Here is a 57,671-nt window from a genome sequence, read left to right as displayed (position 1 = left end):
TAGATAAAGAAATAGATATGGCAGTTCATAGTATGAAGGATATGCCATCATATCTTCCAGAAGGACTTAAATTTGCACATTCTCCAAGAAGAGAAGACCCTAGAGATGCTCTTATTTTTAGAGAAGGTTATAAAACTTTAGAAGATTTACCTCAAGGTGCAAAAATAGGAACTGGAAGTAAAAGAAGAAAATATCAATTATTAAAACATAGACCAGATTTAGAAATTGTCCCTATAAGAGGTAATATCGAGACAAGAATAAAGAAAATAGAAACAGAAAATCTTGATGGTGTAGTATTAGCAGCATCAGGACTGAGAAGAGCTGGATTAGAAGAAAAAATAGATTATTATATACCGACAGATATTATGTTACCTGCTCCTGCACAAGGAATATTAGCTCTTGAAATTAGAGAAGATGATAAAGAGACTGAAAAAATAATAGATTCTATAAAAGATAATATTACAAAAGTACAAATAGATGCAGAAAGAGGTTTCTTAATAGGTGTTAATGGAAGTTGTCATATACCTATGGGAGCTTATTGTGAAGTAGATGGAGAAAAAATTACTCTGACTGGACTTTATGGAGATGGAGACGGAAAGAAAATAGTAATTCAATCTAAAGAAGGAACTCTAGCTGATGCACAAAAAATAGGATATGAATTAGCAAAAAGTGTATTAAAGGAGTATGAAAAATAATGAAGGGGAAAGTTTACTTAGTGGGGGCAGGACCTGGCGATTATAAACTATTAACATTAAAAGGGTTAGAATGCATAAGAAAAGCAGATGTTATAGTTTATGACAGACTTGCTAATATAAATTATTTAAAAGAAGCTAAAAAAGGCTGCGAGTTTATAAATGTTGGAAAAGCATCAAGTGACCATTTAGTACCTCAAGATCAAATAAATAGAATAATAGCTGATAAAGCCTTAGAAGGAAAAATAGTAACAAGACTTAAAGGTGGAGATCCATATGTATTTGGTAGAGGTGGAGAAGAAGGTGAACTTCTTGAAGCAGAGGGAATTGATTTTGAGGTTGTTCCAGGAATAACTTCAGCAATCGGTGGGCTTTGTTATGCTGGAATTCCAATAACTCATAGAGACCATGCATCATCATTCCATGTTATAACTGGTCATCTTAGAAAAGATGGAAAAGAAAATCCTGATATAAACTGGAATGCCTTAGCTAATATGAGAGGTACACTTGTATTTTTAATGGGGGTAGCAAATTTAAAAAATATAAGTGAAAATTTAATGAGAGAAGGTATGGCTAAAGATACACCTGTAGCATTTATCAGCTGGGCAACACGCTACAATCAAAGTGTTGTTACAGCAACGCTTGAAAATGCTTATGAAGTTGCTATGAAAGAAGGTGTAAAACCACCAACATTAATAGTAGTAGGAACAGTTGTAAACCTTAGAGAAAAGTTAAACTTCTTTGAAAATAAACCTCTATTTGGCAAAAATATAATGGTTACTAGGTCAAGAAGCCAAAATAGCAAATTAGTAGAACAAATAATGGATTTAGGCGGAAATCCTATTGAGATACCAACTATAAAAATTGAAAAAGTTCAAGATAATAAAGAATTAGAAAATGAAATAAAAAATATTAAAGATTATACTTATTTAGTTTTAACTAGCAAAAATGGAGTAGATATATTCTTCGATAAATTAGATGAATTAGGGCTAGACTGTAGAGCACTTGCAAATATAAAAGTTTGCTCAATTGGTGCAGCTACATCAAAAGCTATCCAAAGAAGAGGAATTAAACCAGACATACAGCCTAAAAATGCTGTAGGAGAATCTTTGTATGATGAGTTAAAAGATATTGTCACAAAAGATGATAAGATTTTAATTCCTAGAGCTAAAAATGCTAGAAAATTCTTAGTTGAAAAACTAAACGAAATATCTAATGTAACAGAAGTTATAACATATGAAAGTGTAATGGATGATAGCAAAAAAGAAGAAGCTATAAAAGCATTAGAAGAAGGCAATCTAGATTATATCACATTTGCTAGTTCATCAACTGTAACAAACTTTATCAAGCTAATTGGAGAAGAAAACAAAGATAAATTGTCTAATACTAAAATAATATCAATAGGCAGAATAACTACAAAAACTATTTTAGATAATAATTTAGAAGTTTATAAACAAGCAGAAAATGCATCTATTGAAAGTATGATAGAGGCAATGTCAGAATAAGCTACCTATTAATATGAAAGGAGCCAAAATGTTAAGAAGACCAAGAAGACTTAGAGCTACACAAGCTTTAAGAAATTTAGTAAGAGAAACAAAATTAGAAAAAGAAGATTTAATCTATCCTCTATTTATAGTGGATGGTGAAAATATAAAAAGAGAAATATCTTCTATGGAAGGTGTTTATCACTTCTCTGTAGATATGTTAGAAGATGAAATTAAAGAATTAGTTGAATTAGGAATAGAACATGTAATATTATTTGGTGTTCCTGATGACAATAAAAAAGACTGTTGTGGTAGCGAAGCATATAACGATAACGGAGCTTTACAACAAGGTATAAGAAAAATAAAAGAAATAGCGCCACAAATGGATGTAATATGTGATGTTTGTATGTGTGAATATACAAGTCATGGACATTGTGGAATATTAACAGAAGATGGATACGTAGATAATGACAAAACATTAGAATATTTATCAAAAATAGCTGTTAGTTATGCAAAATCAGGTGCAGATATGGTAGCTCCTTCTGATATGATGGATGGAAGAATAGGAGCACTTAGAAATGCATTAGATGAAAATGGTTATGAAACTGTTGCAATAATGGCATATAGCGCAAAATATGCATCAGCATTCTATGGACCATTTAGAGATGCTGCAAACTCAGCACCAGCATTTGGAGATAGAAAAACATATCAAATGGATCCAGCAAATTCTAATGAAGCTATGATAGAAGCTGATTTAGATATTGCAGAAGGTGCAGACATAATAATGGTTAAACCGGCTCTTTCTTATTTAGATATAATAAGAAGGTTTAAAGATAATTATGACTTACCAATAGCGGCTTACAATGTAAGTGGAGAGTACTCTATGTTAAAAGAAGCTGTTAAAAAAGGTCTATTAAGTGAAGATGCTATATATGAAGCTGTAATGTCTATAAAAAGAGCTGGGGCTACAATTATAATTACTTATTTTGCAAAAGATATAGCAAAATTAATTAATACAAAAAAATAATTTTTTACGAATAAAAAAATTAATACAAAAATAATGAAATCTCTTCTTTTAAAATTTCAAAAGAAGAGATTTTTTTTTCATTTTTCCTAAAATTTATAATATTAATGAAAGTATATACAATGAAAAATTTAATTTATTTAATATTTTAAATATAAAAAATAAAAAAATATTTCACAAGATTTATACTTTTTGTTTTTTTATGGCAATTTGCAGGAAAATAATGTATTATTAATAGATAATAGGAATAATTTAACAAAAAGATAAATGGAATTATTTTTTTCTTTTTATCGCATGCACAAAATAATATAAGGAGGAATGTTTTTATGAAGGGAATTTTAGAAAAATGGAACAGTATAAGTTTGGTTAAACGTATATTGGTAGGGATGATAATTGGTATTATTTTAGGTACATTTGCTAAGGAAGCTCAAATTATAGGACTTTTAGGGGAATTATTTGTTGGAGCATTAAAAGCAGTAGCTCCAGTATTGGTATTTTTCTTAGTTATTGGTGCTTTAGCACAACATAAAGATGGTAAAAAGAATAACATGGGTTCAGTTATAGCACTATATTTAATTGGTACTTTTTGCTCTGCTTTAGTAGCAGTTGTAGCAAGTTTTATATTCCCAGTTACAATTAATTTGGGTTCAGTAGCAGAGGTTGATACAGCAATACCTGGAGGAATAGGTGAAGTATTAAAAACACTATTACTAAATATAGTTAGTAATCCAGTTGGAGCTATAGTAGATGCAAATTATGTTGGTATATTAGCTTGGGCAGTAGTATTTGGTTTAGCATTAAGAAAATCTTCAGATAGAACAAAAGAATTTTTAGCTGATATTTCAGATGCAGTTACACAAGCGGTGAAATGGGTTATAAGTTTTGCTCCATTTGGTATATTAGGATTAGTTTTCACAGCTATATCAACAAATGGTATAGGTATATTTAAAGATTACGGTTCATTATTAGCATTATTATTAGGATGTATGGCAGTTGTTGCATTTGTTGTAAATCCAATAATAGTATATTTAAATATAAGAAAAAACCCATATCCATTAGTATTTAAATGTTTAAAAGAAAGTGGTATAACTGCATTCTTTACTCGTAGTTCAGCAGCGAATATACCAGTTAATATGGAGTTATGTGAAAGTTTAGGATTAAATGAAGATAATTATTCAGTATCAATACCATTAGGTGCTACTATAAACATGGGTGGTGCAGCAGTTACAATAACAGTATTATCATTAGCGGCTGTTCATACTTTAGGAATAACAGTAGATATACCAACTGCTATAGTTCTTAGTGTATTAGCTGCAGTTTCTGCATGTGGTGCATCAGGTGTAGCAGGTGGATCGCTTTTACTTATACCATTAGCATGTAGTTTATTTGGTATATCAAATGAAGTAGCGATGCAAATGGTTGGTGTAGGATTTATTATAGGAGTTATACAAGACTCTTGTGAAACTGGACTTAACTCTTCAACAGATGCTTTATTTACTGCAGCAGCAGAATTTAAAGAGTGGAGAAAAGAAGGAAGAAAAATTCCAGTATAATTATAAATTTAATTAAATTAGAATACAATACAATATCAAAAGGCTATTATAAAGTTGAAATATACTTTTTAATAGCCTTTTATAATGCTATGATATAATATTTTTAAATGCTTATATTTAAAATAAAATAAATAATAGAAAGGTGTAAAAAATGCTTTATCCAATAAATTTAGATATAGAAAATATAAAAATCACTATAATCGGTGGAGGTAAGGTAGCTTATAGAAAGGCTACAAATTTTTTAGATTTTGGGAAAAAGGTAACTGTAATTTCAAAAGAATTTGTTTGTGAATTTGATGAAATAAAAGATAAGATAGAGATGATTTGTGATGAATACAAAGAAAAATATATAGATGACTCATTTGTAGTAGTAGCATCTACTAATAACAAAGAGGTAAATCATGAGATAGGAATCTATTGCAATAAACATGGTAAATTAGTAAATGTTGTAGATGATAAAGAGCTTTCTAATTTTACTGTCCCATCATATGTTAAGCGAGGGGAATTGCTATTAAGTATATCAACAGGTGGAAATAGCCCATCTTTATCGGCGAAAATAAAAAGAGAGCTAGAAGAAAAATATGATGAATCATATGAAGAATATATAGAGCTTTTGGGACTAGCTAGAGCAAAAATAATAAAAGAAAATAAGGATATAAATGAAAGAAGGAAAAAAATAAAAGCCTTAATCGATTTATCAGTAGATGAACTTAAAGAAAAAATTTAATTTATAAAATAAAATTAATTTATTGACAGAATATTAAAAGTTTTATATTATTTTATTATAATATGATTACTTACTAAAATGAAACATGTTAAATTCTATGAAGAAGATAGTAACATAGGTAGAATTTATAGAGAGTCTGGGATGGTGGAAGCTGGGCAAAGAAACCTATTGTGAAGAGAGCTTTGGAGAATGTTTTTTGAATTAAGTAGAAAAACAGGTAATCTTGCCTTAAAAGAGTAGAGTGGATAAGTTTCTTATCAATGAGAGTGGTAACGCGGTATATTCGTCTCTTGGTTTTTTAGCCGAGAGACTTTTTTAATATACAGAATTTATACGTATTACTTGAGTTAAGAAATTTTATTAATAAGAGTGGTACCGCGGAATTTCGCCTCTTGAATTTATTTCAAGGGGCTTTTTTGATAAAAATTAATAAAAGGGGATTGGAAAGAATATGAGCAAAGTCAAAGTAGGTATAATAGGGGCTACAGGTTATGTTGGTGTAGAATTAATAAGATTATTAAATTCTCACCCACAAGTAGAATTAACTGCAATAGGATCAAATTCCTTTGTAGATAAAAGTATTACAGAAGTTTATCCAAGTGTAGGTATAACAAATGATATGAAATGTATAAAAAATGAAGATGTAATAAAAGAATGTGATTTTATATTTACAGCTTTACCACATGGGGTTAGTGAAGAATTTGTACTGCAAGCAGTTAAAGAGGGGAAAAAAGTTGTTGATTTGGGTGCAGATTTTAGATTAAAAGATGAGAAACTTTTTAATAAATGGTACAACGTATCATTTATAGATAAAAATTTACATGAGCAAGCTGTTTATGGTCTTTGTGAACATTATAAAGACGAAATAAAAAATGCACAAGTAATAGCTAATCCAGGATGTTATGTAACAAGTATATCACTACCTTTGATGCCATTATTAAAAGCAAAATTAATCAAGAAAGAAAATATAATAGCTGACTCAAAATCAGGAGTGACAGGTGCAGGCAGAGGGCTTACACTACTTAGCCATTATCCTGAAATAAACGAAAATATGGTTCCTTATAAAATAGGAAATCACAGACATACTCCAGAAATTGAACAAAACTTAAGTGATGCAGCAGGTGAACCAGTAGAAATAATATTTATACCAATTTTATCACCCATGAATCGAGGAATATTATCTACAATTTATTGCGATAAAGCTGAAGGCATTACAATAGATACGATACAAAATGAACTAGAAAAATTCTATAGTGATAAACCATTTATAGACATTTTACCACTTGGTCAAGTTGCAACAGTAAAACACGTCAGATTATCAAATAAATGTGCTATATCAATTCACGAAAATAAATCAAAGATAATCATATGTTCTGCTATAGACAACATGGTTAAAGGTTCAGCAGGGCAAGCAATACAAAATATGAACTTAATGCTTGGTTTTGATGAATGTGAAGGGTTAAGCACAATGGCAACAGCATTTTAAAGGGGGCGATAAATTTGATGGAAATTATTAAAGGTGGTGTGACAGCTGCAAAGGGATTTACTGCATCAGGAATGCATGTAGGTCTTAGAAGAAATGTAGAAAAAAAGGATATCGCACTTATATATTCGGATACTATGTGCAATGCAGCCGCAGTATTTACTCAAAATAAGATTAAAGCTAATCCAATCTATGTTACAAGTAAACACATCCAAGATGGCAAAGCACAAGCAGTAATAATCAATAGTGCAAATGCAAATACATTCAATGGCAAAGAAGGATTAGAACATGCTTTTAGAATGGCACAGTCAACAGCAGAAGTATTAAATTTAAATCCAGAAGATGTTTTGGTTGCATCAACAGGAGTTATAGGTGAACCATTAAAAATAGATTTGATAGAAGATAATATAGAAAAACTTGCTAGCCAGCTTAGTAAAAGGGGACATATGGCGGCGAGAGAAGGTATTATGACTACTGATATGATTAAAAAAGAAATAACAGTATCAATTGATATAGATGGAAAAAAAGTTGTTGTGGGAGGAATGGCAAAAGGTTCTGGAATGATACACCCAAATATGGGAACTATTCTCGCATTTATAACATCAGACATAGACATAGAACAAAATCTATTACAAGATGCTCTAAGATATGCAACTAATAAAAGTTTTAATAGAATTAGTGTTGATGGCCAAACAAGTACAAATGATATGGCTATAGTTTTGGCTAATGGAAAAGCATGTAATGATAAAATTACCGAAAAAGATAGAAATTATGATACATTTTTACAAGCCTTAGTCTATATATGCACAGAACTTGCAAAATTAGTAGCAAGAGATGGAGAAGGTGCTACTAAGCTAATCGAATGTGTTGTAGAAGGTGCTTTGACAGAAGAAATAGCTGCTAGATTATCAAAAGCTGTTATAACATCAACAATGGTGAAGGCAGCAGTATTCGGCTCTGATGCAAACTGGGGTAGAATTTTATGTGCTATAGGATGTGAGGGTGCTGAATTTGACCCAAATAAAATAGATATAATTTTTGAGAGTAAAAAAGGCTATGTCGAGGTCTGTAAAGATGGAACACCACTTCAATTTAGTGAAAAGAAAGCCAGAAGTATATTAGAAGATGATGAAATAACTATTATAGTAGATCTTCAGATGGGAGATAAAATGGCAAATGCATGGGGATGCGATTTAACATATGAGTATGTTAGAATTAATGGTAGTTATAGAAGTTAATATTTAAAAAATATAAGGTTGAAATGGGGGATAAATAATTATGGGATTTAACGATGATAAAGCAAAAATGTTGATAGAAATGCTTCCATATATAGAAAAGCATAGCGGAAAAACTATGGTAATAAAATATGGTGGCAATGCCATGAAAAATGAAAGACTAAAAGAATCAGTCATGGAAGATATAATTCTTATGAGTTATGTTGGTATTAATATAGTTGTTGTGCATGGCGGTGGACCAGAAATAACTAAGATGTTAGATAGATTAAAAATTCAAAGTGAATTTATAAATGGTTTAAGATATACAGATGAAGACACAATGGAAGTAGTCGAAATGGTTCTTGCAGGAAAGGTCAACAAGGAATTAGTTCTAAAAATAAATGAACGAGGGGGAAAAGCTGTTGGACTTTGTGGAATAGATGGAAATATGTTAATTTGTGAACCTACAAAAGAAGATTTAGGATATGTGGGCAAAATCGTTGAAGTAAACCCACAAATAATAAAAGATAATCTAGATGCAGGGTATATTTCTATGGTAGCTACAGTTGGGGCTGATAGAGAAGGAAATATATACAATATTAATGGAGATATAGCAGGTTCTGCAATAGCGGGTGCTCTAAAAGCAGAAAAATATATACTTTTAACAGATGTCCCAGGATTATTAGAAGAGCCATCAATGGATGAAAGTTTAATATCTCATGTATATAAAGAAGATTTACCGATATTATTTGAAAATGGGGTTATAACGGGTGGTATGATTCCAAAGGTAAATAGTTGTATAGAGGCTTTAAATCAAGGGGTCAAAAAAGTTCATATTTTAGATGGAAGAGTAAGACATTCAATAATAACTGAACTATTTACTGATGCAGGTGTGGGGACTTTAATTGATTAAGAAATATTAGTTTTGAAATTCTAGATTAAAGATGCAAAAGAATTATATTAGATAATAAATAATATATTGAAAGAGGGGAATTTTAAATGGAATTAACACAAAATGTGAAAAATATACAAGAAAAATGGGATAAAAATTTTATGCAGACATATGCTCAAATTCCAGTTGTAATAGATAAGGGGCAAGGTGCAACAGTAACAGATATAGATGGAAAAGAATATGTAGATTTTACGAGTGGGATAGGAGTTTCTTCTTTAGGATATGGTCATAAAGGATTGGTAGAGGCAATTCAGTACCAAGCTGCAAAATTATTACACAGCTCTAATATATTTTTTAATCAACCAAATGTAGAAGCTGGAGAAAAATTAGTTAAACTTAGCGGATATGATAAGGTATTTTTCTGTAATTCGGGAACAGAGGCTAACGAAGGTGCTATGAAGATAGCTAGAAAATATAGTGATATAAAATATGAAGGCGACAGAGGCACTATACTTAGTTTGAATAAATCTTTCCATGGTAGAACTATGGCATCATTGATGGCAACTGGTAAAGATGCTTATCATAAATATTTTTATCCATTGCCAACTGGATATAAATACGTAGAAAAAAATGATATAGAAGCATTTAAAGAGGTATTAAAAGATGATACAATATGTGCATTTATTTTTGAGGCTGTTCAAGGAGAAGGTGGAGTATATCCAATAGAAAAAGAATTTATAGAAGAAGCTGTGAAACTTTGCCAAGAAAAAGATATAGTTGTAATATGTGATGAGGTTCAGGCTGGAATGGGTAGAACAGGCAAATTATTTGGATTCCAAGAATTCGACATAAAACCAGACTTAGTAACAATGGCAAAAGGATTAGCAGGTGGTATTCCTGTTGGAGCAATATTATCAAACGAAAAATTATCAAATGTTCTAGTTCCAGGTGACCATGGAACGACATTTGGTGGAAATGCATTAGCCATGTCTGCTGCAAATGTTGTTTTAGATGAATTAGCTAAACCAGAATTTTTAGATGATGTAGCTAAAAAAGGAAATTATATAATGGATACAATAAAATCATGGGGATTAGATGAAATTGTAGAAGTTAGAGGTAGAGGGCTAATGATAGGAATTGAAATTAAACAAAGTGCATCAGAAGTAGAAAAAATAGCTGCACAAAAGGGATTATTGATATTAACAGCAGGAGAACATGTAGTAAGATTACTACCTCCACTTGTAATAACAATGGATGAAATAAATAAAGGGCTAGAAATATTAAAACAATGTTTATAATAGATTAAAAAATATTTTTAAAATAAAGGAAGATGTCTTTAATAATTGAATTTATTAGGGACATCTTTTTGTATATTTATAAAATATTCAAATTTACATCTAGAAAACATTTTCAATGCTATAATGAAGTTAAAGTTATAATTTTAAGTCAACAAGGGGGGATTTATATGAAATCTTGTAGTAAATGTAATTGTAAGATTGATTTATTAACTAGACTTAAAACATTGGGGAGTGAATGTGTACGTATCAAATGTGAATCATGCGGTACAGTATACGAGGTTGAATCAAAAGGTATAGTAAAAATAATTAATGCTTTATCATTTTTTATGATTTTTTATTTGATTTATTATTTCCTAAATTTTATGGAAATAGATTTGAAAATTAGGATTGGAATAGTATTTTTCTTGGCTGTAGTTTTCTATATATTTTGGAATGCTATAATGTCTTATTTCCTTGAATATAAAGTTATTTTTGAAGGATATAATATAAATAGAAAATCTACTAATAAAGAAGAAAGTATTACAACTATAAACAGAACTAGTCAAGCAAAACAAATTTTAAATGATATTTTAACTAAAAATGGATTTGATGAAAAAAATATAAAACTAGATATTTTAATGGACTCATTTGAAGAATTTTTAAACAAAAAATTTAATTGTTATGAAGATCAAATAATATATACAATAAGACCAAATGATTTAGTATATAGAGATTTGAGTTGTTGTACTTTAATACGTCAGTTTGTAACAAGAAATGTTAGTGGAGAATTGAATTTAGAACGAATATATATACAAGTTTATTATAACTCTAAAGATCTTGTCGATAAGTTATATAATTTACATTTTAATTATACATCAGATAAATTTGATGAGTTTTTAGCAAATGTAAGGGATGAAAATTCTTATTGGGAAGTTTTAAAGTTATATGAACCTGTTAAATATGAAATAACAGAAGAAAAATTATTTTAAGGAGGGGATAAAATGGGAGAACTTTCAAAGCTACCCAATATAGGCAAGGTTATAGAAAGTCAATTAAATGAAGTTGGTATAAATACATATGAAGATTTAAAAGATTATGGTGCTGAAAAAGCATGGTTAAAAATTCAGTCTATAGATTAATCAGCATGTATTCACAGATTGATGGCTTTAGAAGGGGCTATATTGGGAATTAAAAAATCTGAATTGCCTCAAATTAGAAAAGATGAGCTGAAGAAATTTTATAATAAATATAAGAAGTAATTTTGGGGAGTAAAAAAGGGGCAAATTGAATATGATTAATATAAATCAATTACAGTATTTTGTAATTAGTGCAGAACAGGGTAGTTTAAGTAAAGCAGCAGAAGTTCTATATACAACCCAACCTCATGTCAGCAAAACAATAAAATCATTAGAAGGATATTTAGGAATGGAGCTTTTTGAAAGAACACCAAGGGGTGTAATTCTTTCAAAAGATGGAGAAAGAATCTATGCATATGCAAAAAATATATTAAAAAATGCTGAATTAATAGACCATTCAAAACAAAATAAAGGAGAATCTTTATTTTCGATAGCAACAAATCCAAGTAGCAAGATGTCAGAACTATTTTCACAATTTTATAATGACAAAAAAGATGAGAATATAAAATTTAAGTATATAGAGGGTGGAGTGGAGGATATTATAACAAATAGTGATCACGCTATGGTAAAACTTCTAAAGTTTTCAGGACTATGTAATATAGGCAGTTGCTGGTTTAGAGGGGAATATAAAATGCAAAAGCCAGGAGTTAAATAAATATGGAGAAGAGTTTATTAAATATGTAATGAATATTATAGATGATGGCATATGACTTAATAACACTTTGTTATTAGGTTATATGCCTTTTGTTATATCATGGATATAAATTTTTGATAATACTTCTTATTATGTTGTAATGATATTCTTTATCTAGAATAACATTAAATATAAAGGAGGTTTTATATATGCAAGCAAAGTGCCAAGTTGATATGACTTATGGTGATATTTCTAAACAATTATTTATGTTTACTATTCCTATTTTATTATCTCAAATCTTACAACAATTCTATAATATCGCAGACACAGCAATCATAGGTAGATACATAGGTACAGATGCACTGGCAGCTATAGGTTCGACAGGTCTATTGATATCAGTTATAGTTAACTTTTTTATAGGGTTATCAACAGGTATAAGTGCAGTTATCGCGAATCAATTTGGGGCTAATGAATATGACAAACTTAAAAAAAGTATATCAACATCACTTGCAGTAAGCGTATTATTGGGGATAGTATTTACAATAGGAAGTCTTATATTTATGAAACCTATTATTAATATACTTCAAACACCTAAAGGTGTATATTCTTTGGCTATAGACTATCTAAAAATATGTTTCTTAGGAATAACATTTCAACTTTTATATAATATCGGAACAGCAATACTAAGAGCTCTCGGTAATACAAAAGACCCGCTATATTTCTTAATATTTTCATGCATATTAAATTTAATATTAGATATTTTATTTATAGTTTATTTTGGATGGGGTGTAAAAGGGGCAGCAATAGCAACATTAATTTCGCAAATATTAGCTACACTTTTAGTTATGTATAAGATAATGTCTTTGGATGATAATTGTAAACTTAGTTTAAAACAAATCAAAATTTATAAAGGATATACAAAAGATATATTTTTAGTTGGACTACCAGCAGGATTACAGGCAATTTTTATGAGCATTTCATCTTTAATTATTCAATCTAGTATAAATTCGTTTGGTGCAGAGGCTATGGCTGGTATGACTATCTTTGCGAAGGTGGAAGGATTTTTATATTTTCCACTTTTCTCACTTGGGCTAGCTGTAACTGGATTTGTTGGACAGAACTTTGGGGCAAAGGAATATGAAAGAGTAAAGGAAGGAATAAATATAAGTCTGAAGATAAGCGTTTATACTTCTCTTATTTTTATAATTATTTTAAATATATTTGCACCATATATTTTAAAATTGTTCACAAATGATGTAGCAGTTATAAAAGTGGGTCTTGAGAGTATCAGGATTGTATTTCCTTCATATGTTTTATATGCTATGAATCAAATTTATATTGGAAGTTTAAGAGGGATAGAAAAAACATTTGAACCAATGCTCATATCGTTATTTGCTCATTGTATTTTTAGAGTAATATGGTGCTTTGTTTTATTACAATACTTCCACGATATGAAAGTTATTTACAGTAGTTACTCTGTCAGTATAGTCTTAATGTTTGTTCTATTTTATACATCTTATAAAAGAAATATATATAAGAAATATTTTAATAAAAAAGAAGTAATAGATGTAAATTAAATGTTATTAAATATTATGGAAAACAGTAGAATAATTAAAAAATAATAGGTATAAGGCGAGAAAAATAAATCATGCTTTATATCTATTATTTTTTTATTTACTTATAACTTCAAGTTAAATAAGCGAAAAAATATATCTAAAACAAAATGATTATATCTAAATTCAACTTTATATAAAACAAAAAAGTAAGATATTAAAAAATAAAAATGAAATAATTTTTTAAAAAATTGTATAATTCTGAAAATTTAACTATAATAAAGATTATATACAGATGTTCGACTTAGAAAAAACTTTATTTGAAAGAAATGTATTAAATATACTTAAGGGGGAATTGAGATGAAGGGAAAACAAACTATACAGAATGTTGGATTACCAGAAAAGCAAGGTCTGTATGATCCAAAGTTTGAAAAAGATAATTGTGGTATAGGTTTTATTGCAAATATAAAGGGAGAACAGTCACATGAAATAGTAGAAAAGGGACTATTAATTTTAAAAAATTTATCTCATAGAGGGGCAACAGGATGTGATGAAACAACTGGAGATGGAGCCGGTATAATGATTCAAATACCGCATGAATTTTTTAAAAAGAAATGTAGGGAAAATAAAATTGATTTACCACAAGAGGGAAAATATGCAGTAGGTATGGTATTTTTACCTCGTGAATCTGACGAAGATTTAGAATGTGAAGGTATTTTTGAAACAATTTTGAGAAAAGAAAAATTAAAACTTTTAGGCTGGAGAGATGTTGAGGTCGACCGAAATGCAATTGGAGAGATAGCAAAAGGTAGTGAACCTTTAATAAAACAAGTATTTATAGATAAGGAAGATTATACGACTGAAGAATTTGAGAGAAAACTATTCATAGTTAGAAAAAAAGCTGAGAAAGAAGTTAGAAACTCTACAATGCACAATAAAGGATATTTTTATATATCTAGTTTATCTAGCAGAACAATAATTTATAAAGGATTGCTTTTGGCTAGACAGATAGGAAGTTTTTATAAAGATTTAGAAGATAAAGATTTTAAGTCAGCATTAGCTTTAATACATCAACGTTATTCAACAAATACATTTCCTACTTGGGATTTGGCACAGCCTTTTAGATATTTGGCTCATAATGGTGAGATAAACACTATTATGGGAAATAGAAATTGGATGAATGCTAGGGAAGGTGTACTAAAATCAGATAAATTTAAAGATGGTTTAGACGAATTGTTCCCAATTTTAACTCCAAATTGCTCAGATTCTGCAACATTAGATAATGCATTTGAGCTTTTGATATCAACAGGAAAATCTTTGACTGAGGCAATGACTATGCTTATTCCACAAGCATGGAATAACAATGAATTAATGGACAAAAAAGAACAGGCATATTATAACTACCATGCTACGATAATGGAACCATGGGATGGACCAGCAGCAATAGCTTTTACAAATGGGGTACAATTAGGAGCAATGTTAGATAGAAATGGACTTAGACCATCAAGATATACAATAACGAAAGATGGATTTGTTATATTAGCATCAGAAACTGGTGTATTAGAAACAGAACCATCAAACGTTGAATATAGTGGTCGCTTAGAGCCAGGTAAAATATTTATGCTTGATTTGGAACAAGGAAGAATAATTCCAGATGATGAAATTAAAAAAGGATTATTTGAATCATATGATTATGAGGATTGGCTTAAACGCAATAAAATAACTATGGATATGATTGCAAAACCATCATATCTACCAAAAGGTGATGAGGATACTTTATTACAAAGACAGCAAGCATTTGGATACACTTATGAAGATATAAAAATAGTTTTAGCACAAATGGCTAAGGATGGAAGTGAACCACAAGGTTCTATGGGAGATGATACACCTCTTGCGGTTTTATCCAAAAGACCACAACTACTTTATAACTACTTTAAACAATTATTCGCACAAGTGACAAATCCACCAATAGACCCAATAAGAGAAGAATCTATAATGAGTTTAGTTACAATTGTTGGGCAAAAAGCAAACTTACTCGATAATGATAAAAAAGATTATAAATTTATACAATTAGATAGTCCAATATTGTCTGATGTAGATTTAGAAAAAATAAGCAAGATAAACAACCAAAGCTTAAGAGCTGTAAAAATACCAATGCTATTTAGATCACCTGGTACAGGGAAAGATTTGGTCGAGGCATTAGATTTATTATGTCAAAGGGCAAAAGACGCAATAATAGAAGGATATAATGTAATAATTTTATCAGACAGAAATATAAACAAACAACAAGCACCTATCCCAGCATTATTAGCAACTAGTGCTTTACAACATTATCTAATAAAAAATAAGCTGAGAACTAATGTAAATATAATTTTGGAAACTGGAGAAGCCAAAGAAGTTATGCATTTTGCATTATTAATAGGATATGGTGCTACAGCAATCAACCCTTACCTAGCTTATGAAACTATAGAACAACTAGCAAAGAAAGAATTATACGTTGGTCATAAATCATCAGAACAATTAAAAGAAAATTATAATAAAGCTATTTGTCATGGATTATTAAAGATAATATCAAAGATGGGAATATCTACAATCCAAAGTTATAGAAGTGCACAAATATTTGAATGTATTGGCATTAATAGTGATGTTGTAAATAAATATTTTACAGGAACACCAACAAGGATTGAAGGAATAGGACTTGATATAATTGCAAAAGAAACTTTAGAAAGACACAATATTGCATATAACAAATTAAGAAATCCAATAGATACACTAGAACTCGGTGGAAAATATAATTATAGAAGAAATGAAGAAAAACATATGTTTAATCCTTATACAATAACTACCTTACAAAAAAGTGTTAGAGAAAATAATTATAAATTATTCAAGGATTTTTCAAAGGCTATAGATAACCAAGCTGAAGAGTTATGTACTATACGTGGATTGCTTAAATTTAAAGATTCAGAAAGCATCTCTTTAGATGAAGTTGAACCAGTATCAGAGATTGTTAAGCGATTTGTAAGTGGAGCAATGAGTTTTGGTTCACTTAGTAAAGAGGCTCATGAAACACTAGCAACAGCAATGAATACATTAGGTGGACGTTCAAACACTGGTGAAGGTGGGGAGGATTCTAATAGATTTAAAACTATAACTATGAGTGCAACAAAACAAGTTGCATCAGGACGATTTGGTGTTACAACAGAGTACTTAGTAAATGCTAAAGAAATACAGATAAAAATGGCTCAAGGTGCAAAACCTGGGGAAGGTGGTAGACTTCCAGGTAAAAAAGTAAATGAGAAAATAGGTAAAGTACGCCATGCAATACCCGGAATAGATTTAATATCACCACCGCCACATCATGATATATATTCAATAGAAGATTTGGAACAGTTAATTCATGATTTGAAAAGTGTAAACCCACAAGCTAATATATCAGTAAAATTAGTCTCAGAAGTTGGTGTTGGAACAGTTGCAGCAGGTGTTGCAAAGGCAAAAGCAGATATCATATTAATATCAGGATATGATGGAGGTACAGGCGCAGCGCCTTACACATCAATAAGATATACGGGTGGACCTTGGGAATTAGGTCTTTCAGAAGCTCATCAAGTCCTTCTTATGAATAACTTAAGAAGTAGAGTAACATTACAAACAGATGGACAGATGAGAACCGGAAAAGATGTTGTAGTTGCAGCATTATTAGGTGCCGAAGAATTTGGATTTGCTACAACACCACTTGTAGTTATGGGATGTATGATGATGAGAAAATGTCACTCAAATACATGTCCAATGGGAGTTGCAACACAAAATCCAGAGTTAAGAAAGAAATTTAAAGGTAAGGTAGAACATCTTATAAATTATTTTACATTCGTTGCGACAGAGGTAAGAGAAATCATGGCACAGCTTGGATTTAGAACTATGGATGAAATGATAGGTAGGGTTGATAAATTAGAAATAAATGAGCTTTTAACAAACGAGAAAACTAAAAATCTAGATTTTTCTTCAATACTTTATAGACCTAATCTACCAGAGAGAATAGTTGGTAGAAAGATAATGGAGCAAGACCATGGAATAGATAGTGCATATGATTTAAAATTAATTGAATTTGCTAAAGTCAGTTTAGAAAATAAAACTAAAGTAACTGGTGATTTTAAAATAAAAAACATAAATCGTACAGTTGGAACTATGTTGAGTGGCGAAATTGCAAAACGTTATGGAGCAGAGGGTATGCCTGACGATACAATAACTTTAAACTTAACTGGAAGTACAGGTCAGAGCTTCATGGCTTTTGGAATGAAAGGCATAACAATTAATTTGACAGGTGAATGCAATGATTATGTTGGAAAGGGACTTTCAGGAGCCAAGATAAAAGTTAAACTTCCTAAAGAATGTACTGTAAAATCAGATGAAAATATAATTGTAGGCAATACAGTTTTATATGGAGCAACTAGTGGTGAATTTTATGCTAATGGAAAAGCAGGTGAAAGATTTGCAGTTAGAAATTCTGGGGCAACAGCAGTCGTAGAAGGCGTAGGAGACCATGGGTGTGAATATATGACAGGAGGAACAGTAGTTATATTAGGAGATATAGGTAGAAACTTTGCTGCTGGTATGAGTGGAGGAAAAGTGTTTGTATATGATCCAAAGAGTTCACTAAATACAAAATTAAATCCAGGAGTATTAGACACTTCAGATATTGAAAACATAATAGATACTGAGGATGAAGGATTACTAAAATATTTAATTGAAAGACATTTTGAATACACTCAAAGTAAAAAATCAAAAATGATACTCGATAATTGGAATAAAGAAAAATTAAATATTTTAAGAGTTATACCTAAAGTATATAAAAAATTAATAAGTGAATATCAAGTAGTATAAGGAGGGCAAATATGGGAAAAGAAACTGGTTTTATAGAGTATGAACGTGAGAATCAGACTAAACGTCCAGTAAAAGAGCGTATAAAAGACTTTAATCAGATATATATACCAATGAATTATGAAAAAGTAAGAATACAGGCAGCTAGATGCATGGACTGTGGAGTACCATTTTGCACATCTGAATATGGATGTCCACTTGGAAATGCTGCACCAGAAATTAATGATTTAGTATATAGAGGACAATGGAAAGAGGCACTAGATAGATTACTTCAAACAAATAATTTCCCTGAATTTACAGGGACTGTCTGTCCAAGTTTATGTGAAAAGGCATGTGTGTTAGGAGCTATAAAAGAGCCTGTTGGATGCAAAAATATGGAGCTTAGTATAATTAATAAAGCTTTTGAAGAAGGGTGGATAACTGCAAAACCACCAATAATAAGAATAGGAAAAAGTGTTGCGATAATTGGTTCGGGTCCTGCAGGTCTTGCCTGTGCAGACCAATTAAACAAAGCAGGATATGATGTAACTGTATTTGAAAGAGATGATGTTATAGGTGGACTCTTAGTATATGGAATTCCAGACTTTAAGCTAGAAAAATGGGTTGTAGATAGAAGAATTGATTTATTAAAACAAGAGGGAATAAAGTTTAAAACAAATATATGGGTAGGAAGAGACTATCCAGCTAGAATATTAAAAAAAGAGTACGATATAATTGTTTTAACTGGTGGAGCAACTCAAGCAAGAGATTTACCTATACCGGGACGTTCTTTAAAAGGTCTTCATTTTGCTGTTGATTATTTAAAACAACAAAATAAGAGAAATCGAGGACTAGATGTTGATGAGGAAGAAATTATAGCTACTGACAAGAACGTAATTGTAATTGGTGGTGGGGATACAGCTAATGACTGTGTTGGAACAGCGATAAGACAAGGTGCAAAAAATGTATATCAACTCCAAAGATCATCAGAGAGCGAAAGGGACTTAAAAGGTGCTAGTTTCTGGGGGAAAATTTATGCAATGACTAAGAATCCAGTATTTGAAGAAGGTGGAATAAGGGAGTATTCTGTAAAACCTACAGCATTTAGTGGCGAAGGAGGAATAGTTCATAAACTACATGCAGTTAAATTAGATGAAAATAGAAAAGAAATACCTGATTCAGATTTCGAAATTGAATGTGATTTAGCATTATTTGCATTAGGATTTTTACATCCAGAACATGAGACTTTATTACATGATTTAGGTGTAGAACTTGATGAAAGAGGTAATGTAGCTACTGATAAATTTAGAAGAACTTCTGTTAAAGGTATATACGCAGCAGGTGATATGAGAAGTGGTCAATCATTAGTATGCAAATCAATTGCTGATGGAAGAAAAGTAGCAAAAACAATTGATTTAGATATTATGGGGCAAACAAATTTAAGATAAATTAAAAAATGCTATGAGTGATTCTTATTACTTATAGCATTTTTTGTATGCTTTTAAAACCCCAAAATTCATAAAAATCTAATATAATTATAATATGATTAGAAATAAAGTATTTCTTTATACAGGGGAGGATAAAATATGAGAGATTTCATTATTTCAACGGATTCTACAGCAGATTTACCAACAAAATACTTAGAAGAAAATAATATAGTAGTGCATCCTCTATATTATATAGTAGACGGAAAAGAATATATCCCAGGCGTAGATGATATGCCGGTGAAGGATTTTTATCAAGCATTAAGAGATGGCAAAATGCCTACAACAAGTGCATCAAATCCAATAAATATAATTTCTAGATTTCAAAAGGAAATAAATGAAGAACATGATATACTTCACCTAAGTTTTTCATCTGGTTTAAGTTCTAGCTATAATAATGCACAAATGTGTGCAGAAAAAATAATGGAAGAGGAGCCAGAATCTAAGATAATAGTAGTTGATACACTATCAGGCACAGTTGGTCAGGGAATATTACTTATGCATGCTGTAGATATGAAAAAACAAGGAAAAACTATAGAAGAAATTGCTAAGTGGTTAAATGATAATAAAAAGCATGTAATACATGAATTTACAGTTTCTGATTTAAATCATTTATATCGAGGGGGACGACTTTCAAAGGCGAGTGCAGTTTTAGGAACAATGCTAAATATACAACCTATACTGCATATGGATGATAAAGGCGGATTAGCAGCTATAGGAAAGGTGAGAGGACGAAAAAAAGCACTACATACATTAGTTGATAATATAGAAAAAAAATCAGATATAACAAATTTAAAACAGGTATTTATATCTCATGGAGATTGCATTGAAGATGCCGAATATGTAGCAGAAAAAATAAAACAAAAATATGGAGTAGATGATTTTCTAATATCAGATATATGTCCAACTATAGGAGCTCATACAGCACAAGGGGCAGTAGTTGTGGCTTATTTAGGAAATAATAGAGAAGAATAAATAAAAAAGAAGATAGCAAATAAGTTTTTGTTATCTTCTTTTTTAAATTTGAAAAATTATATTTTTAGTTTAGTAATTTCTTTAATTCATCTACACGACTTTGAGAACCAACAGCAACCATATTATTTATAAATATAACATCTTTAATTTCATGTTCTTTTATAAAATCATTAAGATTACCATTAAAATATCTTGGGTCTATTACATAAACCTCTGAGTAATTTTGAGTTAATAAAGGAGCAAATGCATTACCATAAGATTCTTTTATAACAACAACCTTTTTACTACTATCAACATCAGGATTTTTGATTATAGTAAGAGGATTATCACCATGAAGGAAAGTACCATATGCATTTGAACCTGTAGAGTAATCTGAATAAGGAGACGCCTCAAAGCTCTTTGTCAATGAACTATCTTCGTAAATTGTTGCAGTTAAATCAGCACCAACAGGACGATATTCAACAACATCAGGGTCATCAGCTAATTTTTGGTCTTTAGAAGCAGAGTAGTAAGTACCTAAGAATCCTTCAACCTTTTTTAAAGGATAATCTTTTAACTTAAATGGTTTTAAGTCAGCTGCTTCACAATATTTAGTATAAGCATAATATGCACCAAGTTGTGTCCAGTGATGATCTGATTTAAAGTAGATATATTCTGTTTTATGTTTTTTTAGAATAGAATAAGCATCTACTGGAGTTACATTATTACCTATTTTGCTATTAACTAAGTCAATTGCTGGTTTTTCCTTTGCAGATAAGTTTTGATACTTAGATGGTAATGCAAACTCAACATGTGTAGGAACTAAAATATTATACACATTTGCACCTTTTAAAGTATCACCAAATTTCTTAATTGTTTCTGCATAATCGTTGATAGTCGGTTCATTAAATCCGTACGCTTCACAAACTATGTTGTCGATACTTAATAAAGTACCGATTTGTTCAACATTTTTATACATGTCTTTGTCTGAATCACTATCATCATCTTTAGCAGTTGCACCTTGGTTAGTAGCATTATTAGATACAACTGTCATTTTTATTTCACTTTCAACTCCTTTAAGACCGTCTATAGAATCTGATAAGGCAAGGAATTGATCTCTATGTACAAAGTTATCTTTATAAAATTCATCTATTTTTGAGAAGTATGTACCGCTAAGTAAATCTTCTGATGTCATTTCTGATATCTTAGGAAAACTTGCTAGTTTTCTTTTTTCTTGTTGAGATACACCACCATTAGTTGTAAAGAACATAGATACAAAGAAGAACATCATAATTAAGCCGCACACACCAATATTTAGATAATCACTAAGTTTTGGTTTTCTTGTAGTGTTACTATTTTTTAAATTATCATATTTTTTTGCTGTATTATTCATGTTATACCCCCTAGAATCTATAATATAAGAATGGATTATAGCTTTCTCCAACTAACATAGATATTATACAGAATATTAATGATACATTAAAAATGATTTGTACAAAATCTAAATTACCATTTACTACTTTATTATCATTTAACTTCTGGAATAACATTTTTGGAACAGGAGTAGATGCAATTATGCAAAGAACTACAAATGTTACATTACTCATAAATGTTATCGGAAGTGTATCAGAGTAAAGTGGGTTATTATTTAAACCTACTAATGCTTTTAAGAAAGTTCCAAGACTATTTAAGTCGACATAGTAGAATATTGCCCAACCTACCATTATTACAATCATTGCAAAGAACCATTGAATAACTTGTGGTAATTTTTTTGTAAATTTGAAGAATACTTTTTTCTCTAAGTAAATTATTGTACCAAAGTATAGTCCCCATATTATAAAGTTCCAACTAGCTCCATGCCAGAACCCTGTTAAGAACCAAACAACAAATATATTTAATAATTGTCTTTTACGGTTACCACCAAGAGGTATATATACATAATCTCTGAAGAATGAACCTAAAGACATATGCCATCTTCTCCAAAATTCAGTAGCAGATTTTGATATGTATGGATAATTGAAGTTTTCACAGTATGTAAATCCAAATATTTTACCAAGACCAATCGCCATATCTGAATATCCTGAGAAGTCAAAGTATATTTGAATAGTGTACATGAAAAGTCCGAACCAAGCATCTAATACACCCATTGTAGCTAACTTGCCGTCCAAGAAAGTTGAAACTAATGTAGCAGCTGTATTAGCTATTATAACTTTTTTAGCTAAACCTACTATAAATCTGTTTATACCTTGAGATATGTTTACTATACTAACTTCCCTATGATCAATTTCTCTTTCTATGTCGATATATCTAACAATAGGCCCCGCAATTAATTGTGGATATAAAGATACATACATTAAGAATTTTGCAAAACTCTTTTGAGAATCAACTCTATTACAATACACATCTATAACATAAGATACTATTTGGAATGTATAGAATGAGATTCCTATTGGTAAAGAGATTTGAGGGACAGGTAAATTTACATGAAGTAAGTAATTGATATTGCTTACGAAGAAACCTGCATATTTAAATATCCCTAATAAACCAAGATTAATTATTAATGAAATAATCAAATATAATTTTTTCTGCTGTTTAGTCTCGCTTTTATCTATTGCAATAGCAAAGATATAACCTATAAATGAACTAAATATCAATAAAGCTACACATACAGGTTCTCCCCAAGCATAGAATAACAGTGAAAAAACTATAAGTATAATATTTTTTGTTTTTAAATTTCTAGATAGAAAATAACATATTATGTTTGCTGGTAAAAAAGCAAACATAAATAATAAATTTGAAAATACTATTTTAATCACCCTCCCAAATTACAAAATACTTTAATTGCCTTATTAGGCAATATATACCAGCATATTATAACATAAGTTGAGGTTTTACGACAGAGTTTTATGTCTTATTTTACCATTAGTTGCAGTGAGGAAAAGTCTATAAAAATAATGAAATTTCAACATTATTAGATGTGGATTGAGGAAAATAATGAATAAGATATGTTAAAAAAATATAACATTAGCTATTTTTATAACGGAATACATAAGTGATAGGTGATATAATTTACAATATATGGTTACAAAACTCGATATATTATAATTACAGATGAATTTGGTAATTATACAAAATAATATAAAAATAAGTAAATAGGGGAAAGTAAAAGGAGAAACAGATGGATATATTAGAAAATTTAAGGGAACAAGACATAAGAGAATCATTAATAAAAGATATTGAATATTTTAGAAAAGAATATGATGTAAAAGACGAATTAAAAGAGAGGGTTACAAAATCACCAGCATTTTTTATAGGAAAAGATATCTTAGAGATGTGCATAACAGGGATTTTGGAAGAGGAAAATATATTATTATCAGGGCCAAAGGCAACCGGTAAAAATTTATTATCTGATAATCTATCAGAGATATTTGGAAGACCACAATGGAATACTTCATTTCATATAAATACAGATAGTGCATCTTTAATAGGTACAGATACTTTTATAGATAATGAAGTTAAACTTAGACGTGGGTCAGTATATGAATGTGCAGTGAATGGAGGGTTTGGAATATTTGATGAGATAAATATGGCTAAAAATGATGCAATTGTAGTACTTCACTCAGCACTTGATTATAGAAGAGTTATAGATGTTCCAGGATATGAAAGAATAAATCTACACCCAGCAACTCGATTTATAGGAACAATGAATTATGAATATGCTGGAACAAAAGAATTAAATGAAGCATTAGTTTCAAGATTTTTAGTAATTGATATGCCGGCAGTAGACGAAGAAAAATTAAAAATGATATTAAAAAGAGAATTCCCTAGTGTAGATGATGAAAAACTATATCAATTTATAGGAATATTCTTAGACTTACAATTAAAAGCAGAAAATGGAGAAATATCAACAAAAGCAATAGATTTAAGAGGAATGATAGGTGCATTAAAAACTATAAAAAGAGGACTAAAACCGACTCTAGCAATTAATATGGGGATTACAGGAAAGACTTTTGATATTTATGAAAAAGAAATGGTATCAGACATTATAAGAACTAGAATTCCAGAAGGATGGGAAAGTCATGATATATTCCCAAATGATTAGTTTATGCAGATTGAAAATGCTTAAATATTAATTAAAAGGGTGATGAATATGACAAATAGTTTAAAATGGATATTTAATGAATATGAGTTTGATAATAGGGTTAATAATTTAGCTTGGACAGTCGCGGGAAAGTATGATGAAGATATTGATATATCAGAAAAAGATTATACTTCAAAAGATGCATCTATGTATTATGCGATAATTGCTGGCGCAATGAGAAAATATATAGATTGGGAGACTGTTAAGAAATACTTAGTTAATAGAATGAAATCTGGATATAACAAAGACATCTTATGTACAATTATTCAAATAGTATTAAATGATATTGTAGAGAAAAAAGTTATAGAAGAAAGACCAGGAGTAATTGATATTAGAAATAAAGCGTATGATGACATCTTAAAAAGTTATTCCAAAATACATAAAGAAGATATTTTAAAATTATTAAAATATACATATGTCCTTCAACGAATGGATAGACATCCAGTTATGGATAGATTAGTTAGAAAAATACTTAGAGAAATTAATAATATTGATGTACATGGAGATATAATGGAAATCTTGAAAAAGGTAGATGAAATATATCTCACATATTTTCAATATATACTAGATAGCCAAAATCAAAATGTAGAATTTGTAGAAGATAATATAAAAAATGTAGAAGTAGATTTTGATACATTTGCAGATTTTATGTTAGAAGAATTATATGATGACCAAGAGGTAGAAAATGTTGAAACAGAGATTAATAACTTTACTGGCGGTATGTTGGTAGATGGTTTAGGCGACGAAAAAGAAGATATAAATTTAGAATCTACACCACATAGAGTATTATATGTAAATGAAGAAATGCTAAATAAGATATATAAAAGAGTAGAATACTATTATGGAAAATCATACTTAAATGAAGGCGATAGAAGAAAAATAGAATCTAGAAATTGTAGAAATGTTCATGAAGGATGCAGACTTCATTTTACTGATGGAGTTTTGAGATCACATTGTGAAAATGCGTTCCAATTAAAATATGTAACTAGACAAAAGGATAATAACTTATTTGAATTTCAATATAAAATGAAGGTATATAGAAGACAAATAAATAAGCTTAGAGAATGTTTTTCTAGATTATTAATAGAAGAAAGTTCGTCTGATAGACTTTATTCTGATTGCGGAACAATATATGCAAATAAAGCGTGGAGAATAGGACGAAGTAGTAATAACAAGATATTTTATAAAGATGTAGACAATGGAAAAGGAAGATATGTTATAGATATACTACTCGATTCAAGTGGTTCACAAACATCAAAACAATTTATGGTTGCAATACAAGCATATATATTATCTGCTGCACTTACACTCGCTGGGATTCCAAACAGAGTTATGGGGTTTCAAAGTTTTCTTGATTATACAATATTAAAACGATTTAGGGATTATAACGATAATGTCAGAAAGTGTGAGGATATATTTGAATATTACTGTTCTGGAAATAATCGAGATGGTCTTGCGATAAAAGCAACTTGTGATGGACTATTAGAAAGAGAAGAAGAAAATAAAATTTTAATTGTACTTAGTGACGGTAAACCAAACGATGTAAAAATAGGTAAAGACAGTTCAAGAAGTATAAGAGGAGAAATGTCTTATAAAGGTATAGTAGGAATTAAAGATACTGCTATGGAAGTTAGAAAAGCTAGAAAAAGAGGAATAATGGTATTAGGAGTTTTTACAGGAAAAGAAATTGACCTAGAGGCAGAAAAGAAAATCTATGGAAAAGACTTTATTTATATAAAAGATATACAGAGATTTTCAGATATTGTATCTACCTATTTGAAAAAGGTAATAATTAACTAGATAACTAAACGGAATTAATAAATTAAAAAAGACTTTATAAGCTATATCAAAAATATAAAATCGTAATTAGAATTAAAAAACAACATATTATATAGTTAAACTTACATAATCATATAATTACAATGTAATATTAATTTAAAATATAAAAAGATTATAGACTATAACAAATTGGAATTGTGAAAACCATCACATTTTGTCTGTTTATGCTATACTTTAAATATATTCTCAAGATGGAATATGTTGGTATTAAAATTAAAATTTTTTAGGTTCTACATTAGATTAATAGGGAAAGAGGTGTAAATCCTCTACAGCCCCCGCTACTGTAATGTTGACGATTCCCTCAGTTACCACTGTGATCTAAAATCATGGGAAGGGAGGGATAGAATGAGACTAAGTCAGGAAACCTGCCTAATAAATAAAAGAATTTCTCCGGGGTTGGAGATAATATCTTAATTAAGGAATAATTTTTAAACTTATTTAAGGATATTGCCTAACTCAGAGTAGTTAGGTTTTTTATTTTTAGAATTATTATTTAAATAATGGGAGTTATAGACAAAATTTATTATCATAAATAAGATATTATCAGTTCTTAATACACAACATTTTCAAATATATTATTTTTAAGGGGTAGGTAAATGAGATTACAAAAGACTAATGTGAAATGGTGTATGTTAGCAGCATTTATGCTAGTATTAGCTCCGACAGTTTCAGGCGCTATGCATATTATGGAAGGATTCTTACCAGTAAAATGGGCAGTAATTTGGTATGTACTATTTATACCATTCTTTGTTGTAGGTTTAAAAAATATAACAAAAGTAGTAAAAGAACATCCAAAGAAAAAATTATTGCTAGCTTTATGTGGTGCATTTGTATTTGTGCTTTCAGCATTAAAAATACCTTCTGTAACAGGAAGTTGCTCACATCCAACAGGGGTAGGACTAGCATCAATATTATTTGGACCTAGCGTAACAGTTGTATTAGGAACAATAGTGTTATTATTCCAAGCGTTATTATTAGCTCATGGGGGAATAACAACTTTAGGCGCAAATGCATTTTCAATGGCGATATTTGGGCCAATCATATCATATTTAATTTGGAAATTATGCAAAGATAAAATCAATAAAAATGTTGCAGTATTTTTAGCAGCATCAATAGGAGATTTAGCTACATATACTTTAACTTCATTACAATTAGGGTTAGCATTCCCTGATCCAGTTGGTGGATTTGCAGTATCTGCTATTAAATTCTTAGGAATATTCTTTATAACTCAAATTCCAATAGCAATAGCAGAAGGGTTATTAACAACTATAATCTATAACTTTATAACTGAAAATGAAGATAAGGAGGTACTAGCATAATGACAACTCATGAAACAAAATCAAAAAAAGGTAATAGTATAAAATTAAATATAATACTATTACTATTAGTATTAGCTATAATAGTAGTGCCTCAAGTAATACAAAGTGATGCAGAATTTGGTGGAGCAGATGGTGAAGCTGAAGCAGCTATCACAGAAATAAATCCAGATTATCAACCATGGTTTAGCAGTTTCTTTGAACCAGCTAGTGGAGAAATCGAAAGTTTACTATTCGCATCTCAAGCAGCACTAGGTGCTGGTATAGTTGGTTACTACATAGGAGCTACTAGAACTAAACATAAAATGAGGGAAGAAAAATAATTTATAATACATTTAGTTTAAGGTATTAGTAAATTCAAATAAATTTAGAAAGAAGATAAATTAATGATAATAGATGATTATGCTTATAAGAATAAATTATTTAAGGTTAACCCTAATATAAAATTTAGTGTAGGTATGTTATTTTTAATAATATCATTAATTAGTCCTTACAACATATTATCAGTATTGATAATATTAGGTATGAGTATTACAATAGTTGGAATTGCCAAAATAGAGGTAAAAGACTATATACATTTTATAAAAATACCATTTGCATTTTTATTAATAAGTATAATTATGATTTTAATAAACTTTTCAACTGATAAATCGATTTTACTTCATTATATAAAAGTGGGAAATTTATATATAGGTGTTTCTAATACATCTATAGACACATCTATACATTTGTTTTTCAGGGCATTGTCTTGTTTAACATGCATATATTTTATAATGTTGACAACACCTTTTAATCAACTTATATTTATATTCAAAAAATTACACTTGCCAGATGTAGTTTTAGAGATATCAATGCTTATGTATAGATTCATATTTATATTTATGGAGGAAGTATCAGATATAAGAACTTCCCAAGAACTTCGCTTTGGATATATAAATTTAAAAAATGGATACCATTCATTTGGGCTTTTAGTAAATATGTTATTCAAGCGAATGATGATAAGATATGATGAAATGAGTATAGCCTTAGATATGAAATTATTTGATGGTACATTCCATATAGTAGGGGATAGTAAAGATGTTTAAAATAAATAATTTAACATATCAATATGATAAAACAAGAAAAGCACTCGACAATGTAAGTATGGACTTTAATAAAGGTGACATTATCGGAATCATTGGATCTAATGGTTCTGGCAAATCAACTTTATTTAATAACCTTATGGGGATATTAAAATCTACAGAAGGAGAAATACTCTATAATGGAGAACAAATAAAGTATGATAAGAAAAGCTTATATAATCTAAGAAAGGAAGTTGGAATAGTATTTCAAGATCCTGAAAAGCAGATATTTTACTCAATGGTTTATGATGATATAGCTTTTGCACTTAGAAATATAGGTATGGATGAAAAAACAATAAAAGATAGAATCCATACTGCTTTAGAAGCAGTCAATGGTTTACAATTTATAGATAGACCAGTTCATAATTTGAGCTTTGGTCAAAAGAAAAGAGTTGCAATAGCATCCGTAGTAGCTATGGAAAATAAATTAGTATTATTAGATGAACCTACAGCAGGTTTGGATCCAATAAGTACTAGAGCTATTGTAGATATAATAAAAGGTCTTAATGATAGAGGTGTAAAAATCATAATATCAAGTCATGATATGAATTTAATTTATGAAATATGTGACTATATATATGTACTGAATCAAGGAGTTTTAATAAATGAAGGTACAAGAGCTGAAGTTTTCGTAAATGAAGAAAAAATAAACGAAGCAGGACTTGAGTTACCTTGGCTTGTAAAACTTCACAAAAATATGGGATTACCTCTATTTCCAAAAGAAGAAGACCTATACAGCTTTTGGAATAAACAAGCACAGAAGACTGTATAAATGAGAACGCCCTCAACCTATTTTATGACAAAATAGTTTGAAAATAAAATAACCCTTAACCTATAATAGGTACCCCAGGATTACTCCAAAAATCTCTGGGGATTTTTTTTATACTTTTCTAGATAAGCTATACTTTGTATAACTTTAATAATGTATATAATAATGCTAAAGGTATTTTCATACAAATGAACAAGGAGAAAAAACTATTGGAATTAGAAAAATACTTCCAATATGTATTGCATTTGATCACAGAGCATTAGATTTTGGAGAGGTTATACCATTTATAAAAAAACTAGATAGCATATTTGAAAATCCAGATATAATAGGCGAATTGTAATGAAAATTTAAAGTAAAAGGGGGTGTCACACTAAAAAATAGGGCGATGCCCTTTTTATTAAAAAAAATAAATCCCAAGTTCAAAAGATCCATGAAAAATAATCTCCGCTACTACTCAAAAACCTACAATGCCTATCGCACCCTATCTACTTATTAGCTTGTACCAAGCAATGCTTATAGGTTGCTTACTAACGCATTTCTTATCGTTTGCAAGTAAACTGCACGAAATTTTGTTTTCTGGAATCCTGTTTTAGTTACTTTAACTTTATAAAAAAACAGATAAAAGCAACATCTTCTTTTTACTTTAAGGTTATGCGGCCTCTAATTCTTTTTTAGCAAACATATTATCATACATATATTCTTTTCTGTATTTATAAATATAAATTAAAGATATAAGTAAAGTAACTATTTCTGCAAAAGGAACTACCATCCATACTCCATTTACTCCGAAGAAGTTAGGGAATATAATCATTCCAACTATAAATAATATAAATGTTCTAAGTGATGATATAATAGCAGACACTTTACCATTAGAAAATGCAGTAAACATTCCAGATGCAAATATATTTATACCATTAGATAAAAAACCAAATGAGAATATCATAAAAGCATTTTTTGTAATACCGAATAAAGAGCTTTCTTTTGGTGTAAATATAGTTATAAGAATATCAGCATTTTGTCTAGATAAAACAAATGTAAATACTGCGAATACAGAAATTATAACTAAACTATACTTTATAATATTCTTTAACTGATTTTCATTTCTACTTCCATAATTAAAACTTATTCTAGGTTGCACACCAGAAGTGAATCCCATATAAGCTGAGTTTAACAATAATTGTATATATAAAATTATTGTTATTGATGCGACACCATCTTCACCTAATAGTTTAATTAAAACTATATTATATACAAATGTTGTAACACAGTTTGATATTTGTGTAATCATTTCTGAGTAACCGTTGGAACAACAGTTAGCTATTACATCAAATGTCAATTTTGGTTTAACACAATGTAGAGTATGGTTTTTATTTAAGAAATAGAAAACTCCTATAAATGAAGGAATTGCATATCCAATACAAGTTGCAATAGCAGCTCCTCTTATACCCATATTTAATTTAACTATAAATATATAGTCTAAAATTATATTTACTATACCACCTAATAAACTACTGAATAATCCAAGTTGTGCAGCCCCTGCTGTAACAAGGAAATAATCAAAAAAGAATTTTAATATTATAAATGGTGTAAATAATATCATGAAAAGTAAGTATTCCTTACAATAAAAATATAATTCATCAGTTGAACCAAGAATATAAATTATTTGTTTCATAAAAATAATCGTTATAACTTCGATAACGATACCGATTATTAATGCACTAATAGTGATTAATGTGAAATTTTCTCTTGCCTCATCGATTTTGTTTTCACCAAGTTTTTTTGCTACTATAGCACTTCCTCCCGTTGCAAACATAGTTCCAACGCCTAAAACTAAATATATAACAGGATATACTATATTAACTGCAGATAAGGCACTAGCACCTACAAACCTAGAAATAAACATACCATCTATAATTGTATATAGAGAAAAACATATCATCATTATTACTGTTGGCAAAGTATATTTAACTAAAGATGTAAGTGTTATTTTGTTTTGTAATGTATTGTTCATATAACCTCCTTGAAAAAAGTATTAAGTTTTTATATAGTATATACTAAAGTATTCTGTTACAGGATAGTCAATAGGAGGATTGAAATTTGAAAGATAATTACTTTTCAACTGGTGAGTTTGCAAAATTATGCAATGTTAATAAGAAGACTCTTTTTCACTATGACGAAATAGGACTTTTTAAACCTGAAATAGTTAAGGAAAATGGATATAGGTATTATTCTATTTATCAATTAGAAATTTTTGATATGATCTATACACTTAGAGATTTAGGTGTTCCATTAAAAGAAATCAAATCATTTATGGATAAAAGAAATCCAAATAGTGTAGTCGAACTTTTTGAATATAAAACTAATGAAATCGAAAATGAAATTAAATTACTTAGACGAAAACAAGAAATAATGTCTAATAAAATGAAACTTATAAAACAGGCAGAAAAAATACTACCAAATATAAATGATTTAGTAATAGAAGAACAAGATGAGGAATTTTTGTCATTGAGTAATGAGGTGGATAAAGATAAATTCCCTTATGATAGTGAAGAATATGCAAAACATCTAGATTATAGTTATAAACAAGGGTTATATATAGGTTATCCAATGGGGTTTATAAAGACGATAGATGATTTATATAGCGAAAATGAAAATGTATATACATATTATTATATAAAAACAAATAAAATTGATAATAAAAGTGTAGCAATAAAGCCAAAGGGAAAATATTTAGTAGGATATTTAAATGATTCCTATGTGAATGTAAATAAACTTTATAATAAAATGTTAGATTATATAAAACAGCATAATTTAGAGATTATAGGTTATTCATATGAAGAGGTATTACTAGATTTAGTATCAGTACAAGAGATGAATGACTATATAATAAAAGTTTCTATTCAAATAAAATAATATATTTTTTAGATAAAGTATAAATAGAGGTAGGATGTTAGACATAACATACCTACCTTTTAAAATGTTAGTAATTAAGGATTTTATAGAAAATTTACAAATAAAAAGCTACATGATGTAATACTTGACAAATAAAAAAAATAATAATATTATTGTATTAAAGTATTAATACAATAATGAGGAGGTGTTAATATGAAATGGCAGATAGATAATAATAGACCTGTATATATACAGCTTGTAGAACAATTAAAGGTTAAGATAATTTCAGGAGAAATAGAATTAGACTCAAAATTAGATTCTGTTAGGAGTTTAGCAGCAGATGCTATGGTAAATCCAAATACGATGCAAAAGGCATTGGCAGAGTTAGAGAGGGAAGGATTCGTATATTCAAAAAGAACTAGTGGAAGATTTGTAACAGATAATAAGGAGTTAATAGAAAATGAAAGAAAAAATTTAGTTAAAGATAATGTTAAAAAGACATTAGATACTTTAATTAATTTGGGATATACGAACGAAGAAATTCTTAATTTAGTGGAAGAAATCTTGAGGGAGGATAATAATGAATAATATAGTAGAGTTTAAAAATGTTTACAAGAAATATGGTAAAACAGATGCATTAAAAGGAATTGATATAAACATTCCTAAAGGAAAAATAGTTGGGCTTTTAGGACCAAATGGAAGTGGAAAGACAACTATGATAAAAATAATGAATGGTTTACTTACAACAACTGAAGGAGAAGTTCTTATAAATGGAATGAAACCAGGTATAGAAACTAAAAAAATAGTTTCATACTTACCAGAAAGGACTTATCTTAATGATTGGATGAAAGTAAAAGATATAATTGATTTCTTTAAAGATTTTTATGAAGATTTTGATGAGGTTAAAGCTCTTCAAATGTTAAGAACTTTAGACATAGATGAAAATAGGAGATTAAAAACTCTATCAAAAGGGACAAAAGAAAAAGTTCAATTAATATTAGTTATGGCTAGAAAAGCTGATTTATATATATTAGATGAACCAATTGGAGGAGTTGATCCAGCCGCAAGAAGTTTTATATTAGATACAATACTTAAAAATTTCGATGAAAATTCAACTTTACTGATTGCAACACATTTAATAAGTGAAATAGAAAATATATGTGATGAAGTTATATTTTTATCATATGGAGAAATTGCTCTACAGGGTAATGTAGATGAAATTAGAGCAGAAAAACAAAAATCGATAGATGCTTTATTTAGGGAGGAATTTAGATGTTAGGAAAATTGATGCAATATGAAATTAAATCTTGCGGGAGAATATTTTTTCCATTTTATATAATGGGATTGATATTTTCACTTATAGCAGCATTATTTATAAATTTTGATAACTATGAACATAACTTTTCAGTACTATATATAGTAGGTATATTTGCAGGATTGGCATTATTTATAGCTGCAATTGTATTAACTATACTTCTTATAGTTCAAAGATTTAATAATGGGCTTTTAGAAGATGAAGGGTATTTGATGTTTACGCTACCGGTAAGTCAAAAAACTTTAGTACTATCTAAATTCTTAACATCATTATTATTTATTATTTTAACATCAATTGTTGGAATGATTTGTATAGCTTTAGTTTCAGTTATGGTTGGATATAAAATGAGTGATGTTATAGATATTGGTTATGGTTTAAAAAATATGGGCTCTATTCTTTCAAAAAATGCAGGCGGAATTTTATTTTATATTTTAAGTTATATAGTAAATTATTCAGTATTTATATTAACAATATATTTAGCAATAACAATATGTCATCTACCAAAGCTATCAAAACATAAAGTATTATCAGGTTTAGTAGCTATGATTGTATTAAATATAATACAGTCTGCTATCGGAGGTATTTTTGATTATTTTATGACTAGTTCAAGAGTTGAAGCAATTGTGAATTTAGATATATTATTTTTAAATGTAGATAAACTTTTTGGAACGATATTATCTGTTGGAAGTTATGAAATTGGGATATTGATATTAAATGTTGTAATTGCATTAGCATTATTCTTTGGAACAACTACTTTATTAGAGAAAAAACTTAATTTAGAATAAAAATTGATTGAGTTGAAATATATAGAATTAATATTTTAAAAAGAGATAAAATCCGGTAATAATTATGAATTGTTATCGGATTTATAACATGTATTTATAAAAAAGAAGGTGGAAATTTTGGGATATGAAAAGCTGAACAAAAAAGCTATAAAATGTATGTTTTTAGGAACGCTTATTCAGTTTATAATAGCTAGTACAATTTTAACTGTTATAGGGTGGTTTTTTAAAGGTATTATACCTATGATAATTCAGTATATAATACTAGGTTTAATTATTTTGAATTTAATATATCTAATAGTGTCTCCAAAGGTTAGATACGAAAGATATAGATATTGTATAACAAAAGATAAGATAGATGTAAAAGAAGGATTTATATTCACAGAAAGAAATATTGTACCAATAGAAAGACTTCATAAAATATCAATTGAAAAAGGACCAATATATAGTATCTTTGGATTGTCTAAAGTAATAGTAACTACAGCTGGAGGAGATATAAATATATCTTTTTTAGAAGATGAAAAGGCAGATTTCATAGCAGAATCATTAAAAAATAAAATTAATGAAATATCTATAAGTCAAAAAAGTAAAAAATTAGAAGATATAAATAAAAGTTCAAAATCGGGAAGTAATTCATAGGAAGGTGTTGAAATTATGGAGAGTAAATTTAGATGCCATCCAAGTATTATTTTAGAAAAAGTCGCAGGGGTTTTATCGTTTTTTATAATAATTTTTATATCAAATATAGATGATGTAGTTGATATATTAGAAACAGGAAAATTTCAAGGTAATATCATACTTTTGATAGGTACAGCAATATTAATATTAGATGCAATTTATAATCTCTTAGTATGGAGAAAAACATATATAAGTATACAGGATGGTACTATTGTATTAGAAAGAAATACTATAAATAAAAAGATAAATACTTTTGGAATAAAAAATATTGCAAATATAAATATAGAACAAAATATATTTGAAAGAATTATATCTACATGTAAAGTAAAAATAGATACTGATAGCCGTTCTACAGCAGATGAAACTGATATAGAAATTGTACTCAAAAAAGATATAGCAAATGAATTTAAGAAGCGCATAATGCAGTCTATAAACAAATCAAAAGGAAATGAAGATATCCAAGAAAGTTTAGAAAATATGTATTATGAAGTTGAAGATTATGATGAATACATAGATTACGATATAAATTATTCAAATGGAGATATCTTAAAACACTGTTTTTACAATATTGGAATAATTGAATTGCTAATCAATATAGCAGTTTTTATTGGAGTATTTATATATGGAGTAAATCAAGAGAATCATACACTAAAAAGTATTATAATACAAAGTATCATAATAATAGCAAATTTCGGTTCTATATTTAAAAATTTATTTGGTGATTATATTAAATACTATAATTTTAAATCTCTTAGAAAGAATGATAAAATTTACTTAAACTATGGGCTTTTCACAAAATCGGAATATTCTATACCAGTTGATAGAATAAATGCGATAAATATAAATCAAACTATTTTATCTAGAATTTTCAACAAGTATAAAGTAGATATAAGTGTGGTTGGTGTAGGGAATGATGAAGATGAAGTATCACAAATAATTCTATTTGAAAGTAAGGATATGTTGGTAGAACGATTTAATTTATTGTTGCCAGAGTTTAATTTAAAGATAGATTTTAACTTTGAAAAACAATCAAAGAAAACCTTACTAATAAGCCTTATAAAATCACTTATAATAATGGGTATTGTAGATTTAATAGTATTTGTAATCTACGAATTAAATTTATTTACAAATATGCAAGTAATATTGATTGGAAATTTAATATTAGTAGTATTTTTATTAGTGTTTTATATTATGAAATATAAAACAGCAGGGATTTTTCTAGATGATGATTTTGTATCAATTGTTTCTGGCAAGTTTTCAAAAAGTATAAATATAATTAAATATAAAAAAATACAATACATAAAAATTTTGCAAGGACCTATAAGTAAGACTTTGGGGTTACAACATGGAACAATACATATACTTGCTGGTTTACTTGATAATGACAGAAAAATTGATTATTACAATGAGTCAATTTTTGATAAGTTAAGTGAAAAAATATAGATAATAAATATATTAAAAAAATATATCCTTTAAACAGTCATGTTTTATTGATGTTTGAAGGATATTTTTTATTTTGAACTAAATTTTTTGGACTAAATATCTTTCATTTATTTATTAGATGGTCTAAAATATGTCTATACTCTAAATAATAGATTTATTAGAAACGGAGGCAAATAATGATTTTAGAAACAATTGAAATGCTGAACCCTGCACAGAGGGAAGCTGTTGAGCAAACAGAAGGGCCGATATTAATCCTTGCTGGAGCAGGTTCAGGAAAAACTAGAGTTTTAACTACTAGAATAGGATATTTAATGCAAGAAAAAAAGGTAAAAGCTGAAAATATTTTAGCTATAACTTTTACAAATAAAGCAGCTAATGAGATGAGGGAAAGGGTAGATGAAACATTAAAAGATGAAGATACTAGTGCAATGTGGATTACAACTTTCCACTCTTGTTGTGTTAGAATACTTAGAAAATCTATAAATAAAATAGGATACAATAGAAGTTTCGTTATATACGATAGTGCAGACCAAGTTACTCTTGTAAAAGACTGTCTAAGAGAATTAAATTATAGCGAAAAGGCTATGGATCCTAAATATATAATAAGTGTTATATCAAATGCGAAAGATAAACTTATAAATCCAAAGCAATTTAAGGAGAAATATCAAGGGGATTTTGCAAAATCAAAAATTGCAGATGTGTACGCACTATATCAAGACCGTCTAAAAAGAAATAGTGCACTTGACTTTGATGACTTAATCTCAAAGACAGTAGAACTTTTTAGAGAACATGAGGATGTATTAGATTTCTATAGAAATAGATTTAGATATATAATGGTAGATGAGTATCAAGATACAAGTAGGGCACAATATGAACTTGTTAGATTACTTGCACAAGGACACCAAAATATATGCGTAGTTGGGGATGATGACCAAAGTATATATGGGTGGAGAGGTGCCGATATAAGGAATATACTTGAATTTGAAAGAGATTATGATGATGTTCATGTAATAAAACTAGAACAAAACTATAGATCTACTCAAATTATACTTGATGCGGCAAATTACCTAATTAAAAACAACATAGAAAGAAAAAGAAAAAGACTTTGGAGTGAAAAGAAAGAAGGGGAATTAATAAAAATTCAACTATCAGAAAGCGAAGTCGATGAGGCAGAATTTGTAGCTAATACAATTTCAGCTATGGTTAGAGCAGGAGAAAGACAATATAAAGATTTTGCTGTTTTATATAGAGCCAATGCACAAGCAAGACCAGTGGAAGATGCCTTAAATAGAAGCCAAATTCCATACAATATCTACGGTGGAACAAAGTTCTATGAAAGAAAAGAAATAAAGGATATGGTAGCTTATTTAAGAGTTATCCAAAATCCACAAGATGATATATCTCTAAAAAGAATAATAAACGTTCCTAGAAGGGGAATAGGGCTTAGAACTATAGAAAAAATAGAAGATAGAGCCAGCTTAAAGGAAGAAAGTTTATATTCAGTACTAATAGATATCGATGGAAACTCAGATATATCGAGAAAAGCAAAAGCTAGTATAAATGATTTTGTAGATATGATGTCGACATTTAGAAGTCTTAAAGAAATATATCCAGCAAGTAAAATGATAGAAAAAGTTATGGATATAACAGGATATTTAGATGAATTAGAAAAAGACAAAAGTGAAGAATCTCAGGATAGAATAGAAAACTTAAAAGAATTTATATCTGTAGCTATGGAATTTGAAAGCAAAAACGAAGATGTTAGTTTAGAATCTTTCCTAACAAATGTTGCTTTAACTTCTGAACCAAATGAAGAAGAGGAACATGCAGATAGAGTATCATTAATGACTATACATTCAGCAAAAGGGCTTGAATTCCCGGTTGTATTTTTAACAGGTATGGAAGAAAAACTATTCCCTATAGCAAGAGCGATTGCATCTATGCAAGATACTCAAATAGAAGAAGAAAGAAGACTTTGTTATGTTGGAATAACAAGAGCAAAAGAAGAGTTATTTATGACTATGACTGGAAAGAGAACTCTATATGGAAGAACTAATCACTCTGTTGCATCTAGATTTATTGAAGAATTACCAGATGACTGTATAGAAAGATTAAATAGAGTTCAAAAAGAAATACCATACTCAAAAGCTAGCTATAATATGCTTGATAAATACACTAAAAAGTATATGAACTCTGTCAATAAAGCAGAAATAGCGAAAAAAGCACAAGCAACTATAAAAGAAAAAACTGATGTATCAGATATAGATAATATAAAATTAGGAAGTAAAGTACACCATCCAAAATTCGGAACAGGTACAGTAGTAGCATTAAAAGGGCCAGATGTTACAATAGCGTTTGATAATCAAGGAATTAAGACAATAAATAAAGAATATACTACAATAGATTTAATTAAAGAATAAGATTTAAGGGATGGTATTTATATAATACACATCCCTTAAACTTTATCATAAAAATATTTAGTTTATAAGGTAGAATAGGGGGAATAAATATGACAATAGGAGTGTGTCTACCAGGAGGAGGGGCAAAGGGTGCCTTTCAGGCTGGAGTGTTGGAATCACTATATAATAGGGGACTTAAAAGATATGATTCATATGCCTGCACATCAATTGGAGCAATCAATGGATACTACTTATACACAGGAAATGTGGATAAAATGAAAAAAATGTGGATAAGTGGAGAAAATAATACTGGAAAACGTTTTAATTCTGTTGATAACATTATTGATAATAGTAGAGATATAAAAAAATTATACGAACTAAAAGACTACAAAATTCGAGAAAATTCGAGTTTTTACATTAATTATCTTCAAGTCAGAAACAAATCTGGTAAAGAAATTATTGTAGATATATCAAAACTTAACCATAAAGATAGAGTAAATTATATAAAATATAGCTGTGCATTGCCTTATAATCAAGAAAAAGGGCTATTTTCGATTCAAGAAGTTAAACAGTATATTGAAAAAGGTAAATTTGATGGATTTAATTTAGATGGAGGTATGGCACGAAATACATATATCGATCCATTAATTGAGGATAATGTGGATAAAGTCCTAATAATATCCACAAGGCATAATTTTGAATTACCACAAAAAGTAATGCAAAAAATAGACTCAAATAAAGTTATAATTATATCACCGAAAGCAGAAATAGATAATAAAGATTTATTAAACTTTTCACCTGAGTTTTGTTCAAAACTATATAAAGAGGGATATGAGATGGGTTTAGAATTTGATTTGAACTTATTACAAACTTAATTATAGAAAAAATTGGAATTGTTCATATACACTTAAAAAATAAAAATTATTATAAATTAGAATGGATAAATTTAAGATTTATTTTTCAATAAAATGTTATATAATAAGATATGAAAATGAACAAATGAAAGGAAGTAATCAATATGGAAAATAAAAACCCTATAGTTACAATAGAAATGGAAAATGGAGATAAAATGGTAGCTGAATTATACCCACATATAGCTCCTAATACAGTAAACAACTTTATAAGCTTAGTAAACAGTGGATACTATGACGGAATAATATTCCACAGAGTTATAAAAGGATTTATGATACAAGGTGGTTGCCCTAATGGAAACGGAATGGGTGGACCAGGATACTCTATAGCTGGAGAATTCGCAAGCAATGGATTCACAAATAACTTAAAACATGAAAAAGGTGTTTTATCAATGGCTAGAACTATGCAACCAAACAGTGCAGGTTCTCAATTCTTTATAATGCATGCAAGAGCTCCACACTTAGATGGAGAATACGCTGCATTCGGTAGAGTAATAGAAGGTTTAGATGTTGTTGATAAAATAGCATCAGTTAGAGTAAATAGAATGGATAAACCACTTGATGACCAAAGAATAAAATCTATGACAGTAGAAACTTTTGGAGTTGAATATCCAGAAGTTGAAAAAATGTAATTATAATTAATTTTGACAATAAAATACTATTTACATTTTTTCAAACTTCATTTAAAATATTTTAAAGAGTCTTAAAAACACAAAACACAAAAACACAAAACACATAACACACACCTGAGTGACAAGGCAAAATATAAACTGTAAATATAAGAAAAGCTATTGCGAATATATTCGTGGTAGCTTTTCTTGCTTTGTCACATTTATAAATAAAATTCAAAAAATAATCCATATTAGAATATTTTATATCCTATAATAATAAATAGATTTACAAATAAAAATATATAGAAATTCACTATATAAATTAAATAAATGGGGACTATTATAAAAATATAATAATAGATAAAAGTAATGAAGGGAGTATATAAAGATATATGAATTTGGAAGAAATAAAGTCTAGAATGCAAAGTGGGAAACTTTATTGTTGTGAAGATGAGAGCTTAATGCAAGAGCAAATGAAATATTTAGATATGGTATATGATTACAACCACCTTAAACCAAGCCAACAAGATGAAAAACAGAAACTTTTAAAGAAGATGTTTGCAAATATAGGTGACAAGTGCTATTTAGAAACTCCATTTTATGCAAGTTGGGGAGGCAAAAACGTAAGTATAGGGGAACATTTTTACTCTAATTATAATTTAATGCTTGTAGATGATGGAGAAATTATAATAGGAGATAATGTAATGATAGCTCCAAATGTTATTTTATGTTCAGCAACACATCCAGTATCACCGAATCTAAGAGAAAAGGGAGTACAATATAATTTACCTGTTAAAATTGGAAATGGAGTTTGGATTGGTGCAAATTCTGTTGTTATGCCGGGTGTAACTATTGGAGATAATTCTATAATTGGAGCAGGAAGTGTAGTAACTAAGGATATACCTCCAAATGTAATTGCATTTGGAAATCCATGCAAAGTACATAGAGAAATTACAGAAGAAGACGAGAGATACTATAATAAAAATTGGAAGATTGATATAGAATAAATTAACTTATAAAATTAAAAAATACTATTAAATAAAATAGAGAAAAATTATAAAAAAATCAGTATGGCATATACCATACTGATTTTTTATTATATATATTTTATATCTATAATCTAGATATTTTTATTACATATTTTTAACTGCATTAGTTAAGTTAGGTACTAATTGTTTCTTTCTAGAAACTACACCTTCAGCGAATACACCTTGATTTGCATCAACGTTGAATGCTTCAGATATTACTGAATCATTAGCTTTGTATAATAAGTAAGAGCCTTCTTTTATTATATCTGTTATAGCTAATACTAACATATCGTAGTCAGTACCGTTTATATAAGATAAGTATTCGTCTTTTTTATTTAATATAGAATCTATATCTAAAGTCATAACTTGTCCTATACCAACTTTATTTCCGCTCATGTTGAACTCTTTGAAGTCCATGTTTACTATTTCTTCTATAGAGAATTCATCTAAAGAAGTACCAGCTTTGAACATATCCATTCCGTAAGCTTCATAATCAACACCAGCTATTTCAGCTAATTCTAAAACTGCTTTTTTATCTAATTCAGTAGTAGTTGGTGATTTGAATATTAATGTATCTGATAATATTGCAGATAATAATAAACCAGCTATGTGTTTAGGAACTTCTACTTTATGTTCTTTGTATAAGTTGTATACTATAGTAGAACAACATCCAACTGGAGCAACTCTAACTGATATTGGTAAGTCAGTAGATATACCACCTATTTTGTGGTGATCAACTATTTCAACTATGTTTGCTTGTTCTATACCATCAGCACTTTGAGCAAATTCGTTGTGGTCAACTAATATTACGTTTTTCTTAGTTGGGTTTAATAAATGTCTTCTAGAAACTAATCCTAAGAATTGTCCATCATTATCTATAACTGGATAAGCTCTGAAGTTTGTATTTAACATAGTTTCTTTTACATCATCAACATAATCATTTTCGTTGAATAAAACTAAGTTTTCTTTAGTTATGATATCTTCTATTTCTGCACATTGATTTATTAAATTAGATGCAGTATATGTATCACAATCAACAGATATAACAGTAACACCGTTAGCTTTTGCTAATGCTGTTAACTCTTCGTTAAGTTGTGCTTTTCCTGTTAATATTAATAATGCAACTTTAGTATCTATAGCGTATTCGATTATATCATATCTGTTACCAACTATAGCTATGTCACCTTCACCTAAAAGGTTCATTATTTCTTCTATTCCGTAAGATAAAGTAGTTACTCTACCGCTGAAAGAATCACCGCATTTTACTAATACTTCACCTTTTAAGTTGTAACAAACATTCTCTAGAGGTATATTAACCTTTCTGAAATGTTGGTACATTAAACTTTTAGCTATCTCTACCATTGTTATTATACCTTGGAATTTTCCGTCAGCAGAAACTACTGGTAAAGTTTTTGTTCCTTTTTCTATCATTGTGTTGTAAGCGTTTAAAACTGAATCGCTAGGTTTTAAAGATTTTATTCTATCGTAACTTAAATCTTTAACTTGTATTTTTACGTCTTCAAGAACTTCAGGAGCTTGAACACCGAAATAATCTAAAGCATATTGAGCTTCCTTTCTAACTTCTCCTAAAGCGTAAGGAGTAGCTTCAACTCCTATTTGGTTTTTTAAGTGTGCTAATGAAATAGCAGAGCATATACTATCTGTATCTGGATTTTTGTGTCCAAAAACTAATAAACTCATATAAATAACTCCTTTCAACTATCTAAAAAAATAATTAGAATATATTCTTATTTTAACTAAGGATTAACCTAATCCTCAAAAATATATCATTAATAAACTTATTATAACAAATAGGCACATATATTTGTTCATATAAAAAAAATAATGTATAAATTAAGTATGATATTTGTTATAATGCAATACTTATTATACAATAAATAAAGATATTAACATAGACAATATAATAAATATAAATTTAAATTATATTGTAAAGATAACAGAGTATTTATAAGCATAAGGAGGGAGGTAAAACTCCCTTATTTTGATCTGTTATTTATCTATTATGATTTTAGACATTATTACCTTTTCGTATTCATTTTTTATGCAAAGAACTTGGTCGGTTAAATCTAATTCAAAGTTTGCAAATGCAGAGAATAAATCGATATCTCTCATTAAATGAACAGTAATAGTTTCCATGTTTTTATTTATTCTAAGTAGTATAGATCTGACAAATGGGAATTGTATTCTAGAGTTAAAGAAATTATCATCACCAAGATTTATATCTAAACATCTATAATTTACGTCTACATAAAGGTCTAAATCATCATCTTCTTCTCGAATTGTTCTATATTCAAAATCACAATCTAAATTTATTTTTCCTATTTTAATCATTATTGCCTCCAACTTAATATAGTAATTAATATTTAAATTAGCATATAAGAATAAAAATTTTCAAGCATATTTGAATTAGATGTTTAGTTGTAACTTTTTATAAAAAATAAGAGCTTTCATTTGGGGAATGAAAGCTCAATTAAATTGGGGGAGATTGAGTTAAATATTTAAATTACAATAGTATTATTGTTCAAATTTATGAATTATATACAAAAAATAAAAAATAAATTTTAACAAAAAAGTTACAAATTACAAAATAGTAAAGCCATTGCAATTACTAAGGTTTAATAGAAAAAAATTAGAAAAATTGCATTGAAAAAGTAACAAATATGTAACTTTTTTGCAAAAAAAGGTTTCAAAAGTTACGAAAATGTAATATAATATTTGTATTAAAAGGAATAAAAAAGAAAAACAATCAGAAAATAGAAATTGCTTAAACGAGTTTTAAGTACATTAAAATCAAGAATTATTTACAATAAAAAGTATTTACAATAAAGATTTTCGGAATAAAAAAGGATTTAGGGGGAAAATAATTTATGTTAAAGAAATTTGTTAAAACGTCGGTAATTGTAGGAGCAGTAGTAGCTGCGTTAGGAGTAACAACTCAAGTTGATGCGGCAAGTTGCGGAACAGTAACAGCTAGTTCACTATATGTTAGAAGTGGAGCTTCAACATCACATAACATTTTAGGAACAGTAACTAAAGGAAATTCAGTTGAAATAAAAGATACTCAAAATGGATGGCACAAAATAAACTACAAAGGCAATGACGGATGGGTTAGCGGAAAATATATTACATCAAGCTCAAGTAGTTCAACATCAGGATCAACTTCAACAGGAACTACACAAGCTTCAAAAACTGGAACAATAACAGCTACTTCATTAAACGTTAGAAGTGGAGCAGCTACAACATACAGTATATTAGGAACATTAAGCAACGGTAAAACAGTTACTATATATGAAGAAAGTAACGGATGGTATAAAATAAACTACAACGGTGGATACGGATGGGTAAGTAAAACATATGTATCAACTGGAACAACTTCAAGTGGTTCAACATCAACAGGAACTACTAATACAACAACGACTACTAAAACAGTTAGTCAAATAAAAAGTCAAATAGCTACTACATACGCTCAAGCTAAAGCTATGACAGGAAGAACTAACTTCTCACAACAATGTTCTTTATATGTTTATTCACAACTTAGGGCATTAAATATATATCAAACACCAGATACATACTGGAATGGTAGTCAATGGTATTCAAAATTAACAAATAACGGGAAAACTCGTACTGGATACACTCAAAAGAAATATGCAGGTGTAAACTGTCTTACAAACTTAGTAAATGCTAACGGTGGAAAAGACGTATACAACGTAGTAGTTACTTTCCCAAGAAGTTATAGATCGACAAGTACAGTAGGACATGTTTTATTCATACATGCTATAAAAGACGGAAAAGTATATTACTCTGATAACTATGCATACGCTGGACAACCAGAAGGTAGCACTATAGTTAAATCAATCAGTGAATTCACTAATTACTTCTCAAGTAACTATAGTGGAATAACTGGAGCAGTACACTTTGTAAAATAATAAAATATGAATATTCAAAGGATGTATAAATTTTTATACATCCTTTTATAATTTCCAACTTATTGCCTTAAGAAACGGAATCTCCGATTCGTTGACGATATGAACGAAGTGAATTTTATTTAACTAAATTTAGTTGCTCTATATTGTGTAGGAGAAACACCTACTATTTTTTTAAATAATTTAGAGAACCAACTTAAATCATTTATTCCTACGCTTTCTGATATTTCTTGTATACTTAAATCTGTTGTTGTTAGTAATGTTATTGCTTTTTCAATTCTCGTTTCTTGTATATGCTTTGTAATTGTTTTCCCAGTCTCCTTTTTAAACTGGTTAGATAAAAACGAAGGATTCTTATCTAATACTTCTGAAATACTTGATAAAGATAATTCCATATTTAAATTTAAATTTATATATTCTATTGCATTACGAACTGTGAGTGAATAATTTTGTAAATTAAAATTATTACTCAATAAGCAATAATTTTTTAAAATTTTATAAGGCAGTTTTTCTAAAGAAGATAGACTGACTTCGTTTTTTATTTGAACCTCAATTTTTTTATAAAGAAGATATACATGACTTCCGGGAATAGAGCTTTTTAATAAAGAAGACTCTAATCTGGAATTTAGCATGTATAAATTATGTTTTATTTGATCTATTGATTGTTCTTTAAAAAAGCCTGTAAGCTGTATATATAATTTTAAATATTCTTTAGCTTCATAAAATTTACCTAAAACGACACAACTTGAAATATGAGATAAATATTCCCTATACTTTTTATAATATTCACTATTAAATTCAGAATCATCCCTATTTACATAGTCGATTTTCTTTATTTTTTTCTCATCAAAATTAATATGAGCTATATGAGTATTATAATCTTTTATAAAAGCACTTAATATTGAATTTAATGTAGAGATAACTGTAACAGAATTAATTACAGGTAATGATTTATAATAAGTAAAAATTGTATCACGAAGATTCTCCTCAATATGATTTTCTTTCATTACACTTTCAATAAAATTTTCATTAAGTTGAGTCTCCAAAAATGGACCTATTAGCAATACATCATCAGAAATTTCTTCTGGTATTACCACAACTATAGATACAAATTTCATAGAACTTTTTATTACTTTTAAATTACCATCACCACTTCCATATAAGGTGTTAAGATCTTCGCCATCAAGAAAATTAGAATCAGGCCATATAATTTTTCTGAATTTAGGGTATGAATGATTATTAAACTGGTCACTTTCATTAAGTTTCATTGTTGATAAATTTAATGAGCTATTTAAGATAGAAATCATTAAATTATAGAATTCATTATAATTAAAAGTTGTTTTTAACATAGATGTCTCCTTATTTTATTTTATATTTAGTAAAATATACCTAAAAAATAGACAAATTCACCTGTAAATTATTATAACATATATCCAATATTTTCTTGTATAATTTTTAACAAGTGAGAAATAAATAGGGCTTTATATAAAAAAATATAATTATTATTAATAATAAAATGGGAAAAATTATGAAAAAGAAAACGTTTATCGAATGAAAAGTGATAATAAAGAAAACGTTTTAAAATCAAGTGTTAATTATATAACACATATCAGAAATTATAAAATATTTATATTAAAAAGGCGATTGTAACAAATGATAGCTAATAACACAGCAGAAAAAGTTAATCAGTATGAAGTAGAGCAACAAAGACCTTTTGGTTTAAGAGATAAGATTGCTTATTTATTTGGGGATTTTGGGAATGACTTTTCATTCTTATTTGTAAGTAGTTTCTTATTAGTATTTTGTACAAAAGTTTTAGGGATAAATGGTGGAGTAGTAGGGACTATATTCATGTTATCTAAATTCATAGATGCCTTTACAGACGTAGGTATGGGTAGAATAGTTGATACAGCAAAACCAACAAAAGCAGGGAAATATCGTCCATGGATCTTAAGAATGAGTTTCCCTATAGCAATATCTAATGCACTTATGTGGATGCACTTTATAAAAGATTGGAGTATGACAGCAAAAATAATTTATATAGCAGTAACTTATATAGTATGGGGAAGTTTCTGTTACACAGGAATCAATATACCTTATGGTTCAATGGCTTCAGTAATAAGTCCAGAAGCAAAAGATAGAGCTTCATTATCTACATTCCGTACTATGGGAGCTTTATGTGCAGGTTTAGCAATAAACATGATAGCACCAATGTTCTTATATGCAACTGACAAACTTGGTAACCAAGTAGTTATAGCAGAAAGATTTACAATAGTAGGTATAGTATTCTCAGTACTTGGATTAATATGTCACTTACTTTGCTATAGCTTAAGTACTGAGCGTGTAAAAGTTGATGTATCAAACAAACAAGAAAATGCACCAAAACAAAGTTTCTTTGGATTAATGAAAAGTTTAGTTCAAAATAAAGCATTAGTTTCTTTAATATTATCAACTACATTAGTATTAGTAGCTTCAACATTAACAACTGCATTACGTAGTTATTTATTTATAGATTATTTCAGAAATGCAAAAGCAATGATGCTTGCAACACTTATAAATACAGCTGCTATGGCAGGAAGTTCAATATTTGCTTCTAAATTAGCACAAAAATACGGTAAAAAAGAAGTTGGATGCGTTGGTTTAGCATTAGCAACTATAACATTAATAGCACTTTACTTTATGAGAGTTACAAACATAACAACATATTATGCATTAATGTTTGTAAATGGTATAGGATTCGGAATATATAGTATGTATTCTTGGGCTTACTTAACAGATGTTTGTGATTATCAAGAAATGAAAAATGGAAAAAGAGATGATGGTACAGTATATGCTATCTACTCATTCTTTAGAAAAGTTGGACAAGCATTAGCTACAGGTCTTGGGGGATTTGTATTAGCTTTAATCGGATATCAATCAGCAGCAACTGTACAAACTGCAGAAGTAATAAACAGAGTATATGATGTGAATATATTAATACCAGGACTTATATACTTAACAGTTTTACTAGTAATGTTATTTACATTCCCACTAAGCAAAAAAGTAGTAGATGAAGTAACAGTAGAATTAAAAGCTCGTCGTGAAAAAGCACAATAAATAAATTAAAAATTATAGTAAAAACAAACTCGCTCGAGTCGTGATTTTGGGCGAGTTTAAATAAAACTTGAAATATATTAGAAATGTACGAAGGATGGAAAGATAATGGTAAACTTAACAGCAAAACCGTATAACCTTGATGAGCAAGGTGTAAAATGGGTAAAAGATACTATTGCGAACATGACAATAGAAGAGAAAATCGGACAATTATTTATTAATATGGGAGCTAGTCGTGAAGAAGACTATTTAAAAAGTGTACTAGATAATTATCATATAGGTGGAGTTCGTTATAACCCAGCTATGTCAAATCAAGTATATGATCAAAATAAAATACTTCAAGAAAATAGTAAAATACCTCTACTAATAGCTGCAAATACAGAAGGTGGCGGAAACGGTGCATGTTTAGACGGAACTTATATAGCAGCAGGAATAAAAGTAGGTGCTGCTGATAATAAAGAGTATGCGTATGAACTAGGAAAAATTTCTGCAATAGAATCTGCTGCAATAGGATGTAACTGGAGTTTTGCACCAGTAGTAGACTTAATGATAAACTGGAGAAATCCAATAACAACAAATAGAGGATTCTCAAAAGATGCAGACAAAACTTTAGAATTCTCATTAGAATTTATGAGAGGTATGATGGAAAATGGAGTAGCACCAGCTGCTAAACACTTCCCTGGCGATGGTATAGATGAAAGAGATCAACATTTATCATTTGCTCCAAATACACTTTCACCAGAAGAATGGGATGAAACATTCGGAAAAGTATATGGAGGTTTAATTGACGCAGGACTTCCATCAATAATGGCAGGACATATAGCTTTACCAGAATATGTTCGTTACTTTAACCCAAATGCAACAAAAAAAGAATTATTAATGCCAGCAACATTAAATAAATATATATTAACTGATTTATTGAGAGGAAAAATGGGATTCAATGGTTTAGTTGTAACTGATGCGTCTCACATGGTAGCTATGACTTCAGCAATGAAACGTAGTGAAATGTTACCAACTGCTATAGCAGCAGGAAGTGATATGTTCTTATTCTTCAATGATCCAGAAGAAGATTTTGAATGGATGATGGAAGGATACAGAAAAGGTATAATAACTGATGAAAGATTAGAAGAAGCTTTAACTAGAATATTAGGAACAAAAGCTGCTTTAGGACTTCACAATAAACCAAAAACAGAAATACTTCAACCAAAAGCAGAAGCTATGGCTAAAATAGGTTTAGATAGTTATAAAGAAATAGCAAAAGAAATATCTGATAAATCAATAACATTAGTTAAAAATGAAGAAAATATATTCCCAATGAGTCCTGAAAAACATAAAAGAGTATTACTTGTAAATGTTAAAGGTATAGCTAATGGTATAGCTGACTTAATGGGTGGAGGAAAGAAAACTCCAATAGAAGAAATAAAAGAATTATTAGAGCAAGAAGGATTTGAAGTTGAGATATATGAATCTGCTATGGAAAAAATAATGAAACTTCCAAAAGAAGAAATTCTTATGAAGTTATTAGATGTTTATTCACAAAAACGTCCAATAGCAGAATTAACAGGAAAATATGATTTAATAATAAACGTAGCTAATGTAGGTGCAAATACTCATCAACGTATAGAGTGGACTATGGCAAAAGGAACACCAGATATGCCGTTTTATGTTCATGAAATACCAACAATATTTGTATCAGTATTATCACCATTCCATCTAGCTGATGTTCCTCAAGTTCAAACTTATATAAATACATATGACAGCAAAGACTACACATTAAAACTACTAGTAGAAAAAATGTTAGGTCGTTCTGAATTTACAGGGGTAAGTCCAGTAGATGCGTATTGTGGACTGTGTGACACAGTATTTTAATCTACGAAAATATAAATATAGTTTTTCATAATATCAAAGTCAAAAGAGCTGATATCAATAAGATTATTGAAATCAGCTCTTTTGCATTGTGTTTATTTTGTATTATAAAATGATTATTGTGTGATATTATGATACTATCTTTTTGGATTTATAAAAGATGCTCCTAAGTATTTTTTTATATCTTCATCAGGAGAAAAATCATCTATTAATATTTCTCTATCAGAATCTTCAAGTATTACTAAAACTTCGCAGTTTCCTTTTAAGAATGCTTTTCTTACTGTTTCTTCTTTTACTTCTCTTACTTTAGTAAATCCTTTTTTAGTTTTTTCAAAATCCTTAGTGAAATAACTTTCCATCATATTAATAATTTTAGTATATCTGTTCATATATATACCTCCTAATTTATATTCAAAAATATGTTATAATAAGTTTTTGTATTAACTAAATAATTATAACAAGAGGAGAAAATTATGGCTAGTATAAAAAGACAACAAATACTAGAAAGTATTGCGTTTTGTGAGAAAAATGGTTATTTTGAAAAATTAAATAAAATATACTCTACATTGCCAAAAGGAGAGTGCAGTGGTTGTGGAAATTGCTGTATGGAGTCTGTTGGTATTAATTTAATAGAGTTTTTAAATATATATAGATATTTAGCTGATAAAGATGAGCTTAGAGAGGCATCTATTGAGAGAATAGTCGATTATTATTTTATGGAATTGATGAAGAAAAATTCATGTCCATTTAGAGATGAAAATAATAGATGTTTAATATATGAAGTTAGACCGCTTAACTGTAGATTATTTGGTCATTGGAAAAAGGAAGAATATAATGCTAATTTAAGCAGAGTAATAGAACAAAATATGGACTATAAAGATAGTATGAAGAAAATATATGGTGTAGATATAAGTGATGAGGTTTTAAACTTCTCTATAAAATACTGTGATGTATTTAAGCCAGAAAAAGATTATTTATCTAAAAAAGATAGACTTAACTTTGAAGATGAAATAATGAATTTAGATGCTAGAATTTTAGGAAATAAATTAATAAATATACCATATAAAGATAGAGGAATAGTTGAATACTTTATAGAGAGTATGTTGTATTCTGAATTTGCATATAAAATTAAAATTAGAATAACAAAAGAAGAAAATATAAATGTAATAAATAAAATAAAAAGAATTTTACTTGCTAAACTGTATTAAAAAACAAGCTAAATAGAGTTATCATAAAAAAATAAAGTCTTACAAATATAAACTTAAATAAATAAATTATACAAATTATAAACTAAATAATTCATAAATAAGAAAAATATACATGGTATAATATATAAAGAGTTTAAGGATATTTGAATTTATACAAGGGGTGTACTTTTATGAAATTACAGAATGTGTTTGGAAATACATACTTTGTAAAAGGCGGCACGAATACAGGTGTGTATTTATTTGAAAATAATGAAGCATTATTAATTGACCCAGGTCTTAATGGACTAAGACCTAAAAATATGATTAAGATGTTTGAAAATGAAAAAATAATACCAAAATATATAATAAATACCCATGAACATGAAGACCATGTTGCTGCTTGTGGGCAAATAAAACATTCATATCCAAAAGTGGAGATTATTGCTTCAGAAAATGCTAAGATTTTTATAGAGAGACCGGAATTATTTTCAGATTTTATATTAGGTGGAAAACACAATAAGTTTTTGACAGCAAAACTTTTTCATAGAAATGTAGAAAAAATATACGTAGATACAATAGTAGATGAAGGTACTTTAAATAAAAATAATACAAATTTCGAAATTATAAATTTAAAAGGGCATACTCTAGCAAGTATCGGAATACTGACAAAAGATGGTGTTTTATTTGCTGGAGATTTATTAGTTGGCGAAGAAGTATTAAATAAATATGATTTTTTATTTTTACAAGACGTAGAAGAATACTTAAAATCATTAGATAAGATCCAATCTTTAGATTTTAATTATCTAGTATTAGCTCATGGAAGAAAAGTTTTAGATAAAGACAGCACTATGCTTTTAATAAACAAGCATAGACAAGCTATATACAAATATTTAAATCAAATAAAAGAAAACCTTAAAGTACCTATGAATATAGATGCTTTACTTAAAAAAATTATAAAAGAAAATGAATTAACCTATAATTACAAAGAATATTATTTTTTTAGAACTTCATTAGTAACTTGTATAAGCTATTTAGCTGATTTAGATGAAATTGATTATACACTAGAAGACTCTGATTTGCTTTATTATACAAAAATAAAATAAATTATGGTAAAATAATGGTGATTGTTAATTTATTTGACGAAAGGTGAATAATATGAATTACGAAAAGTGGGATGAAATATTAGCTCCTTATCAACATGCGGTTGAAGAACTTAAGGTAAAATTTAAAAATATAAGAAAAGAATTTTTGACTAAGGGTGAATATTCTCCTATTGAATTTGTTACTGGGAGAACAAAAAAGATTTCTTCTATAATATCTAAAGCTAATAGATTAGATACTAATGATATAGAAGGTGAAATAGAAGATATTGCTGGTATAAGAATAATGTGCCAGTTTGTTGAAGATATATATACAATTGTTGAATTAATAAAAAATAGAACAGATATGACTGTTATAAATGAAAAAGATTATATAACTAATTTTAAAGAAAGTGGATATAGAAGTTATCATTTAATAATAAAATATCCTATAAATTCAATTGCTGGTTCTAAGGAGATACATTGTGAAATCCAAATAAGAACTTTAGCTATGAATTTCTGGGCAACTATAGAACACTCTTTAAAATACAAGTACGAGCACTACATACCAGAAAATGTAGCATTGAGACTTAGAAAAGCGGCAGACGCAGCATTTTTATTAGATGAAGAAATGAGTGAAATTCGAGAAGACATAATGAAAGCTCAAGTCATGTATCAAGCTAAATCTGTAACCCTAAAAGATGTATTAAAGAAAATACAAGAATTATATAATTTAGGGGAAATTAGTAGCGCTTTAAAATACCAAAGACGACTTGATAAAATAGATAGTGAAAGAGATATAGATGAAATAGTTGCTCTAAAAGAAGAAATAGATTATATTTTAGAAGACTTTAAAACACACAGAATAGATAAATAATTTTACGCTGTCTTAAATTTTGAGGCAGCTTTTAAATTATCATGTATATAAAATAATAATATTTCAAAAATATTAATAGTAATTAGGTTATCGTAAAATAAGATATTTGCGAGAGGAGATGAATTTATGGGATTATATGCAATAGGTGACTTACATTTTTCAACGGAAAATCCTAAACCTATGAATATATTCGGTGATAATTGGGACAATCATGAGAAAAAGATAGCCGATAACTGGAATGAAACAGTAAAAGATGGTGATACGGTATTAGTTCTTGGAGATACTTCATGGGCTATGAATTTAAACGAGGCAAAGGCAGACTTAGATATAATTGAGTCACTTCCAGGTAAGAAGATTTTTATAAAAGGAAACCATGATTATTGGTGGTCATCTCTTTCAAAAATAAATGCTGCATATCAAAGCGAAGATATGAATTTTATCCAAAATGGATATTTTACATACGGTGATTATGCGATATGTGGAAGTAGAGGATGGCTTTGTCCTAATGAAGTAAAATTTGATAGTAATGATATGAAAATATATAAAAGAGAAGTATTGAGATTAGAAATGTCGATACAATCTGCAATACAAAATGGGTATACTGACTTAATTGTTATAACTCATTACCCACCTACAAATGACCAACTAGAAGAGTCGGAGTTTACAAAATTATATGAGAAATATAATGTAAAAAAAGTAATCTATGGTCATTTACATGGAAAGGACTCATTTTCAATGGGGCTTAAAGGCGTTAGAAACGGTATAGAATACGTTCTTGCATCAAGCGATTATCTTGATTTTAAATTAATTAAAGTGCTTGATTAAAAATATATTGAGAAAATATGTTTTTCTAACAAAGAATTTCTTATTTATTGATTAATATTTATAAAAAATGTAAATACTAAAAATACATTACAATGAGTATTTAGTTTGAGTGCGGAAAAGGAGATTGTGCTTATGAGATGGATATTAGTATTTATATTTTTTTATTTGATACCTTTAATAGTTTTATTTAAAAATTACAAGAAGTTTAGTCGAGCATGTATTTACGCATGTACATATGTAGTATTGGCAACAACAATAGTAATAAGCAACATGTATATTAGCGGAATAAAACAAATAGAAAACAGCGAAAACCATTCAATGGTAATGAACTACAGAGATATATACACATCTAACTTAGATGTAAACCATGTAGAAGAAGATTTATCTACAATAAAACAATACAAAAAAGACATTAGATCTATAGAAGATATTGCACTAAACCCAATAAAAGAATGTGTAGCTTATGCAACTGATATAAAAACATCTTTAAATGATATAGATAAAGTTAAAGACGATATAGAAAAAGCTAAATATATGTGTGATAGAGTAGTCGAAATATACGACGATATGGATACACCAGAATTATCACAACAAGAATACACAGAAGTATTAAATGAATGTACTGAATGCATGAAAGATGCTTATAAATTAAAATACAAAGCAGTAGAAGAAACATATAATGTCGTAAACGATAAAGATATAACTTCTATTTCAAATATACAAAAATATATAAAGCAATCAGATGAAAAAATAAATCAATATAAAAAGAAAATTAATGAACTAGAAGAATCAATTAAAAATGAATAAAATACAATCAAAAATAAGATAGAAATTAGAAAGTAAATACACTATTTCTATCTTATTTTTTTGTGCAGAAATAGTGATTATATGTTAAAATTGCAATAAGATATAGCTATACGTATCTTTTTGAATTATACTAGAGTATATGGTATAATGAATTCTTAAAAACAGGAGAAAGACTATGAAAAATTTAAATATATGTATTGATATTGATGGAACTATTACAAGTCCATATCATTATCTACCGTATCTAAATAGTATATATAAGAGGGATTTGACTGAAGAGGATTATACAACAGTATATTGGGCTGAGTTATATGGAGATACTTTTGAAGGTATGTTAGATAAACTTCATTCAAATTATTTAAATTCATATTCCGAAGCACATGTTGTTGAAGGAGCTAAAGAAGTTGTTGGTGAATTATATAAAGAAAACAATTTATTCTTTGTAACAGCAAGGAATTCCACTTTAGAAGAAATTACTATGGACTGGCTTAAAAAGCAAGAATTATCATATGTGCCTCTTTATTTACTTGGAACAGATAGGAAACTTAACAAAGCGAAAGAGCTAGAATGTGATATTTTTATAGAAGACCACCCAATGAACGCCTTACACTTGGCAGAGGGGGGAATAAAAGTAATATTAATTGATTGTAATTATAATAAAGATATAGATCATAAAAACATAATTAGAGTTTCTTCTTGGAAAGAAATTAAAAATGTTATTGATAAACTATAATTAAGTTGGCTTGCTGAGAGGAGGCGAAGTTTAATGATAGAATTAAAATTAAAAAATAGAAAAGGGAATTTTCATGTAAATAGTAAAGAGGTTAAAGATATTCTTGATGCACGCCAAGATATTGGTTATTTACAAGATATATCTAATTCAATAAATCAAGATAATATCATGGTGTTTGACTGTGAATTATCAGAGAGAGTATTTTCAAAAGAAGAAATACTAGAGGCTATTGAAGAACTAGGAGAATCAGTTGACGAATCATTTTTTGAAATAATATTTGATGATGTAAGACGTTTCTTAAAAGATACTACAGACGAGATAGAAGAGGAGCTTCAAGATATTTATTGTATGGACAATATAAAATGTTATTTTGAGGTTTATAATATAAACGAAGAATTTACTGATTTTAAATTTGTATTTTTAGTAAGTTTTGAAGATATTAAAATCGCCTCTTTAAAAAACCTTGCGAAAATTGTTTCTAAAAGACAATTAGTAGGTGCATCTAAATTCTATAGTTAAAGACATTTAAGTTAAATAAATAAAAATATTTTACGAATCTTCGGTTGTTATTGATTTTGTACTTGTACAAAATTATTATTAACCAAAGGTTCGTTTTTTTAATTTTAAGCAACGGATGAAGTAGTTGGCGCCATGAGCGAAGCGAATTTTAAGCAACGGACGAAGTAGTTGGCGCCATGAGCGAAGCGAATTTTAAGCAACGGACGAAGTCGTTGACGCCATGAGCGAAGCGAATTTTAAGCGACGAACGAAGTTGTTGGCACATAAACTAAGTACATTTTTATTTATACAAATAAGAAAAAGGATTGAAGAGATTATCTCCAATCCTTATATAATCGTTAATATTTTTAACTGTTTAGAATTAAGCTTGTCCTATAGAACCGAATAATTCCATTTTTTCTTTAACACAAGCTTTGATAGCTTCAAAACCTGGAGCTAATACTTTACGAGGATCATAACCTTTACCTTGTTGGTCTTTACCTTCTTCGATGTATTTACGAGTTGCTTCAGCAAATACTAATTGGCATTCAGTATT

At 28.6% G+C, this 57,671-nt stretch carries 49 protein-coding genes, 1 pseudogene, 1 riboswitch and 1 other annotated feature (2 of these 52 running past the window's edge); of the genes and pseudogenes, 42 read left to right on the top strand and 8 right to left on the bottom strand.

The features are described from left to right. The 16 genes and pseudogenes from hemC to ABCM86_RS03280 all read left to right on the top strand — a co-directional run. A protein-coding gene (gene hemC, locus ABCM86_RS03355) for a hydroxymethylbilane synthase (RefSeq protein WP_295676826.1) crosses the window boundary here: on the top strand, positions 1-695 show its 3' portion. It extends 202 nt beyond the left edge of the window; the window shows 695 of its 897 coding nt (coding positions 203-897); its start codon lies off the left edge, out of view; its stop codon occupies positions 693-695. Next, a complete protein-coding gene (gene cobA / locus ABCM86_RS03350; protein WP_295676824.1) occupies positions 695-2,197 on the top strand; it encodes a uroporphyrinogen-III C-methyltransferase in 1,503 nt (500 codons plus the stop codon). Before hemC ends, cobA begins: the two co-directional genes overlap by 1 nt. Before the next feature lie 28 nt (positions 2,198-2,225). Further along, positions 2,226-3,203 (top strand): porphobilinogen synthase, encoded by a 978-nt coding sequence (gene hemB, locus ABCM86_RS03345; RefSeq protein ID WP_343003488.1) that lies wholly within the window; start codon positions 2,226-2,228, stop codon positions 3,201-3,203. 323 nt (positions 3,204-3,526) lie between these two features. After that, complete coding sequence (sstT, locus tag ABCM86_RS03340; protein WP_195929381.1) at positions 3,527-4,753, top strand: serine/threonine transporter SstT; 1,227 nt, start codon at positions 3,527-3,529, stop codon at positions 4,751-4,753. A gap of 151 nt (positions 4,754-4,904) precedes the next feature. Then, positions 4,905-5,480, top strand: a complete 576-nt coding sequence (locus ABCM86_RS03335; protein ID WP_295676818.1) for a bifunctional precorrin-2 dehydrogenase/sirohydrochlorin ferrochelatase — start codon at positions 4,905-4,907, stop codon at positions 5,478-5,480. 88 nt (positions 5,481-5,568) lie between these two features. Continuing rightward, positions 5,569-5,774 (top strand) — a binding site (T-box leader). Between the two features lie 157 nt (positions 5,775-5,931). Continuing rightward, positions 5,932-6,966 (top strand): N-acetyl-gamma-glutamyl-phosphate reductase, encoded by a 1,035-nt coding sequence (gene argC / locus ABCM86_RS03330; RefSeq protein ID WP_343003487.1) that lies wholly within the window; start codon positions 5,932-5,934, stop codon positions 6,964-6,966. Between the two features lie 17 nt (positions 6,967-6,983). Further along, entirely contained in the window at positions 6,984-8,201 is a 1,218-nt protein-coding gene (gene argJ, locus ABCM86_RS03325; protein WP_295676196.1) for a bifunctional ornithine acetyltransferase/N-acetylglutamate synthase, read from the top strand. Between the two features lie 40 nt (positions 8,202-8,241). Next, entirely contained in the window at positions 8,242-9,090 is an 849-nt protein-coding gene (argB, locus tag ABCM86_RS03320) for an acetylglutamate kinase (protein WP_195929377.1), read from the top strand. An 86-nt stretch (positions 9,091-9,176) separates the two neighbouring features. Then, positions 9,177-10,367, top strand: a complete 1,191-nt coding sequence (locus tag ABCM86_RS03315; RefSeq protein WP_343003486.1) for an aspartate aminotransferase family protein — start codon at positions 9,177-9,179, stop codon at positions 10,365-10,367. Between the two features lie 167 nt (positions 10,368-10,534). After that, a complete protein-coding gene (locus ABCM86_RS03310; RefSeq protein WP_295676191.1) occupies positions 10,535-11,335 on the top strand; it encodes a hypothetical protein in 801 nt (266 codons plus the stop codon). A gap of 12 nt (positions 11,336-11,347) precedes the next feature. Then, positions 11,348-11,605 (top strand): annotated as a pseudogene (locus tag ABCM86_RS03305) (TfoX/Sxy family protein). Between the two features lie 31 nt (positions 11,606-11,636). Continuing rightward, on the top strand, positions 11,637-12,137 hold the full coding sequence (locus tag ABCM86_RS03300; protein WP_343003485.1) for a LysR family transcriptional regulator: 501 nt from the start codon (positions 11,637-11,639) through the stop codon (positions 12,135-12,137). A gap of 188 nt (positions 12,138-12,325) precedes the next feature. Next, entirely contained in the window at positions 12,326-13,693 is a 1,368-nt protein-coding gene (locus ABCM86_RS03295; protein WP_343003484.1) for an MATE family efflux transporter, read from the top strand. Between the two features lie 336 nt (positions 13,694-14,029). Continuing rightward, entirely contained in the window at positions 14,030-18,547 is a 4,518-nt protein-coding gene (gene gltB / locus ABCM86_RS03290) for a glutamate synthase large subunit (protein ID WP_343003483.1), read from the top strand. A gap of 11 nt (positions 18,548-18,558) precedes the next feature. Next, positions 18,559-19,971 (top strand): glutamate synthase subunit beta, encoded by a 1,413-nt coding sequence (locus ABCM86_RS03285; protein WP_343003482.1) that lies wholly within the window; start codon positions 18,559-18,561, stop codon positions 19,969-19,971. 138 nt (positions 19,972-20,109) lie between these two features. Then, a complete protein-coding gene (locus ABCM86_RS03280) occupies positions 20,110-20,982 on the top strand; it encodes a DegV family protein (RefSeq protein ID WP_295732829.1) in 873 nt (290 codons plus the stop codon). A 64-nt stretch (positions 20,983-21,046) separates the two neighbouring features. On the opposite strand, the gene ABCM86_RS03275 is transcribed toward ABCM86_RS03280, so the two are convergent. Together ABCM86_RS03275 and ABCM86_RS03270 are read right to left on the bottom strand one after the other, a co-directional pair. Beyond that, positions 21,047-22,354, bottom strand: coding sequence for a DHHW family protein (locus ABCM86_RS03275; RefSeq protein ID WP_343003481.1), 1,308 nt, complete (start codon positions 22,352-22,354; stop codon positions 21,047-21,049). A 10-nt stretch (positions 22,355-22,364) separates the two neighbouring features. Further along, positions 22,365-23,777 (bottom strand): MBOAT family O-acyltransferase, encoded by a 1,413-nt coding sequence (locus ABCM86_RS03270; RefSeq protein WP_343003480.1) that lies wholly within the window; start codon positions 23,775-23,777, stop codon positions 22,365-22,367. 362 nt (positions 23,778-24,139) lie between these two features. Here ABCM86_RS03270 and ABCM86_RS03265 point away from each other — a divergent pair, with 362 nt between their 5' ends. From ABCM86_RS03265 to ABCM86_RS03240, 6 genes are all read left to right on the top strand, one after another. After that, on the top strand, positions 24,140-25,063 hold the full coding sequence (locus ABCM86_RS03265) for a MoxR family ATPase (protein WP_195929644.1): 924 nt from the start codon (positions 24,140-24,142) through the stop codon (positions 25,061-25,063). A 48-nt stretch (positions 25,064-25,111) separates the two neighbouring features. Next, positions 25,112-26,902: a nitric oxide reductase activation-like protein gene (locus tag ABCM86_RS03260; protein ID WP_195929645.1), complete on the top strand. Its 1,791-nt coding sequence runs from the start codon at positions 25,112-25,114 to the stop codon at positions 26,900-26,902. Between the two features lie 247 nt (positions 26,903-27,149). Further along, positions 27,150-27,329, top strand: a riboswitch (cobalamin riboswitch). Positions 27,330-27,570: 241 nt separating this feature from the next. Further along, entirely contained in the window at positions 27,571-28,260 is a 690-nt protein-coding gene (locus tag ABCM86_RS03255; protein ID WP_330593223.1) for an energy-coupling factor ABC transporter permease, read from the top strand. Beyond that, positions 28,260-28,580, top strand: coding sequence for an energy-coupling factor ABC transporter substrate-binding protein (locus tag ABCM86_RS03250; RefSeq protein WP_343003478.1), 321 nt, complete (start codon positions 28,260-28,262; stop codon positions 28,578-28,580). The genes ABCM86_RS03255 and ABCM86_RS03250 overlap by 1 nt, the downstream gene beginning before the upstream one ends. A gap of 63 nt (positions 28,581-28,643) precedes the next feature. Continuing rightward, positions 28,644-29,342: a cobalt ECF transporter T component CbiQ gene (gene cbiQ, locus ABCM86_RS03245; protein ID WP_343003477.1), complete on the top strand. Its 699-nt coding sequence runs from the start codon at positions 28,644-28,646 to the stop codon at positions 29,340-29,342. Continuing rightward, positions 29,335-30,150: an ABC transporter ATP-binding protein gene (locus ABCM86_RS03240; RefSeq protein WP_343003476.1), complete on the top strand. Its 816-nt coding sequence runs from the start codon at positions 29,335-29,337 to the stop codon at positions 30,148-30,150. The genes cbiQ and ABCM86_RS03240 overlap by 8 nt, the downstream gene beginning before the upstream one ends. Positions 30,151-30,796: 646 nt before the next feature. Here the strand turns inward: ABCM86_RS03240 and ABCM86_RS03235 are convergent. Next, positions 30,797-32,158 (bottom strand): MATE family efflux transporter, encoded by a 1,362-nt coding sequence (locus ABCM86_RS03235; protein ID WP_295732820.1) that lies wholly within the window; start codon positions 32,156-32,158, stop codon positions 30,797-30,799. 86 nt (positions 32,159-32,244) lie between these two features. Here ABCM86_RS03235 and ABCM86_RS03230 point away from each other — a divergent pair, with 86 nt between their 5' ends. From ABCM86_RS03230 to ABCM86_RS03185, 10 genes are all read left to right on the top strand, one after another. Then, entirely contained in the window at positions 32,245-33,060 is an 816-nt protein-coding gene (locus ABCM86_RS03230; RefSeq protein WP_295732819.1) for a MerR family transcriptional regulator, read from the top strand. Between the two features lie 192 nt (positions 33,061-33,252). Continuing rightward, a complete protein-coding gene (locus ABCM86_RS03225; RefSeq protein ID WP_295676147.1) occupies positions 33,253-33,627 on the top strand; it encodes a GntR family transcriptional regulator in 375 nt (124 codons plus the stop codon). Next, positions 33,620-34,318 carry an ABC transporter ATP-binding protein gene (locus tag ABCM86_RS03220; protein WP_295676144.1) on the top strand — a complete coding sequence of 233 codons (699 nt, stop codon included), beginning with the start codon at positions 33,620-33,622 and terminating at the stop codon, positions 34,316-34,318. Before ABCM86_RS03225 ends, ABCM86_RS03220 begins: the two co-directional genes overlap by 8 nt. Beyond that, positions 34,312-35,139 (top strand): hypothetical protein, encoded by an 828-nt coding sequence (locus ABCM86_RS03215; protein ID WP_343003475.1) that lies wholly within the window; start codon positions 34,312-34,314, stop codon positions 35,137-35,139. The genes ABCM86_RS03220 and ABCM86_RS03215 overlap by 7 nt, the downstream gene beginning before the upstream one ends. A gap of 117 nt (positions 35,140-35,256) precedes the next feature. Next, positions 35,257-35,775, top strand: a complete 519-nt coding sequence (locus tag ABCM86_RS03210; protein ID WP_343003474.1) for a PH domain-containing protein — start codon at positions 35,257-35,259, stop codon at positions 35,773-35,775. 15 nt (positions 35,776-35,790) lie between these two features. Then, positions 35,791-37,257 carry a PH domain-containing protein gene (locus ABCM86_RS03205; RefSeq protein ID WP_343003473.1) on the top strand — a complete coding sequence of 489 codons (1,467 nt, stop codon included), beginning with the start codon at positions 35,791-35,793 and terminating at the stop codon, positions 37,255-37,257. A 176-nt stretch (positions 37,258-37,433) separates the two neighbouring features. Next, positions 37,434-39,677 carry a UvrD-helicase domain-containing protein gene (locus ABCM86_RS03200; RefSeq protein ID WP_295732811.1) on the top strand — a complete coding sequence of 748 codons (2,244 nt, stop codon included), beginning with the start codon at positions 37,434-37,436 and terminating at the stop codon, positions 39,675-39,677. An 89-nt stretch (positions 39,678-39,766) separates the two neighbouring features. Continuing rightward, positions 39,767-40,531, top strand: a complete 765-nt coding sequence (locus ABCM86_RS03195) for a patatin-like phospholipase family protein (protein ID WP_343003472.1) — start codon at positions 39,767-39,769, stop codon at positions 40,529-40,531. A 143-nt stretch (positions 40,532-40,674) separates the two neighbouring features. Then, positions 40,675-41,199: a peptidylprolyl isomerase gene (locus ABCM86_RS03190; protein WP_195929660.1), complete on the top strand. Its 525-nt coding sequence runs from the start codon at positions 40,675-40,677 to the stop codon at positions 41,197-41,199. A 371-nt stretch (positions 41,200-41,570) separates the two neighbouring features. Further along, positions 41,571-42,185, top strand: a complete 615-nt coding sequence (locus ABCM86_RS03185) for a sugar O-acetyltransferase (RefSeq protein ID WP_343003471.1) — start codon at positions 41,571-41,573, stop codon at positions 42,183-42,185. 126 nt (positions 42,186-42,311) lie between these two features. Here ABCM86_RS03185 and ABCM86_RS03180 read toward each other — a convergent pair whose 3' ends face one another. Together ABCM86_RS03180 and ABCM86_RS03175 are read right to left on the bottom strand one after the other, a co-directional pair. Then, a complete protein-coding gene (locus ABCM86_RS03180) occupies positions 42,312-43,907 on the bottom strand; it encodes a putative manganese-dependent inorganic diphosphatase (RefSeq protein WP_295677744.1) in 1,596 nt (531 codons plus the stop codon). Positions 43,908-44,216: 309 nt separating this feature from the next. Then, positions 44,217-44,558, bottom strand: coding sequence for a hypothetical protein (locus ABCM86_RS03175; protein WP_195931280.1), 342 nt, complete (start codon positions 44,556-44,558; stop codon positions 44,217-44,219). A gap of 536 nt (positions 44,559-45,094) precedes the next feature. Here ABCM86_RS03175 and ABCM86_RS03170 point away from each other — a divergent pair. Further along, positions 45,095-46,153 carry an SH3 domain-containing protein gene (locus ABCM86_RS03170; protein ID WP_195931279.1) on the top strand — a complete coding sequence of 353 codons (1,059 nt, stop codon included), beginning with the start codon at positions 45,095-45,097 and terminating at the stop codon, positions 46,151-46,153. 119 nt (positions 46,154-46,272) lie between these two features. Here ABCM86_RS03170 and ABCM86_RS03165 read toward each other — a convergent pair whose 3' ends face one another. Further along, positions 46,273-47,499, bottom strand: coding sequence for an AraC family transcriptional regulator (locus ABCM86_RS03165; RefSeq protein WP_343003469.1), 1,227 nt, complete (start codon positions 47,497-47,499; stop codon positions 46,273-46,275). A 304-nt stretch (positions 47,500-47,803) separates the two neighbouring features. Between ABCM86_RS03165 and ABCM86_RS03160 the strand changes: the two genes are divergently transcribed. Both ABCM86_RS03160 and ABCM86_RS03155 read left to right on the top strand, forming a co-directional pair. Beyond that, positions 47,804-49,246 (top strand): glycoside-pentoside-hexuronide (GPH):cation symporter, encoded by a 1,443-nt coding sequence (locus tag ABCM86_RS03160; protein WP_295778119.1) that lies wholly within the window; start codon positions 47,804-47,806, stop codon positions 49,244-49,246. A 105-nt stretch (positions 49,247-49,351) separates the two neighbouring features. After that, the gene (locus tag ABCM86_RS03155) at positions 49,352-51,112 is read left to right on the top strand and encodes a glycoside hydrolase family 3 N-terminal domain-containing protein (protein WP_295778115.1); all 1,761 of its coding nucleotides are present in this window, start codon (positions 49,352-49,354) and stop codon (positions 51,110-51,112) included. Positions 51,113-51,246: 134 nt separating this feature from the next. Here ABCM86_RS03155 and ABCM86_RS03150 read toward each other — a convergent pair whose 3' ends face one another. Then, positions 51,247-51,498 carry a hypothetical protein gene (locus ABCM86_RS03150; protein ID WP_195931275.1) on the bottom strand — a complete coding sequence of 84 codons (252 nt, stop codon included), beginning with the start codon at positions 51,496-51,498 and terminating at the stop codon, positions 51,247-51,249. Between the two features lie 84 nt (positions 51,499-51,582). Between ABCM86_RS03150 and ABCM86_RS03145 the strand changes: the two genes are divergently transcribed. The 7 genes from ABCM86_RS03145 to ABCM86_RS03115 all read left to right on the top strand — a co-directional run bounded on the left by ABCM86_RS03145 (position 51,583) and on the right by ABCM86_RS03115 (position 57,136). Further along, entirely contained in the window at positions 51,583-52,317 is a 735-nt protein-coding gene (locus ABCM86_RS03145; protein ID WP_343003468.1) for a YkgJ family cysteine cluster protein, read from the top strand. A 170-nt stretch (positions 52,318-52,487) separates the two neighbouring features. Continuing rightward, complete coding sequence (locus tag ABCM86_RS03140) at positions 52,488-53,399, top strand: MBL fold metallo-hydrolase (protein ID WP_295779281.1); 912 nt, start codon at positions 52,488-52,490, stop codon at positions 53,397-53,399. A gap of 52 nt (positions 53,400-53,451) precedes the next feature. Continuing rightward, complete coding sequence (locus tag ABCM86_RS03135) at positions 53,452-54,252, top strand: GTP pyrophosphokinase family protein (protein ID WP_195931135.1); 801 nt, start codon at positions 53,452-53,454, stop codon at positions 54,250-54,252. A gap of 126 nt (positions 54,253-54,378) precedes the next feature. Beyond that, positions 54,379-55,077: a metallophosphoesterase gene (locus ABCM86_RS03130; RefSeq protein WP_295677614.1), complete on the top strand. Its 699-nt coding sequence runs from the start codon at positions 54,379-54,381 to the stop codon at positions 55,075-55,077. A 132-nt stretch (positions 55,078-55,209) separates the two neighbouring features. Further along, positions 55,210-55,884 (top strand): hypothetical protein, encoded by a 675-nt coding sequence (locus tag ABCM86_RS03125; protein WP_343003467.1) that lies wholly within the window; start codon positions 55,210-55,212, stop codon positions 55,882-55,884. Between the two features lie 175 nt (positions 55,885-56,059). Beyond that, positions 56,060-56,617 carry a hydrolase gene (locus ABCM86_RS03120; RefSeq protein ID WP_195931132.1) on the top strand — a complete coding sequence of 186 codons (558 nt, stop codon included), beginning with the start codon at positions 56,060-56,062 and terminating at the stop codon, positions 56,615-56,617. 33 nt (positions 56,618-56,650) lie between these two features. After that, positions 56,651-57,136, top strand: a complete 486-nt coding sequence (locus ABCM86_RS03115) for a hypothetical protein (RefSeq protein WP_195931131.1) — start codon at positions 56,651-56,653, stop codon at positions 57,134-57,136. A 361-nt stretch (positions 57,137-57,497) separates the two neighbouring features. Here the strand turns inward: ABCM86_RS03115 and fba are convergent, their stop codons facing one another. After that, positions 57,498-57,671, bottom strand: the final stretch of a protein-coding gene (fba, locus tag ABCM86_RS03110) for a class II fructose-1,6-bisphosphate aldolase (protein WP_195931130.1). 690 nt of this gene lie beyond the right edge of the window; 174 of the gene's 864 nt are visible here — the last part of the coding sequence; its start codon lies beyond the right edge, outside the window; the stop codon is at positions 57,498-57,500.

The organism is Clostridium sp. 2218st1_F5_2218SCRN_220325, from assembly GCF_039062665.1.
Classification (GTDB): Bacteria; Bacillota; Clostridia; order Peptostreptococcales; family Peptostreptococcaceae; genus Intestinibacter.
The sequence above is the reverse complement of the archived record's forward strand: the minus strand, read 5'-3'. Positions and strand labels throughout refer to the sequence as shown.

Bases quoted from the DNA above. Each gene is read 5' to 3' on its own strand.
- cobA (WP_295676824.1), top strand. From the start codon at position 695: ATGAAGGGGAAAGTTTACTTAGTGGGGGCAGGACCTGGCGATTATAAA.
- hemB (WP_343003488.1), top strand. From the start codon at position 2,226: ATGTTAAGAAGACCAAGAAGACTTAGAGCTACACAAGCTTTAAGAAAT.
- sstT (WP_195929381.1), top strand. From the start codon at position 3,527: ATGAAGGGAATTTTAGAAAAATGGAACAGTATAAGTTTGGTTAAACGT.
- ABCM86_RS03335 (WP_295676818.1), top strand. From the start codon at position 4,905: ATGCTTTATCCAATAAATTTAGATATAGAAAATATAAAAATCACTATA.
- argC (WP_343003487.1), top strand. From the start codon at position 5,932: ATGAGCAAAGTCAAAGTAGGTATAATAGGGGCTACAGGTTATGTTGGT.
- argJ (WP_295676196.1), top strand. From the start codon at position 6,984: ATGGAAATTATTAAAGGTGGTGTGACAGCTGCAAAGGGATTTACTGCA.
- argB (WP_195929377.1), top strand. From the start codon at position 8,242: ATGGGATTTAACGATGATAAAGCAAAAATGTTGATAGAAATGCTTCCA.
- ABCM86_RS03315 (WP_343003486.1), top strand. From the start codon at position 9,177: ATGGAATTAACACAAAATGTGAAAAATATACAAGAAAAATGGGATAAA.
- ABCM86_RS03310 (WP_295676191.1), top strand. From the start codon at position 10,535: ATGAAATCTTGTAGTAAATGTAATTGTAAGATTGATTTATTAACTAGA.
- ABCM86_RS03300 (WP_343003485.1), top strand. From the start codon at position 11,637: ATGATTAATATAAATCAATTACAGTATTTTGTAATTAGTGCAGAACAG.
- ABCM86_RS03295 (WP_343003484.1), top strand. From the start codon at position 12,326: ATGCAAGCAAAGTGCCAAGTTGATATGACTTATGGTGATATTTCTAAA.
- gltB (WP_343003483.1), top strand. From the start codon at position 14,030: ATGAAGGGAAAACAAACTATACAGAATGTTGGATTACCAGAAAAGCAA.
- ABCM86_RS03285 (WP_343003482.1), top strand. From the start codon at position 18,559: ATGGGAAAAGAAACTGGTTTTATAGAGTATGAACGTGAGAATCAGACT.
- ABCM86_RS03280 (WP_295732829.1), top strand. From the start codon at position 20,110: ATGAGAGATTTCATTATTTCAACGGATTCTACAGCAGATTTACCAACA.
- ABCM86_RS03275 (WP_343003481.1), bottom strand. From the start codon at position 22,354: ATGAATAATACAGCAAAAAAATATGATAATTTAAAAAATAGTAACACT.
- ABCM86_RS03265 (WP_195929644.1), top strand. From the start codon at position 24,140: ATGGATATATTAGAAAATTTAAGGGAACAAGACATAAGAGAATCATTA.
- ABCM86_RS03260 (WP_195929645.1), top strand. From the start codon at position 25,112: ATGACAAATAGTTTAAAATGGATATTTAATGAATATGAGTTTGATAAT.
- ABCM86_RS03255 (WP_330593223.1), top strand. From the start codon at position 27,571: ATGTTAGCAGCATTTATGCTAGTATTAGCTCCGACAGTTTCAGGCGCT.
- ABCM86_RS03250 (WP_343003478.1), top strand. From the start codon at position 28,260: ATGACAACTCATGAAACAAAATCAAAAAAAGGTAATAGTATAAAATTA.
- cbiQ (WP_343003477.1), top strand. From the start codon at position 28,644: ATGATAATAGATGATTATGCTTATAAGAATAAATTATTTAAGGTTAAC.
- ABCM86_RS03240 (WP_343003476.1), top strand. From the start codon at position 29,335: ATGTTTAAAATAAATAATTTAACATATCAATATGATAAAACAAGAAAA.
- ABCM86_RS03235 (WP_295732820.1), bottom strand. From the start codon at position 32,158: ATGAACAATACATTACAAAACAAAATAACACTTACATCTTTAGTTAAA.
- ABCM86_RS03225 (WP_295676147.1), top strand. From the start codon at position 33,253: ATGAAATGGCAGATAGATAATAATAGACCTGTATATATACAGCTTGTA.
- ABCM86_RS03220 (WP_295676144.1), top strand. From the start codon at position 33,620: ATGAATAATATAGTAGAGTTTAAAAATGTTTACAAGAAATATGGTAAA.
- ABCM86_RS03215 (WP_343003475.1), top strand. From the start codon at position 34,312: ATGTTAGGAAAATTGATGCAATATGAAATTAAATCTTGCGGGAGAATA.
- ABCM86_RS03205 (WP_343003473.1), top strand. From the start codon at position 35,791: ATGGAGAGTAAATTTAGATGCCATCCAAGTATTATTTTAGAAAAAGTC.
- ABCM86_RS03200 (WP_295732811.1), top strand. From the start codon at position 37,434: ATGATTTTAGAAACAATTGAAATGCTGAACCCTGCACAGAGGGAAGCT.
- ABCM86_RS03195 (WP_343003472.1), top strand. From the start codon at position 39,767: ATGACAATAGGAGTGTGTCTACCAGGAGGAGGGGCAAAGGGTGCCTTT.
- ABCM86_RS03190 (WP_195929660.1), top strand. From the start codon at position 40,675: ATGGAAAATAAAAACCCTATAGTTACAATAGAAATGGAAAATGGAGAT.
- ABCM86_RS03185 (WP_343003471.1), top strand. From the start codon at position 41,571: ATGAATTTGGAAGAAATAAAGTCTAGAATGCAAAGTGGGAAACTTTAT.
- ABCM86_RS03180 (WP_295677744.1), bottom strand. From the start codon at position 43,907: ATGAGTTTATTAGTTTTTGGACACAAAAATCCAGATACAGATAGTATA.
- ABCM86_RS03175 (WP_195931280.1), bottom strand. From the start codon at position 44,558: ATGATTAAAATAGGAAAAATAAATTTAGATTGTGATTTTGAATATAGA.
- ABCM86_RS03170 (WP_195931279.1), top strand. From the start codon at position 45,095: ATGTTAAAGAAATTTGTTAAAACGTCGGTAATTGTAGGAGCAGTAGTA.
- ABCM86_RS03165 (WP_343003469.1), bottom strand. From the start codon at position 47,499: ATGTTAAAAACAACTTTTAATTATAATGAATTCTATAATTTAATGATT.
- ABCM86_RS03160 (WP_295778119.1), top strand. From the start codon at position 47,804: ATGATAGCTAATAACACAGCAGAAAAAGTTAATCAGTATGAAGTAGAG.
- ABCM86_RS03155 (WP_295778115.1), top strand. From the start codon at position 49,352: ATGGTAAACTTAACAGCAAAACCGTATAACCTTGATGAGCAAGGTGTA.
- ABCM86_RS03150 (WP_195931275.1), bottom strand. From the start codon at position 51,498: ATGAACAGATATACTAAAATTATTAATATGATGGAAAGTTATTTCACT.
- ABCM86_RS03145 (WP_343003468.1), top strand. From the start codon at position 51,583: ATGGCTAGTATAAAAAGACAACAAATACTAGAAAGTATTGCGTTTTGT.
- ABCM86_RS03140 (WP_295779281.1), top strand. From the start codon at position 52,488: ATGAAATTACAGAATGTGTTTGGAAATACATACTTTGTAAAAGGCGGC.
- ABCM86_RS03135 (WP_195931135.1), top strand. From the start codon at position 53,452: ATGAATTACGAAAAGTGGGATGAAATATTAGCTCCTTATCAACATGCG.
- ABCM86_RS03130 (WP_295677614.1), top strand. From the start codon at position 54,379: ATGGGATTATATGCAATAGGTGACTTACATTTTTCAACGGAAAATCCT.
- ABCM86_RS03125 (WP_343003467.1), top strand. From the start codon at position 55,210: ATGAGATGGATATTAGTATTTATATTTTTTTATTTGATACCTTTAATA.
- ABCM86_RS03120 (WP_195931132.1), top strand. From the start codon at position 56,060: ATGAAAAATTTAAATATATGTATTGATATTGATGGAACTATTACAAGT.
- ABCM86_RS03115 (WP_195931131.1), top strand. From the start codon at position 56,651: ATGATAGAATTAAAATTAAAAAATAGAAAAGGGAATTTTCATGTAAAT.